50 protein-coding genes (2 of these 50 running past the window's edge) are annotated in these 57,671 nt (G+C 38.5%); 32 read left to right on the forward strand and 18 right to left on the reverse strand.

What is annotated here, in order from left to right; all coding sequences use genetic code 11:
- Positions 1-464, forward strand: the end of a protein-coding gene (locus tag ABD009_RS07705) for a zinc-dependent alcohol dehydrogenase family protein (RefSeq protein WP_343824217.1). Its footprint begins 526 nt before the window's first position; the window shows 464 of its 990 coding nt (coding positions 527-990); the start codon falls outside the window, past its left edge; its stop codon occupies positions 462-464.
- 77 nt (positions 465-541) lie between these two features.
- Positions 542-1,873 carry an MATE family efflux transporter gene (locus ABD009_RS07710; protein ID WP_343824219.1) on the forward strand — a complete coding sequence of 444 codons (1,332 nt, stop codon included), beginning with the start codon at positions 542-544 and terminating at the stop codon, positions 1,871-1,873.
- Here ABD009_RS07710 and ABD009_RS07715 read toward each other — a convergent pair.
- On the reverse strand, positions 1,870-2,763 hold the full coding sequence (locus ABD009_RS07715; RefSeq protein ID WP_343824221.1) for a LysR substrate-binding domain-containing protein: 894 nt from the start codon (positions 2,761-2,763) through the stop codon (positions 1,870-1,872). The two genes, ABD009_RS07710 and ABD009_RS07715, sit on opposite strands and share 4 nt — an antisense overlap.
- Positions 2,764-2,892: 129 nt before the next feature.
- Here ABD009_RS07715 and ABD009_RS07720 point away from each other — a divergent pair, with 129 nt between their 5' ends.
- Positions 2,893-4,080 carry an MFS transporter gene (locus tag ABD009_RS07720; RefSeq protein WP_343824223.1) on the forward strand — a complete coding sequence of 396 codons (1,188 nt, stop codon included), beginning with the start codon at positions 2,893-2,895 and terminating at the stop codon, positions 4,078-4,080.
- Between the two features lie 144 nt (positions 4,081-4,224).
- On the opposite strand, the gene ABD009_RS07725 is transcribed toward ABD009_RS07720, so the two are convergent.
- Entirely contained in the window at positions 4,225-5,829 is a 1,605-nt protein-coding gene (locus ABD009_RS07725) for an ABC-F family ATPase (protein WP_330997658.1), read from the reverse strand.
- A 283-nt stretch (positions 5,830-6,112) separates the two neighbouring features.
- On the opposite strand from ABD009_RS07725, the gene ABD009_RS07730 reads away from it, so the two are divergent.
- The gene (locus ABD009_RS07730; protein ID WP_155693786.1) at positions 6,113-6,769 is read left to right on the forward strand and encodes an NAD(P)H-dependent oxidoreductase; all 657 of its coding nucleotides are present in this window, start codon (positions 6,113-6,115) and stop codon (positions 6,767-6,769) included.
- 53 nt (positions 6,770-6,822) lie between these two features.
- Here ABD009_RS07730 and ABD009_RS07735 read toward each other — a convergent pair whose 3' ends face one another.
- Positions 6,823-8,640 carry a sensor domain-containing diguanylate cyclase gene (locus ABD009_RS07735; protein ID WP_343824227.1) on the reverse strand — a complete coding sequence of 606 codons (1,818 nt, stop codon included), beginning with the start codon at positions 8,638-8,640 and terminating at the stop codon, positions 6,823-6,825.
- 107 nt (positions 8,641-8,747) lie between these two features.
- Positions 8,748-9,512, reverse strand: a complete 765-nt coding sequence (locus tag ABD009_RS07740; protein WP_343824229.1) for a transporter substrate-binding domain-containing protein — start codon at positions 9,510-9,512, stop codon at positions 8,748-8,750.
- Between the two features lie 164 nt (positions 9,513-9,676).
- Between ABD009_RS07740 and ABD009_RS07745 the strand changes: the two genes are divergently transcribed.
- The 4 genes from ABD009_RS07745 to ABD009_RS07760 are packed head-to-tail and all read left to right on the forward strand — an operon-like array spanning position 9,677 to position 13,878.
- Complete coding sequence (locus ABD009_RS07745) at positions 9,677-10,627, forward strand: ABC transporter ATP-binding protein (RefSeq protein WP_343824231.1); 951 nt, start codon at positions 9,677-9,679, stop codon at positions 10,625-10,627.
- Entirely contained in the window at positions 10,627-11,871 is a 1,245-nt protein-coding gene (locus ABD009_RS07750) for an ABC transporter permease (protein WP_343824233.1), read from the forward strand. Before ABD009_RS07745 ends, ABD009_RS07750 begins: the two co-directional genes overlap by 1 nt.
- A gap of 22 nt (positions 11,872-11,893) precedes the next feature.
- Positions 11,894-12,802, forward strand: coding sequence for a prohibitin family protein (locus ABD009_RS07755; protein ID WP_343824235.1), 909 nt, complete (start codon positions 11,894-11,896; stop codon positions 12,800-12,802).
- Positions 12,802-13,878 (forward strand): hypothetical protein, encoded by a 1,077-nt coding sequence (locus ABD009_RS07760; RefSeq protein WP_343824237.1) that lies wholly within the window; start codon positions 12,802-12,804, stop codon positions 13,876-13,878. The genes ABD009_RS07755 and ABD009_RS07760 overlap by 1 nt, the downstream gene beginning before the upstream one ends.
- Here the strand turns inward: ABD009_RS07760 and ABD009_RS07765 are convergent.
- The 7 genes from ABD009_RS07765 to ABD009_RS07795 all read right to left on the reverse strand — a co-directional run bounded on the left by ABD009_RS07765 (position 13,832) and on the right by ABD009_RS07795 (position 18,830).
- Positions 13,832-14,569: a DUF3307 domain-containing protein gene (locus ABD009_RS07765; RefSeq protein WP_343824239.1), complete on the reverse strand. Its 738-nt coding sequence runs from the start codon at positions 14,567-14,569 to the stop codon at positions 13,832-13,834. The genes ABD009_RS07760 and ABD009_RS07765 overlap by 47 nt on opposite strands.
- A gap of 15 nt (positions 14,570-14,584) precedes the next feature.
- Positions 14,585-15,211, reverse strand: coding sequence for a hypothetical protein (locus ABD009_RS07770; RefSeq protein ID WP_155693770.1), 627 nt, complete (start codon positions 15,209-15,211; stop codon positions 14,585-14,587).
- A 108-nt stretch (positions 15,212-15,319) separates the two neighbouring features.
- The gene (locus ABD009_RS07775; protein WP_343824242.1) at positions 15,320-15,517 is read right to left on the reverse strand and encodes a helix-turn-helix transcriptional regulator; all 198 of its coding nucleotides are present in this window, start codon (positions 15,515-15,517) and stop codon (positions 15,320-15,322) included.
- Positions 15,514-15,939, reverse strand: a complete 426-nt coding sequence (locus ABD009_RS07780; RefSeq protein WP_343824243.1) for a hypothetical protein — start codon at positions 15,937-15,939, stop codon at positions 15,514-15,516. Before ABD009_RS07780 ends, ABD009_RS07775 begins: the two co-directional genes overlap by 4 nt.
- Positions 15,940-16,096: 157 nt before the next feature.
- Positions 16,097-17,116, reverse strand: a complete 1,020-nt coding sequence (locus tag ABD009_RS07785) for a zinc-binding alcohol dehydrogenase family protein (RefSeq protein WP_343824244.1) — start codon at positions 17,114-17,116, stop codon at positions 16,097-16,099.
- A 283-nt stretch (positions 17,117-17,399) separates the two neighbouring features.
- The gene (locus ABD009_RS07790; protein WP_155693763.1) at positions 17,400-17,957 is read right to left on the reverse strand and encodes a carboxymuconolactone decarboxylase family protein; all 558 of its coding nucleotides are present in this window, start codon (positions 17,955-17,957) and stop codon (positions 17,400-17,402) included.
- A 267-nt stretch (positions 17,958-18,224) separates the two neighbouring features.
- Positions 18,225-18,830 carry a TetR/AcrR family transcriptional regulator gene (locus ABD009_RS07795; RefSeq protein ID WP_155693761.1) on the reverse strand — a complete coding sequence of 202 codons (606 nt, stop codon included), beginning with the start codon at positions 18,828-18,830 and terminating at the stop codon, positions 18,225-18,227.
- A gap of 181 nt (positions 18,831-19,011) precedes the next feature.
- Between ABD009_RS07795 and ABD009_RS07800 the strand changes: the two genes are divergently transcribed.
- Positions 19,012-19,434, forward strand: coding sequence for a VOC family protein (locus ABD009_RS07800; RefSeq protein ID WP_343824248.1), 423 nt, complete (start codon positions 19,012-19,014; stop codon positions 19,432-19,434).
- Between the two features lie 112 nt (positions 19,435-19,546).
- Here ABD009_RS07800 and ABD009_RS07805 read toward each other — a convergent pair whose 3' ends face one another.
- The 5 genes from ABD009_RS07805 to ABD009_RS07825 form a co-directional block, all read right to left on the reverse strand.
- Positions 19,547-20,821, reverse strand: a complete 1,275-nt coding sequence (locus tag ABD009_RS07805) for a dicarboxylate/amino acid:cation symporter (protein WP_343824250.1) — start codon at positions 20,819-20,821, stop codon at positions 19,547-19,549.
- Positions 20,822-20,932: 111 nt separating this feature from the next.
- Entirely contained in the window at positions 20,933-22,018 is a 1,086-nt protein-coding gene (locus ABD009_RS07810) for an alkaline phosphatase D family protein (RefSeq protein WP_343824252.1), read from the reverse strand.
- 99 nt (positions 22,019-22,117) lie between these two features.
- Positions 22,118-24,430: a TonB-dependent receptor domain-containing protein gene (locus tag ABD009_RS07815; protein ID WP_343824254.1), complete on the reverse strand. Its 2,313-nt coding sequence runs from the start codon at positions 24,428-24,430 to the stop codon at positions 22,118-22,120.
- A gap of 321 nt (positions 24,431-24,751) precedes the next feature.
- A complete protein-coding gene (locus ABD009_RS07820) occupies positions 24,752-28,657 on the reverse strand; it encodes a gluzincin family metallopeptidase (protein WP_343824256.1) in 3,906 nt (1,301 codons plus the stop codon).
- Positions 28,647-29,534: an ABC transporter ATP-binding protein gene (locus ABD009_RS07825; protein ID WP_343824258.1), complete on the reverse strand. Its 888-nt coding sequence runs from the start codon at positions 29,532-29,534 to the stop codon at positions 28,647-28,649. Before ABD009_RS07825 ends, ABD009_RS07820 begins: the two co-directional genes overlap by 11 nt.
- A gap of 252 nt (positions 29,535-29,786) precedes the next feature.
- Here ABD009_RS07825 and ABD009_RS07830 point away from each other — a divergent pair, with 252 nt between their 5' ends.
- The 10 genes from ABD009_RS07830 (at position 29,787) to ABD009_RS07875 (ending at position 40,987) form a co-directional block, all read left to right on the forward strand.
- The gene (locus ABD009_RS07830) at positions 29,787-31,406 is read left to right on the forward strand and encodes a sensor histidine kinase (RefSeq protein WP_343824260.1); all 1,620 of its coding nucleotides are present in this window, start codon (positions 29,787-29,789) and stop codon (positions 31,404-31,406) included.
- 1 nt (position 31,407) lies between these two features.
- Positions 31,408-32,148, forward strand: coding sequence for a LytR/AlgR family response regulator transcription factor (locus ABD009_RS07835; protein WP_343824262.1), 741 nt, complete (start codon positions 31,408-31,410; stop codon positions 32,146-32,148).
- A gap of 179 nt (positions 32,149-32,327) precedes the next feature.
- Complete coding sequence (locus ABD009_RS07840) at positions 32,328-34,487, forward strand: prolyl oligopeptidase family serine peptidase (protein WP_343824417.1); 2,160 nt, start codon at positions 32,328-32,330, stop codon at positions 34,485-34,487.
- 192 nt (positions 34,488-34,679) lie between these two features.
- The gene (locus tag ABD009_RS07845; protein ID WP_155693742.1) at positions 34,680-35,324 is read left to right on the forward strand and encodes a hypothetical protein; all 645 of its coding nucleotides are present in this window, start codon (positions 34,680-34,682) and stop codon (positions 35,322-35,324) included.
- Between the two features lie 102 nt (positions 35,325-35,426).
- Positions 35,427-35,960, forward strand: a complete 534-nt coding sequence (locus tag ABD009_RS07850; protein WP_343824265.1) for a methanogen output domain 1-containing protein — start codon at positions 35,427-35,429, stop codon at positions 35,958-35,960.
- Positions 35,947-36,876, forward strand: a complete 930-nt coding sequence (locus ABD009_RS07855; RefSeq protein WP_343824267.1) for a GGDEF domain-containing protein — start codon at positions 35,947-35,949, stop codon at positions 36,874-36,876. Before ABD009_RS07850 ends, ABD009_RS07855 begins: the two co-directional genes overlap by 14 nt.
- A 223-nt stretch (positions 36,877-37,099) precedes the next feature.
- Positions 37,100-37,363, forward strand: a complete 264-nt coding sequence (locus ABD009_RS07860; RefSeq protein ID WP_155693736.1) for a CBU_0592 family membrane protein — start codon at positions 37,100-37,102, stop codon at positions 37,361-37,363.
- A gap of 87 nt (positions 37,364-37,450) precedes the next feature.
- Entirely contained in the window at positions 37,451-38,203 is a 753-nt protein-coding gene (locus tag ABD009_RS07865) for a hypothetical protein (protein WP_343824269.1), read from the forward strand.
- Positions 38,204-38,256: 53 nt separating this feature from the next.
- On the forward strand, positions 38,257-38,913 hold the full coding sequence (locus ABD009_RS07870) for a cupin domain-containing protein (RefSeq protein WP_343824271.1): 657 nt from the start codon (positions 38,257-38,259) through the stop codon (positions 38,911-38,913).
- Positions 38,914-39,127: 214 nt separating this feature from the next.
- Positions 39,128-40,987, forward strand: a complete 1,860-nt coding sequence (locus tag ABD009_RS07875; protein WP_343824273.1) for a choice-of-anchor I family protein — start codon at positions 39,128-39,130, stop codon at positions 40,985-40,987.
- A gap of 111 nt (positions 40,988-41,098) precedes the next feature.
- On the opposite strand, the gene ABD009_RS07880 is transcribed toward ABD009_RS07875, so the two are convergent.
- Positions 41,099-41,581 (reverse strand): nuclear transport factor 2 family protein, encoded by a 483-nt coding sequence (locus ABD009_RS07880; RefSeq protein ID WP_343824275.1) that lies wholly within the window; start codon positions 41,579-41,581, stop codon positions 41,099-41,101.
- 146 nt (positions 41,582-41,727) lie between these two features.
- On the opposite strand from ABD009_RS07880, the gene ABD009_RS07885 reads away from it, so the two are divergent.
- From ABD009_RS07885 to ABD009_RS07925, 9 genes are all read left to right on the forward strand, one after another.
- Positions 41,728-42,330 (forward strand): FMN-dependent NADH-azoreductase, encoded by a 603-nt coding sequence (locus ABD009_RS07885; protein ID WP_343824277.1) that lies wholly within the window; start codon positions 41,728-41,730, stop codon positions 42,328-42,330.
- Positions 42,331-42,394: 64 nt separating this feature from the next.
- Entirely contained in the window at positions 42,395-43,588 is a 1,194-nt protein-coding gene (locus tag ABD009_RS07890; protein ID WP_343824279.1) for an aminotransferase class V-fold PLP-dependent enzyme, read from the forward strand.
- 132 nt (positions 43,589-43,720) lie between these two features.
- The gene (locus tag ABD009_RS07895) at positions 43,721-44,035 is read left to right on the forward strand and encodes a hypothetical protein (RefSeq protein WP_343824281.1); all 315 of its coding nucleotides are present in this window, start codon (positions 43,721-43,723) and stop codon (positions 44,033-44,035) included.
- 90 nt (positions 44,036-44,125) lie between these two features.
- Positions 44,126-45,496: a TolC family protein gene (locus ABD009_RS07900; RefSeq protein ID WP_343824283.1), complete on the forward strand. Its 1,371-nt coding sequence runs from the start codon at positions 44,126-44,128 to the stop codon at positions 45,494-45,496.
- Positions 45,493-46,425, forward strand: coding sequence for a heavy metal-binding domain-containing protein (locus ABD009_RS07905; RefSeq protein ID WP_343824285.1), 933 nt, complete (start codon positions 45,493-45,495; stop codon positions 46,423-46,425). The genes ABD009_RS07900 and ABD009_RS07905 overlap by 4 nt, the downstream gene beginning before the upstream one ends.
- Positions 46,426-46,444: 19 nt before the next feature.
- On the forward strand, positions 46,445-46,792 hold the full coding sequence (locus ABD009_RS07910; RefSeq protein ID WP_343824287.1) for a permuted SH3 domain-containing protein: 348 nt from the start codon (positions 46,445-46,447) through the stop codon (positions 46,790-46,792).
- A complete protein-coding gene (locus tag ABD009_RS07915; protein WP_343824289.1) occupies positions 46,785-49,892 on the forward strand; it encodes an efflux RND transporter permease subunit in 3,108 nt (1,035 codons plus the stop codon). Before ABD009_RS07910 ends, ABD009_RS07915 begins: the two co-directional genes overlap by 8 nt.
- A 167-nt stretch (positions 49,893-50,059) precedes the next feature.
- Positions 50,060-50,626, forward strand: coding sequence for an elongation factor P-like protein EfpL (gene efpL, locus ABD009_RS07920; protein ID WP_343824291.1), 567 nt, complete (start codon positions 50,060-50,062; stop codon positions 50,624-50,626).
- 250 nt (positions 50,627-50,876) lie between these two features.
- Complete coding sequence (locus ABD009_RS07925; protein ID WP_155693712.1) at positions 50,877-51,287, forward strand: DUF3293 domain-containing protein; 411 nt, start codon at positions 50,877-50,879, stop codon at positions 51,285-51,287.
- Between the two features lie 78 nt (positions 51,288-51,365).
- On the opposite strand, the gene fabR is transcribed toward ABD009_RS07925, so the two are convergent.
- Positions 51,366-51,980, reverse strand: coding sequence for an HTH-type transcriptional repressor FabR (gene fabR, locus ABD009_RS07930; protein WP_343824294.1), 615 nt, complete (start codon positions 51,978-51,980; stop codon positions 51,366-51,368).
- Positions 51,981-52,169: 189 nt separating this feature from the next.
- On the opposite strand from fabR, the gene ABD009_RS07935 reads away from it, so the two are divergent.
- From ABD009_RS07935 to ABD009_RS07950, 4 genes are all read left to right on the forward strand, one after another.
- Positions 52,170-53,174 (forward strand): flavin reductase family protein, encoded by a 1,005-nt coding sequence (locus ABD009_RS07935; RefSeq protein WP_343824296.1) that lies wholly within the window; start codon positions 52,170-52,172, stop codon positions 53,172-53,174.
- Entirely contained in the window at positions 53,171-54,196 is a 1,026-nt protein-coding gene (locus ABD009_RS07940; RefSeq protein ID WP_343824299.1) for a fatty acid desaturase family protein, read from the forward strand. The genes ABD009_RS07935 and ABD009_RS07940 overlap by 4 nt, the downstream gene beginning before the upstream one ends.
- A 172-nt stretch (positions 54,197-54,368) precedes the next feature.
- On the forward strand, positions 54,369-55,571 hold the full coding sequence (locus tag ABD009_RS07945; protein ID WP_343824301.1) for a sugar ABC transporter substrate-binding protein: 1,203 nt from the start codon (positions 54,369-54,371) through the stop codon (positions 55,569-55,571).
- Positions 55,564-57,671, forward strand: partial view of an ATP-binding protein gene (locus tag ABD009_RS07950; protein WP_343824303.1) — the 5' portion only. Its footprint extends 85 nt past the window's final position; 2,108 of the gene's 2,193 nt are visible here — the first part of the coding sequence; it begins with the start codon at positions 55,564-55,566; its stop codon lies beyond the right edge, outside the window. The genes ABD009_RS07945 and ABD009_RS07950 overlap by 8 nt, the downstream gene beginning before the upstream one ends.

The following is a 57,671-nucleotide window of genomic DNA, read 5'->3' on the forward strand; positions in this document are numbered from 1 at the left end:
CCACTGGTGGCGACGATACTCAAGCTGCGTTGATAACTAAACTTGGTGGTACGCCAATTAATTACATTAACGAGTCAGTTGAAGATTATGTTGCAAAACATACAGCTGGTGCTGGTTTTGATGTGGTATACGACACTATTGGTGGACCAAACCTACAGAACTCTTTTGATGCCGCAGCCTTAAATGCGCAAGTATCTACTACAGTTTCATTAGTGGAGCTTGATTTAACTACGGTTCACTTTAAAGGCTTGTCTTTAAACGTTGTATTTATGTTGATTCCTATGTTGCATAATCACAAACGTGAAGTGCACGGTGAAGTTTTAGCGAAACTAGCTGAAATTGTAGATGCAGGTAAATTAACACCTGTGCTAGATGAGCAGCACTTTGAGCTGGCTGATGCTGGTAAAGCACACGATCGTTTAGCAAGTGGTAAAGCGATTGGTAAAGTTGTCGTTTCGATATAATTTTTATCGCTTCTATACTGTAAGAGCCTTTCGGGGCTCTTTTTCTTTAGAATTTAGAATTTAGTGGGGGGTTATTCATGTATTTCTATAAAACTCCACAACTCCTCACCTTGTACCGACAAACAATGCCCTTGCTGGTTGGACTATTGGCCATAATGGGCAGCCAACTTATTGATAGTGCCTTTGTTGGACAATTAGGGGCGCAGCCTTTAGCCGTTTTAGGTTACTCAATTCCTATTTATCAAGTGGTGATTGGTATTCAAGTTGGTTTAGGCATTGCAGCTACTGCGTCTATCTCTAACGCCTTAGGTTCAAGTAATCGAGCTTATGCAAAAAGTCTAGGCAGCATTATTCTATTAATTGGCACTATTGTCATAACATTGCTTTGTATTGGTTTATGGCTTTTTCAAGAGCCTATCGCTATTGGTTTAGGCGCGGAACCAGAACTATTTCCTCTCTTGAACGAATATTGGTTTCCATGGTTGTTGAGCTGTTGGTTAGGCGCGATCCTTTATTTTGGTTATAGCATTTGTCGATCTCATGGCGAAACCAGAGTGCCAGGAAAAGTAATGGTGATCACGAGCGTGTTAAATGTGGTCCTAGATCCTTTATTTATTTTTACCTTTGAAATGGGGTTGGCTGGCGCGGCGTGGGCGACATGCGTGGCATTTCTAGTGGGCTGTTTTATTATTTTCCAAGCAATTCTAAATGAACGTTTATTAACATTAATAAAAGATACAAAACAGTTTCTTCAAGGCACAAAGGCCATTATTCGGTTTACCATTCCTGCTATGGTTGGTCAGTTTATTCCTCCTGTCGCAGCTATTGTAGTGACAATTATTATCGCATCGTTTGGAGATATTGCCGTTGGTGCGTGGGGTCTTGCAAACCGAATTGAATATTTGGCAATTATTGTGATTTTGGCATTAACTATGGCGCTACCGCCAATGATAGGAGTGATGCGAGGTCAACGCGACTATAATAAAATCCGCCAACTAGTAGAAATCTCCATCAAGGCAGTGATTTTATTGCAGTTGCTTATTGCTCTTTTGTTAGCGGTTATTTCTATGCCATTAGCAGCACTCTTAACGTCAGATGGCGCAGTAGCAAACACGTTATCTCAATACTTGTGGCTTGTGCCGCTAAGTTATGGAGCCTTAGGTGTATGTATGATTTGTGTCTCTGCCAGCAATGCGATGGGTGCTCCGACTTCAGCCTTAATAACGTCAATTGTGCGTCTATTTGTTTGTTATCTTCCGGTTGTATGGTTTGGCGCTGAATTGTTTGGTTTAACTGGGTTATTTATAGGCTCAGCGATTGGTAACCTTTTGTCTGGCTTTGCCGGTTGGGTTATTTTTATGAAGCAATTCAAAAAACAATCGAGTTACTTTGCTGGCTCCAATGCCTAGGTTAGTTTTAACCGTGGTTTAATATAATCAATAAACGCATTAATACGTTTCGAAATAGAGGAGGATGGATAATATACGGCATTAATAAGCTCTCTATCTAGGCTGGTGGATTGAACGTAAGTTTGTAGTAATTTAACCAAGCGCCCCTGTTTTATATCGTCTTCAATCATAAACGAAGACAAACAAGCAATACCATTTCCTGATAAAGCCAATTGCCTAATCGTTTCTCCGCTACTTGCCGCAGTAGACGGAATGTAAGTCGGTAAGCCTTTTAATGGCCATTTGTTCAACTGCTTTATATTCGAAAACCCAATTGTCTGATGAACGTTAAGATCGCTAGGTTTTGATATCGCCTTGTTTTGAGATAAATACTGCGGACTTGCGACTATACATAAAGGACTTTTTCCTAGTATTCTGGCCTTTAATGATGAGTCTTCTAATTTCCCTATTCGAATCGCAATGTCTGTTCGTTTTTCAATGAGATCAACAAACTCCTCGCTTGAGGTTAGTTCAAGTTCAATATCTGGAAAGGCGTTTTTGAAGCCGTTAATCAAAGGGACAATTTGATGAAGTAAAAACGGACTTGCAGCATCAACTCTTAGTTTTCCCTTAGGTAATTCGCCAACTTGAGTAATAGAGCTTTCAGCCACTTGGATTTGCTCTAAGCCTTTTTTAACAGATTCAACAAACGCTTTACCGTCATCCGTTAATCGAACTTGTCGAGTCGTTCTTATAAAGATAGCAGCGCCCAATTGAGCCTCTACTTTACTAACGGAACGAGATACTCGTGCCACTTGCATATCAAGGGCATCAGCTGCAGCGGAGAACCCACCAAATTCAGCAACGGCAAGTAAGACTTCTAAATCATCGGATCTGGTTTTTAATTTCATTGTTGTCATTTTTTACAAAAGTAATTTGCTAATTGTGCCGTTTATTACAAATAAATAGCAAGCAATAATGTGCGCCTTAATAAATTATGTATTTTGCATAATAACTAACTTATGTATCTGGAGAGAATAATGCCACTAGCTTTGCTCGCGTTGGCGCTAAGCGCCTTTGCAATTGGAACCACCGAATTTGTTATTGTTGGCTTGTTACCAATAATGGCGGAAGATCTTAATATTACTATCCCGTCGGCAGGGTTGTTGGTCAGCCTATATGCGCTAGGAGTTGCAATTGGAGCTCCAGTATTAACCGCGTTAACAGGGCGATGGAATAGAAAAACCGTATTGTTGTCAGTTATGGCGCTGTTTGTACTAGGGAATTTAGTTGCTTGGCAAGCGCCGACCTTTGAAGCGTTAATAATCGCTAGGGTCTTAACTGGACTTGCACACGGTGTATTTTTCTCAATTGGCTCCACCATCGCAACAGGGCTCGTGCCAAAAGATAAAGGCGCAAGTGCAATTGCCATTATGTTTACTGGTTTAACTGTGGCCCTAGTCACAGGTGTCCCTTTAGGCACTTACATAGGTCAATATTGGGGGTGGGAAGCTACATTTTTGACCGTATCTGTACTGGGCCTTATCGCGTTAGTTGGAAGTGCTCTGTTAGTTCCTAAAGACTTGCCGCAATCGAAACCGGTTAGTGTTATGAAACAATTTAAAGTGTTGGCTCACCCAAGGTTATTATTGGTTTATGCCATTACTGCTATTGGTTATGGCGGAACGTTTGTTGCCTTTACTTACCTAGCACCAATTCTTAAATCAGTCTCGGGCTTTGGTGACAACGCAATAGGCGTTATTCTTTTGGTTTACGGTGTATCGGTTGCGATTGGTAATATTTGGGGCGGAAAACTGGCAGATAGGCTAGGGCCAATAAAGGCATTAACTATAATTTTTGCTGGTTTAGCAGCAGTATTAATCACCTTTAGTGTTACCGCTGTGCACCCGGTTGCTGCTGTTATCACTATTTTAATCTGGGGCGGCTTTGCGTTTGGCAACGTACCAGGACTACAAATTTATGTTGTAAATCTAGCAGAAAAGTACACGCCTGATTCAGTCGATGTGGCTTCAGGTTTGAACATTGCAGCATTTAACGTAGGCATTGCATTAGGCGCATTTGGCGGTGGTATCATAGTTGAAGAATACACAATGATGGACACACCTTGGGTTGGCGGACTAATTGTTATTGTCGCAATTGCGCTAACTCGTTTGAGTGGTTCTTTGGATAATAAGCAAAAACAGTTAAACATTAATAAATCTGCGTAGGCCTATGTGTTAAATGGTTTTTGAGCTGCGTTTATGAATAAAACCATTATTTAAATACAAAAAAAGGAGCTTTCAATTAAGCTCCTTTTTTCAACATTCAACATTCAACATTCAACATTCAACATTCAACATTCAAAGTGTCGTTTACGCGGCGTTGCTTTTCATTCTTTGGCTAGCTTTATACTCGCGGTATGAGCCGTGGAAGATGTCCATGCCTTGGTTTTTGATTTCAATAACGTGACTCGCCAATGAAGATACAAATTGTGTATCGTGGCTAACAAAAATAAGCGTACCGTCAAAGTCTTTAAGGGCGCTATTTAATGCTTCAATGGATTCCATATCTAAGTGGTTGGTTGGCTCATCCATAATTAATACGTTTAAGTCAGCCATCATTAGTTTTCCAAATAAAAGACGATTTTTTTCACCACCAGAACAAACCTTAACTTTCTTTTCAAAGTCATCAGCGGTGAATAGTAAACGACCCAACATAGCACGAACCTGTAGGTCATCATGCTTTTTAGTACGCCATTGGCTTAACCAATCAAATAAGCTTAAGTCACAGTCAAAGTCAGTAGTGCTGTCCTGAGGGCAATAACCAATAGTGGCATTTTCAGACCACTTTACGGTACCTTCATTCGATTTTAACTCTTCCATTAAACATCTTAGGAAGGTGGTTTTACCAGCACCGTTTTCACCAATAACCGCCAGTTTAGCGCCGGCTTCTAATATTAGGTTACCGTTTTGGAATAAAGGACCTTCGTCAAACCCATGGCCTAACTCTTCTAAAATAAGCACTTGGCGATGAAGCTTTTTGTCTTGTTTTAACATAATAGAAGGGGTGCGTCGGCTCGACGATTTAACTTCAGACAATTCAATTTTATCTAGTTTTTTAGCACGAGAGCTCGCTTGCTTAGCCTTTGATGCATTCGCCCCGAATCGAGCAACAAACGCTGTTAACTCTGCAATTTCAGCGCTCTTTTTATCATTTTCAGAAAGTAGCTGTTCGCGAATTAAGCTTGAAGCCGCAATAAAGTCTTCGTAATTGCCCGGGTAAATGCGCAATTCACCATAATCAATGTCGGCCATATGAGTACAAACAGAGTTTAAAAAGTGACGGTCATGCGAAATGATGATCATGGTACATTTACGTACGTTTAATACTTCAGCAAGCCAGTTGATTGAGTGAATGTCCAAGTTGTTGGTAGGTTCATCAAGCAATAAAATATCAGGATTTGAAAACAGCGCCTGTGCCAATAACACACGAACTTTCCAGCCAGGAGCAACCTGACTCATTAAACCAAAGTGAAACTCTTCAGCAATACCAGCTTCTAATAGGATCTCACCAGCGCGCGACTCTGCCGTGTAGCCATCCATTTCGGCAAATTCAGTTTCCAAGTCGGCTACTTTCATACCGTCTTCTTCTGACATTTCAGGCAATGAATAAATACGATCGCGTTCTTTTTTAACTTCCCAAAGCTTAGTATCGCCCATAATAACGGCGTCTACTACGCTGTACTCTTCAAATGCAAACTGGTCCTGACTAAGCACACCGAGTTTATTTCCAGGCGTAATAGAAACGTTGCCTGACGTTGGTGAAAGGGCACCACTAAGGATTTTCATGAAAGTAGACTTGCCGCAACCATTTGCGCCGATTAAGCCATATCGGTTGCCATGACCAAATTGTGCTGAAATGTTTTCGAATAGTGGCGTAGCGCCAAACTGCATGGTGATATTTGCGGTAGTAATCACTAGAAATGTCCTGATGTTATGGGCGTTCAGAACACAAAACTGGTCTGTTTGCCAGTTATGCTAACTAGAGGGCGCGCACTATACAGAGTAATCACTCTAAAGTCGATGTTTAAGGCTAAATAATGCTCAATTTGTAAGCGTATTGTTTTAAGTGTGATTTATTTTGTAAAAAGCGTAATGATTAGCAATTATAAATAAAAAATTGATAGTGTTTCTGTTATTAGCCTCATTGTTTTTGACTTTTCCATCCCTATTATTACGGTAAATTCTAAAGGAGAATGTGATGACACACCCAATTATTAGTGATTTAGAAAAAAGATATACGGCTAAACGATATAACAGTGATATGAAAGTATCGGCGGAAGATTTGGCTGTACTTTATGAGGCAATGCGCTTGTCACCATCGTCAATTAATTCACAGCCTTGGAAGTTTATCGTGATAGAAAGCGACGCTGCGAAACAGCGCTTACATGACTCTTACGAAAATATGTTCCAATTTAACCAACCGCACGCAAAAGCGGCGTCTCATACTATTCTTTTTGCCTATAATCCAAAATATACTCGCGATGATTACGCCGCAGTAGTTGATAAAGGTATTGAAGATGCAAGAACACCTAAAGAAGAGCGTGAGCAAGCATTTGGTGCGTTTGCATTTGTAGATTTAAATACAGACGAGAATGGTAATAATGCAGAATGGACAAAGGCCCAGCTTTATTTAGCGTTGGGTAATACAATGCATACGCTAGCACGCCTAGGAATAGATTCTACGCCAATGGAAGGGGTAGATAAGGATAAGTTGGGAGAGATATTTGCTGATGAGCTTGACGGTTACATTTGTGAAGTTGCGTTGGCATTTGGTTATCACCATAAAGACGAAGATTATAACGCTGCATTGCCTAAGTCTCGATTAAACATGGATAAAGTACTAACTGTGCTTTAAATAGCATTGATAACGAAATAGTACTGGTTATGTTAAAACAAACTTTTTAATCGTTATGTTAGTAAAGTGTGTGGTTCACTCAATGTTTGGCTTTTTTGTTGAGTCCAACCACATACTTTGTTTTTGCCTGTGTGCTTTGCTGTATAAAGGGCAATGTCGGCATAGTTGATTAGTTTTTCCGTTGTTAATGCAACTAAATTTAGGTTACCTATTTCAGGTGACTCTTGATTGCCTTCTGATCCTGCAACACCTACGCTGACAGTCAAGTTCGAGTGCATTTGCTTTATTTCCAGTTTCACATTTTGTAATGCTTTTCTAAGGCGTTCGGCCTGCAATAACGCTTGATGTTGTGTGGTTTCCGGCAAAAACAAAATAAACTCTTCACCACCCCATCTAGCAACAACATCGCCTTTGCGAGCGGTTTCTTTTAAACATTTAGCGATAGATACTAAAACCTCATCACCATAGGCGTGACCAAAGCTATCGTTGATGTTTTTGAAATCGTCTACATCAATGAGAACAATTGATGCATCTCGACTTTCTCGCACAATATTGGTCCAAATTGGCAATGTCACCTGATTAAACCCAAGGCGATTATTAACTTGCGTTAACGAGTCAGTGCGGGCAAAACGTTCTGCAATTATTTTATCAAGTTGAGCCATTCTAAATTGGCGAGCAAGAATGACGGCCAGTAATATTGCTTCAAGTGCCACGCCTACTTCAATTACTTTAAAGGTTACATCATTGTAGGGTACTAAAAATCCACCAACCGCAAGGGTGGAAATCGTGATACAAATAGCTGCTAGTACCGATGAAAAAAGAAAGATAACAGCAAATGGTTTATCTGTCTTTAAAGCTGAAAGACCCATAGCAACAAAAAGCACCACAAATCCGCTATTTAAGATAAAAGCTAAAATGACGGAAAAAGCCAATTGGTTAAAGATAAAACCAAGTAACATGCCCGCCGGGATTACTATTGTTGTTCGAGTTACAATTTTATCTAAAAGCGGAGCGTATTGTTTTGTATCTAAAAGCTGTCTAGCAAAGTGCAAACCAGCAACGCTGTAGGTAAGCATTAATGTGATATCCACCCAGTCTTGCCAATAAGGCCCAAAGTCAGGCGTGTAAACTGCGTGAATATGTCCAGTATAAGATAAACTATTTAGTACAAATCCAATGAGGTAAAGTGAGTACAAGCCGTAAATTTTTTGTTTAACAAAGAAGAACAAAACTAGGTTATATAAACCAAGGGCAGCCATAATTCCCCATAAAATTCCATATTGGTAACCCGTTGAGATATCCCGAGAAATTGCGGCCTGGCTTTCGCTGAATCGCACCGGCAATGCCATTGGACCAATAGATTCAACTCGAATTAAAATCTCTGTTATGCCTGGATTATAGTCATGTTCAAAACCATAAAAGCGATATTGCATAGGTCTTTCATCAAAGGGAACAGCGTCGCCACCGGGTATATGTCGTTGTAGTTGACCATCTTGTAGTAAATATGTGTCCACATAATCTAACCACGGTGTTTCTATCGAAAGACGATAATTAATGGAGTTGATTTGTGTATTGTTAACTTTAAACTTCAGCCAAACAGGGTCTACGCCTATTCCCAGCGCGATTGAGTCACTGCTGCCTGTTTTCACTTGTGTTGAAGAAAAGTGTTGTTGCGCTTGCTGGAAAGTTAAGCGGGTGTTTTGTTCCTGAAAATATTGAATAAGCTTACCAGGAGTACCACTTTGGTAAGCTGGAATTTTGATAATAGACGATGCCGCTTCCCCTGAAGCGAAGGCATTGGCGTAACTAGTTGTTAGCACTATAGATAGGAATAAAATGAGCAATTTAATACTCTGGGGAAAATACTTCATGTTTACCTTTATGACAACTTTCGCAACGTCCTGTTAAATCAGGTTACAAAATCAAGAATAATAAAAAGGCGGTAATTTAAACGATTTGCTCTGTTTACTCAACGCATTTATGAGGCCGAGCCTACTTCTTTAGCAATTGATAAATAGGCTTCTTCAAGCTTTTTCATCACATTTCTAGCGTCTTTAACATTACTATTGAGTATAAAAAACAAGTCAAGTTCATCAATAACAATATGATTAAATTTGTTTTTTTCTGAGGTGGTTGTTATATGGTCACTGGCTACCTTGTAGGTTAACGCATATTCACCTCTTCCTTTTTCTAATGCGGTGATAGCTCTTTGGTGATTTGATACATTAATTACTTTCTTTGACAATGATGAAAAGGTTTCTTTTAAACCGCCATAGGTGTAGCCAGTTAGTAAGATTAGATCTTTGTTTTTTAGTTCCGCTATTGATTTGATTGGAGAACTTGTATTTTTCCATTCAACTTGAAGTTGCAATGTAGCAACGGGCATAGCGCTAATAACAAATTGGTTTTTGTCTGTAACTAACTCTTTCACCGCGATAGAGAAGTTATTTCTGTCTTGGTTTAAATTGAAAATGGCTCGTAGATTAGGGAACTCATGAGCTTGATATTTTATGCCACTCACTATTGAGACTTTATTCATTAACGTTACTAGATCGCCAGTCGCCTGACCGTCTTCATTTAAATAAACCAGTGGGGGAAAATCCATAAAAGCCCAATGCAACACAAATGGTGCGCTTGGTTTGCGCATAGGTTCTAACAACTTGGTATTTTCAGCTGCTATTAAAGGATTGGCTAAAAAACTAGATAATAGCATTAACGGAAGAAACAAGAATAAACGAAGCATATGTAGTCCTTTAGTCTCATGCGTATGTTTTAGAAACGTTTTAACACATTTTAAAAATAGGTTTTTAGTGCATTTTATTACTAATTTGGCTATTTTAGAGCACTAAAATATTGTCGATATGACTTTAGTATAATCGCCAATTTAAAATTTAAACAGGGACGTTGATGTTAAAAGTAAACCTTCTAGAAAAACACTATCAAAACGTTACAGCCGTTAATGGCTTGTCATTTGATGTGAGCCCAGGTGAAATATTTGCGCTGTTAGGCCCCAATGGAGCAGGAAAGTCATCACTAGTAAAAATGTTAGTGGGGTTTACGCAACCTGACAGTGGTTCCATTTTGTTATCCGACAGCTCAGAAAGTTACACATCAATCCCTTCTCATTTATTAGGCTATTTACCCGAAGATAGAGGTTTATATCCAGAAAAAACCGTAAAACAAAATTTAGAGTTTTTTGCAACATTACAGGGCGTTAGTAAAAGCGACTTTGAAGAGCGTTGCGCTTATTGGTTAGATAAATTCAGTTTAACCAGCCGTGTAGATGAACAACTTAAAGCGTTATCAAAAGGTAACCAGCAAAAAGTTCAGCTTATTAGTGCGGTTTTGCATCAGCCAAAATGGGTTATTCTTGATGAGCCATTTTCAGGTTTAGACCCAATTAACCAAGAGCTAGTTGTACAGTTTTTAGCAGAGCTGAAACAACAAGGCATGACCGTAATTCTTAGTGCACACCAAATGGCAATGGTAGAGAAATTAGCTGACAGGGTTTTATTATTAAACCAAGGTTCAGCTGTTATCTACGGTGATTTGGAAGATATATTACTAGCAAAACAAGCTGCTGTGATTCATGTTCGCTACACGCCCGACCAACCTTTAGGACCGCTGGATAATTTAAACAGTCAATATACAGTAGAACTAATCAAAGCTAATCAGTTACTTATCACACTGCAAAAAGATCAGACCTTAAATGAGTTGTTGCCACTACTTAGTGAAATTGGCAACGTGGTTGAACTAAAGAACCAGTCGCAAACATTACATACAATTTATTTAAATGCTGTTGCGAGTCATAACTCTGAATCGAGTAATAGTGCAGATCTTGATGAAGGAAAATCGTAATGAAAAAAAATAACTCACTTAACCTTAACCTTGACCTTAGGCAAAGCTGGACAGTGGCAAAATGGGAGTTTTTGCACTTTTTTAAGCTTAAGCAAGAAGTTATCGGAAAGCTCATTATGTTGGCCGCCTGTTTAGTCATTTATTTTGTAGCCAATAAAAGTCAACAATTAGACGACGTATATAAAGTAGCAACGAGCCAACACTTTGAAGTGAACAAAGCTTTGCCTAATGCTGGCGCTTTTCAATTTATAAAGGTGGACAACCTGCAAGAGGTTTTAGATGCCTTATCAGAAGAGGGTAAGTTTGATGCAACGCTTGAATTGAATAAACCAAGCGATGAGTCAAAAGACTTCCAGAGTGTTGACGCTTCAATTACCACGACTGAAAAGTCGAATTGGCAAAATCAGCTGGTAGCACTTATTAATGCAGAATTACAGGCTGTAAAGTTTGACCAACTTAACTTAACCACCGAACAGCAAGTTGCTCTGAGTACGCCAATCAATATCGATCATAAAGTTCTTGATGACTTATTAAAAAATGAAGCAGACAAAACACAAACCATCACGGCGTATGGTGTTTTATTTTTATTGGTTGTTGCTGTGTTTGGCGTATTTGGTCAGCTTTTTGTAAGTATTACCGGAGAAAAGCAAAACAGAGTTACCGAGCAATTAATGGCAACAATGACGCCACAAACATGGATAGATGGGAAACTTTTGGGGCAAATTCTATTTGCTGTAAAAACAATGGTTGGCACGCTACTTTCAATTGTCATATCGTTTTTGTTTTTCTCTGTTGTGATTAAACAACAGTCTTTTGACCTGAATATTATTAATTGGTCACTTTTACCTTGGTTATTTGCGTTTGCAATCGCTGGACTTTCAATATGTGCGGCGTTTATGGCGGCGATAGCATCGGCAATAGACGATCCTAATCACAGTGGTAAAAGTGGCTTGATGATCTTGCCACTAGTTCCAGTCGCACTAACGTTCTTTTTAATAGACGCTCCAAATAGCGTTATTACTGTATTTTTAAGTTACCTGCCTATTACATCATTTGCGGTTATGCCGGTAAGAATGTCACTGGTAGAACTAGCGGTTTGGGAACCTATATTGTCGCTCATATTTAGCCTTGTATGTTTTTATTATTTTAGAATACTGGCGGCAAGAGTCTTCAAAATGGGCATGAATATGTATGGCAAAGAGCCGACATTAAAAGATATGTTAAAAGCAACCTACAAAGGTTAATTAGTTAAAAAAGGAAGTAACAATGGACATGACTAATCCAACAAAAAAAAGCACAAGCGGAAAGAACTTATTTAAATCACTTTCATTCAAGAAAGTTGTACCAGGGGTATTAGCCTTAATAGCAATATTAAACTCTTATTTTATTGTTATTGAAGGACACGTAGGGGTTGTAAAACGCTTTGGTGAAGCTAAACATCAAGAAAACCCAGGGCTACACTTTAAAATTCCATTTATTGAAACCGTTGAATTAATTGAAGTTAGAACGCGTAAAAACGCTGAAAAGATGGCTTCAAGTACTAAAGAGCAAATGCCAGTGACGATTGAAGTGTCAGTCAACTGGACGGTAAACAAAGAAGCGGCGCTTGATTTGTTTAAGCGCTATGGCGGTTTAACTCAGTTTGAGCAACGTATTTTAGATCCTCGCTTTCGTTCAGCGACAAAAGATACCATTCCACAATTTGAAGCAGAGCAATTAATCCAAGACCGAGCTACGGCCATTCAAGGTATTGAGCGTCGTTTAACGGCTGAAATGGAAGGTTTTCCAGTTATTGTTGATAACATTCAAATTGAAAACATTGTATTGCCAACTAAGTACATTAATTCGATTGAAATTAAACAAACAGAAAAGAACTTAGTCGCAGCGGAAGAGCATAAACTTGAACGCCAACGCTTAGAAGCCTTACGAGCAGTTAACACGGCAGATGCCCGCGCAAAAGGCATATTAAAAGTAGCAGAAGCGGAAGCTCAATCGATTTTACTTAAAGGTAAAGCCGAAGCACAAGCCATTGAAGCGAAAGCAAAAGCACTTAAAAACAACCCATTAATTGTTAAGTTGACCGAAGCCCAAGCATGGGACGGAAAATTACCTTCAACGATGATGGGCGAGGGCGCGATGCCAATTATGGATTTAAGAAACAAAGACGGACAATAATGCCTTTTCTATTAAAAAGGCGATTAAAACAAGGGGCTGCATTAGCGGCCCTTGTTTTTATTTTTATAAACTCCAACATGTTGCTGGCTTTTAACCAAGATGTAAAATTTGATAAAGGCCTATCAACCCTATCTCCAACCTTATTGTCACAGATTTCATTTGCGCCTGAGGCTATTCGCACACACCCAGAAAGCAGCGCAAAAGTGCTTCTTAGGTACGAATTATTCGGTTATGGCAAGGACATACCCAAAGCGGTTCAGGCTGCTATTATTGATAATGAAAAAGTGATTTGGCAAGGTTCTGGTCTTTATACAGATATTGTTTTCTCTAACAATGGAAGCGCCATATTGGTTGCTGAAATATCATCAACTCAACGCACTTTTTATACTTACAAACGAGGCGATAATAAGGTATCTGAAAAACAGGTTTTGTTCCCACAACCTATCGACATGACATTCCACTACCATGGCCATACTCAGTTTTTAATTAGTAATGATGCTCAGTATTTATTGTCTTTTAGAGCAAAAGTAGATGATGGATTGCGTGATATAAAATTATGCACCTTAGGTGACTCTCCGTCGATGCATTTAGATGAAACGTTATGTTGGTCTTACGACGATGCGTTATCAAAATCTTTACATGGTTATGCGGTTAGCAATCTATGGCTAGGCGATAACAATGAGCTCTATACCGTTTCCTATAAAAACCAATATCAAAAAGCGATTTTGGACGGAAAAACGACATATCAGACTAACTCCTTGGGCGTATTATCTAAAATCAAAAATGGCAGCGTAACTTGGCAGTCAAAACTTTCACCAGAAGTTAATTGGGAGTCAGTTGGATTTGAAGGTTTTAGTGATTTAATCATTTTAAAAACGAGCGACTCTATAAGCATTTACAGTAAGCTTAATGGCGAGCAATTATGGTCTGCGGGTGTCAACGACTTTACGCGACCATTGGCTCCGTTATACAAGGTATTTATTGAGGGTGGGGTATTGATTATGCCAAGTAAAAATGGCGTCGATCGTTCTATAAAACTCGCATTAGGTACAGTGCGTTCCAGCCTACAAAAATAGCAATAGAATAGCTAAGTAGCGTACCTAACATCATGTATTCAGTTAGCTTCATGTCATTGTTTTTTGTTAAATCACCAAAACGAAATATGGTTTTAGCCGCCACTAAAAAAGCGATCCCAGCAAACTGACCCATAAAAATAAATGAAATGGTTAAACACCGTTCTAGATAACCTATCCATGCGCCTGCCGCTTGTAAGCCTTTATCGCCAGCTTCTTCAGCCAAATGCTGAGTATGTTTGCGTAATGCCAGACTAATGAGCACAGAAGCCGGCTTACAAACCAATAGATAAGCTGTGACGAAAATGGCATTGCTAAGTGTAATTAGGTTACTAAATGAAGTGCTTATTTGCGCAAAAGTGATGTCAGAAACAATAAAAGCAATGCCTAAAATAACTATGATGTGAACAAGCTGATCGATTAGGAATGACATTAATGTTGGTGCTTGGTGTGACTTCCAAAGGTCGGCTAAAAAGTGTGTAACGGCAATAGAGAGACTCACTAATAATATGGTGAATACAGGCAAGTCGCTGAGCAAGGCTGCAAATATACTTAAAACAAAGTGTGTCGCAATGTGCTTATACAAGCCCTTTGAACGCGCATGATTGGTATTACGGCAATCAACCCATTGTTTTGGTTGTAAATAAAAGTCGCCAATGAAGTGTGCGACGACCAATAATATGATTAATTCCATTTTAAATCCGTTTAACTAGGCCAATAATTGGTTTATGTAATTTACATAGTCTCTCACTAAATGTGCGCCCATGCTACTCAACCGGTTACTGATATTTTGACGACTTGTTCCTGTTAGCTCGGCAAGGACCTTGTGTTCTGGAAATTCATTTTTAATATATGTTAATAATAATTCTGATTGAGACTTGGTTAAGCTGTTTAGTGTGTGTGTTAAAAAGTTATTTAATAGTAATAAGCTATTAGGAAGGGGCGCTGTAGGGTTGCTGCCATTCTGAAATACGCTGGTATCTGATGAGAGGTTTACTATTAAATCACCGCGAGTAGCCCTGTCTAAACGTTTTCCAGACTCTACGTAAACTGGACCAGAAGAGGTACTTGGTGAGTCATTAAGAAGGTCATAGTTTCCATATGCTAACGAAAGAGTGCAGGGCAGACTAAGTTTAAAAATTAATGCGCTTTGCAATGCATATTCAGGTTTGGAGTATTGTAGTTGAAACTCATCACCTCTGTATATGTCGCCACTAGCTTCACTTTTTTGTTTTTCAGCTAAAATCAGCTGCTTTAACGTTTCAATAGTTTGAGAGTACTGTTTGCTAGACATTTTACTAGAATGAATAACATCACCGGTTAACACTGCAATCATATTTTAATCACCTCTGGAGCAATCATATATGCTTGAAAATAAAAAGGCAATTAAATATAGTTGCCTTGATGTAAGCAACTTAATTTGGTTGCATTTGGGTGTCATTTTCTAATTTTCTTCGTCATCAAATATCTCTTCAATTGGCAATTTAAACAGTCGAGAAAACTTAAATGCCAAAGGTAAACTCGGATCAAACTTGCCTTTTTCAATGGCATTAATGGTTTGCCTCGATACTTCTAATGCGGTTGCCAAATCCGCTTGAGTCATTTTCAATGCTGTACGTAGCTCTTTTAACTTATTGTTCATCTGACCAACCTACGACCGACAATAATACCCACCATATACGCAACACTGAGTATAACGAGCATAATGCTAGGACTCAGCTCAGGCACTTGGAAGGACTTTTCTAAAATTGAATAACTCGAAAATGACACAATGACAACGCCAACAGAAAAGGCCAATGCATCTAGTTGTATTTTTCGCTCAAGTTCATCAGCTTGTTTGATGAAGTTTCTAAACACAAAGATAAGCTTTATGCCAATGGCAAGATGGATTGCAAATGCAGCGAGAATAATGGCGATGGAGTCGTACCAACTTAGGTCAGCAGCGTATGAAATTCCAGCCAAACTTAGCGCCCAAGCTAATGCCCAGGCGTTAGTAATATTGGCATTCTTAATATCTTTTGGAACGAGTCCTTTGTCTATACATGCTTGTTCAAATTTATTCATGATATATATCCTTTAGGTTTATTAAAATGTAAAGTTTACTTAACTTTTAGTAAAGTTATACGACACACATTGTTGTGTCAAGTAAACTTGTCTTTTAAATTAAAGATACAATCGTTTTTTGTTTTACTAATGCACGTTGTTTAGGTTTTAGAAGGCTTTAAAAGCCTTCTAGTACTATCTTCCCGATAGATTTCCCTGACTCCAAATCAGCATGGGCTTGTCTAAGGTTTTCCGCATTAATAATGCCTAAGTTTTTTCCTAGCGTGGTTTTTATCATGCCTTGATCAATAAGACTGGCTACTTTGTTTAGTAACTTATGCTGAACGTTCATGTCTTGTGTTTTAAACATTGAGCGAGTGAACATAAACTCCCAGTGCAATGAAATAGATTTAAGCTTTAGTTTACTAACATCTAAGCTTTCAGGATCGTCTATCAAGGCAAGCTTACCCATAGGTGCTAGAATCTCAACGTAACTGTCTAGGTACGAATCAGTATGCGTTAAACTAGCAACGTGCGTTACGGCCTCAATACCTAACGCTTTTATTTGTTCAGGCATAGGTTTGCTGTGGTCAATTACATGGTCTGCGCCAAGAGATTTGACCCAAGACGCTGAGCTTTCTCTAGATGCTGTGCCAATTACCGTTGCGCCCGTTAACTTTTTAGCAAGCTGAACTAAAATTGAACCAACACCACCAGACGCCCCAACTATCAATAAAACCTCATCAGAGCCTTTAGTACTTTGAGATTGCTTTATCTCAAGTCTTTCAAATAGTAATTCCCAAGCGGTAATAGTTGTTAATGGTAATGCCGCAGCTTCAGCATTTGATATGGTAGAAGGCTTTTTACCCACAATACGTTCATCAACAAGTTGATATTCGGCATTACTACCAGAACGAGTTAAGTCGCCTGCGTAATAAACAGCATCACCAACTTTAAAGTTTTCTGTTTGCTCACCTACAGACACAACTTCACCAACTGCATCCCAACCAATAACTTTGGTTTCACCATTTTCAGGCGCCATACCTTGGCGTATTTTAAAATCGACAGGATTAACCGCAATGGCCTTTATTTTTACCAAAAGATCATGACCTGTTGCTTCAGGGATTGGTAACTCAATATCAATTAAAGAGTTAATGTTAGTTACCGGTAACGATTCTTTATAACCAATTGCTTTCATGCCAAATTCCAATTTAAGTTAGTGCTGTATTAAGTGAGTTAAGCATAGCGGTAAGTGAAGATAATAAAAATGCATATAACGTTGAATCATTATTTAGAAAATATTGATAATCAAGGGTAAGAAAGGTGATTGATAACAAATGGAAGATAGTTTGATAGCGTTGTTTGTTAGTTTGTTAGTTTGTTTATTTATGGAAGTAGAAGTAGAAGTGAAAATGGAAATGAACAAAAGGCGAGGATAACCCCGCCTTTTAAGTACTTATAAATTGATACTAACTAAGTGATTACTTAGCTTTCTTTTCCCATGCAAATTGTTGGAAAGGAGCATCAACCGGTGTGTTCGCAATATGGTTTGTGTAGTTACTAATTACTTTTTGTGAAACACCTAAAATAATTTCTAGCACTTGGCGCTCGCCATAACCAGCATCATAAAACGCTTTTAGTGATTCTTCAGAAACACGGCCACGCTCTCTAACGATTTCTAGTGTCATGTCTAATAAAGCTTGAAGTTTAGCAGACGGCAGCGGTTGTTCATTTCGTAAAGCGTCAATTAATTCTTGGCTTACTTTCATAGAGTGAGCAATACCAGTATGAGCCGGCACACAGTATGTACAGCCGTGCTCTACGTTAATACCTTGCCAAACAACCGTTAGTTCTTCAGCGTCAAATGAGGTATTTACAAATAATTCATGCATTTGTTGATAAGCATCAAGCGCGCTTGGCGCACTTGCTAAAACGCCATGTAAATTAGGTAACATGCCATAAGCGTCAATTGACTTTTGTAACAGAGGCTTGCTTTCTGAAGGGGCTGACTCTAAAGATTGTATAGTTAACTTTGTCATGTATGTGTCCTTGAATTTATTTGTACCGGTTGGTATGTAATTAATTGTACCGATCGGTATTTTTATGTCAAGACTTAATATTAAAATCGATTTATAAACGAAATAAAAACAACTAAAGCGAATTTCTACGATTCTACGTGGAGCTAGTTATGAACTGGCATTAATAGTTTTAGTCTATGAGGAAATGAGTGACGTAAGTTTAATTTGCGAAGGGAAAGAAAATATCATTTCCCAACTTTTTAAGCGGACCAATAAACAGGAAAAATACTAATGACGAGTGGCTAAACCAGCAATAACATTGTCCACTACTGGCAGCATTTGCTCTTGAGCAATACCAGACCTAGCCATTGATGCAGAACCTTTTAAAACGGTATAAAGAGTAAGTGCAATCTCATTAGAACGTGTGTCTAAGCCAAGTTGTTTAGCTTCCGAGTCAGAATTTAACAAGTCGGCAATAACCACCTTAGGTAAATCGTCTAACTCTTGTAAAAGTTCGCTAGCGGCTTCTGGTACTTCGCCCCCAGCTAATTCCGATTGACACAAAACTAGGTAGCAGCCTTTTGGGCTTTCTTCGTTAAATTGCATAGAAACAATCGACAACATGTAGTTTTTGATACGCGTAAGCAATGGCACATTAGCTTGATATAAATGTTGAAGGTGTGGTTTCATTTGTGATTCTACATAATGGCTCGTAGACTTTATAAATAAAGCCTCTTTATTGCCAAATGTACTGTACATGCTTGGTTTGTTTATTCCCATACTGTCAGTCAATGCAGAAAGAGAAGCGCCAACATAACCTTTGCTCCAAAAAACATGCATTGCTGCTTCAAGTGCTTGAGACTCATTAAATGCTTTTTTTCTACCGCTGGCCATTATCTTCTCACAAATAGATTAATTAAGCGCTTATTGTACCTATCAGTACGTAATCTTCAAGTGCTTTAAATCGGTAATAAGTTATGCCGAATGGTTGATATAGATCGCTATTCCAACAACCTAAAATATGTATAATACGAAAATTACAAAATAGAATGAAATTTAGAACCAAGGAAAAATTATGTCGAACTGTTTACATTTAGCCATACCAGCAGGTGACTTATCTGTTGCTAAGAAGTTTTATTGTGACGTTTTAGGCTGTAAAACGGGCAACTTTGAGGAAGGTCGCTGGGTAGATATCGACTTTTGGGGAAATGAATTAACCTTGCATGAAAGCAAAGAAAGATTGCCAACGGTTCGTCACGATGTAGATATGGGCGCCGTTGCTGTTCCTCATTTTGGTATTCATTTGAAAGAAGATGAATTTCAAGCACTAAAGGGACGGATAGAAGGTGCAGGCTTAGAGTATTTAGACAAACCATATCGTCGTTTTGTAGGCAATGAGTTTGAACAAGAAACGTTTTTTATTGAAGATCCAAACGGCAATGTGCTTGAAATGAAAACGATGGTTAACCCAGAAGTTTTATTTAAAGTAGAAAAATAAGCGAGTAGTTCTAAAGCACTCAATACTAGCTATAAATTAATAAGCATATAAGCGGGTTAACTTCCCGCTTTTTTATGCCTTCTAATCTTGCATTGCGATTTAAATCAGTTGGTTAGCTAACCTTATGTTGCTCGGCTGCAAATAAACCTGACACGTCTTCATTCATCTCAGCTTCAACATTACTTTGACTCACTAGCCCTTCAGATTGACCAACAACAAGAGCCGTTACAGCATCGCCCGTAATGTTGGTTGCAGTGCGCATCATGTCAATAATTCGGTCTATGGCAGCTACAAAAGCAATGCCTTCTAGTGGTAAGCCAACGGCATTAAGTGTCACGGTAAGCATAACAAGCGCTGCGCCAGGCACACCAGCACTACCAATGCTACTAATAACCGCAGTAAATGAAATCATCGCATAGTCGGTATAATCTAATGAAATGCCATAAATGTGCGCAATAAAAATAGCTGCAATGGCTGGGTATATCCCGCCACATCCATCCATGTTTGCACTTGAACCAATATTAGCAACAAACGAAGCGTAACCTTTTTCTACTTTCAAGTTCTCTGAAATTACTTTGGTTGTTACTGGCAATGTTGCATAACTGCTACAAGTTGAATACGCGGTAACCTGTGCTTCAAAAATATGCTTATAAAAAGTAACCGGGTTCATTTTTCCAAATGCTGCTACTAATGAAGAGTAAGTCACCGCCATATGAATAAGGCAGCCAACATACACCGCTAAAATGAATTGACCAAGAGGTAATAAAGTATCCAAACCAAATTGACTAACGGTAGCGGCCATAATTGCGAATACACCAATAGGGGTCACCGCTAAAATCATTTTCATTAACGAAGCCATTACCTGATTGCCAGATACAATAAATTGTTTAAATGGATTTGCTTCCTTGCCGGTTTTTAAGACGGCTAAACCAAGTAAAACTGAAAATACGACAACAGGGATAACCTTGCCATTAGCCATCGAGTCAATAATGTTTGATGGAATAAAACCAGTGAGTACTTCGGCAATACTAGGTATCACTTTTTCTTTTGTTTCAGTTGGTACTAAGTTTATTCCAGCGCTCCAGTCAATCATGCTACCTATTGTTAAGCCAATTAGACTAGCGATAAAAGCAGTTGCTAAAAACACACCTAAGGTTTTTAGTCCCAGTCTTTTTAACTTTGTAGGATCACTAAAGTTAAAGATAGATGAAACAATAGAAAAGAAGAGCAGGGGAATAACCACCATTTTGATGGCGTTAATATAGGCTGTGCCGATTGGCTTGATAGCAAGTGCTGCATTTTCAAAAAGCAGACCAAATGCGATAGAAGCTACAAAAGCAAAAAAGATTTGTTTAGACAGAGTCAAAGAAAAAAATCGAGCAAGCATTTTACGCCCCTACTAATACTTGAAGTAATAATTGAAGGGGCGATGTTACTCGTATTAAACGTTATAGATAACTAGTTTTATATATCAAAAACAGCTATGAAATAACGAATTTTACTGATGAGTAATACTTGAAAGTTTTATTGTATGCTCAGTAAACACTTCGCCTTTCACGTTTTTTAGACCAAATGCGATTTCAGGATCAGACTTTGACCAATCAAAGTTCATGAATCCATAATTTACATTGTGAGTAAACTCTCCAACACGATGTTTATTAGGGCTTACGTCTTTCCACTTTTCACTTAGACCTGAACTGGTTATTTCCCACAACGGGTATCCAACATGTTCTACTTGTTTTGATACTTCGCCCCAATGGGTATCACCTGAAATCATTAATACGCCATCGACTTTTTGTTTAGTAATAAAACTGAGTAGTCTTGAGCGATCTGATGGAAAGTTGGCCCACGATTCCCAGCCGGTAAACTCCGGGATCAGTTGCAAACTTGATGCAATGATGCGTATTTTAGCGGGTTTTAGTAACTCAGCTTCAAGCCACTTCCATTGTTCTTCACCAAGCATTGAGGCGTTTTTGTCGGGAGACGGTTTGTAAGGTCCCATATTTTTACCACGACGACTGGTTAGATAATTCAATTTTCCTACATCGTGCAACGTGTCTCGGTTCCACCTCAAGTCAGGCATAATGACTCTAACAATATTGTCACCTGTGCCATATGTGTAAGAGGTATAAATGCCAGCATTGGTATAGCGAGGAGAGTTTTTATCTTCGCCCCAAAAGTCCAGCATTAGCTTTCTTGACGCTTCTTTTTGAGGGTAGTCTTTACCCGCATCGTTTTCGCCAAAATCATGATCATCCCAAATGGCGATGAGCTCAGAGGTAGCTTTTAACTTCTTAAAGCCAGGGTGGCGACCAAGGGTTTCGTATTTCTCTTTGAGTACAGACATATCTTCAGTATCGCCGTAGATATTGTCACCAAGGAAAACAAATACTTCAGGATCATCTTTTACAATGGCGTCAAAAATGGGCATAGGTTTACTTTGTTTTGCACAAGAACCAAAATAAATACTATTAATAGCCTTTGGCTTTTCTGCAAGTGACGTCTCTACTGCAAATGCTGGAGCACTTAATGTGAATATGTTTAGTGCAAACAAAGAGATGTACATTATTGTTTTGTTTAACATTATTTTACTCATCTATTGTTGAATACTTGTAATCTAAAATAAAAAACGGGCTTAGATATACTAAACCCGTTAAATCAAAGCTATATAAAAAAGCCTATTCTAGAAGTCCACTTGGAACGTCATTGTTGCAGTGCGTGGCGCGCCTATGTAGAAAGTGGTGCCAGAGCCAGTACCTGATGATAAATATTGTTTATCAAATACATTGCCAACAACTAGCGCAACGTTAAACGACTGGAATGGTCCGTCAGCTAAATCAACGTGATAAGCCATGTTGATATCAGTCACTACGTAGCTATCTGCTACTCCGCGTTCGCCCGTATATTTTGTCGATGCGCCAAAGGTTAAGTTACCAGTAAAATAGTTAGCTGAAAGCACAAACATGTCTTCAACAGCATCTCTTACGTTGTCACCTTTTGTAATGCCTTCTGATTCTACTGTGTCAGTATATTCCGACTGATTGTTAGTAAATGAAGAGTACAACTCCCAACTATCAGAAATTTTATACTTGGCACTGACCTCAATGCCTTGAGACTCTATGCCACCTACGTTGATATAACTGCCGTTAGTACCTATGCCGTAATCGATGCCTGAGTTTCCACTATTAGGCGCTAAAAACGTGATTCGGTTATCAAACTCGATGCTATAAACAGTGGCTGAGATATCTAACTTTTCACCAAAATAACGAACACCAAAATCAATATTGTCAGCCGTTTCTGGGTCAATACTTGTTAATGTAGAAGCATCTCGCTCTAATACGTTGTCACTAATTGCTGAGAAGTTTTCACTATAGCTTGCAAAAAGCTCAGTGCTGTCATTAAGTTGATATAAACCACCAAGGCTAAACAAAACATCAGAGTCACTGTTTACTTTTGCATTTGCTGCTGTATCAAAGTGAGCGGTTTTTTCTATATCTACTAGATATTGTTGAACGCCAACATTAATGGTTAAGTCGTTAAAGTTTATAGAATCTTGAAGATACCATTTGAACGTATCTGTATCGAAGGTGTTTTTATATTGCACCCAATAAGGAGTTTGATCAAAGTGGTGATAAACAGAAGCATTGATGACTTCATGCCAATCTCTACTTTCATCGCGTTTGGCTGTTTCAAGCCAAATACCCGCTGATATGTCATGGTTGTCAAAAGTGGCCATATAATTAGAAGTAAAGCCAAAACGTTCTTTTTCATAATGGGTATGACGATAAGACATAACTGGTAAAGCATCGGCAGGGTAACATGCTGGATTTAAACCAGGGCCTGATGCCCAAGGCCACGAGAGGCTTGCTGTACAGTCTGCATTTGGTGTTAAAGGTGTGCCATTTGCGTCGGTAAATCCATAGCTATACGCACTTGAACCACCTTCAGTTGTTGGGTTGCCATTGGCATCAACAGGCGCTTGAAGATAAGGTGGGATCCAGTCACCGCGACCTTTGTTTTTATGAAAGTAAGGAGTGACATCAAAGCTAGACGTGTTTGAAATTGTGTAATCAAATTTTAAATAAGCTAACGTATTCTCACGAAGAGTAGACCAACCTTCGGCAAACATTTGGTCGTAATGAGGAACACCAGTCCAATTCCATGTTAACTGATCCCAGTCAGGGCTTTGCTTAAACTGTTCTATGCTGACGCTGTTGTAGTTATCTTCTTCAACATCATCGTAGGAAATACGACCGGTAAGGTTGATATCGCCAATTTCAGAAATAAACTTCATTTCAATATGTTGGTTAGCCATGCCGCCATTATTACCGTCTCCAACCCAACGGTTTGTTGAGGTGTCTGAGTAACTGATGTAAGCAAAGGTATTATCAAAAATTTCACCTGTTTCGTGTCTTGCAAAATAGCGACGAGCATTGTGATCACCATTGGTATAAGCAATAGTTGTTTTCTCTTCTAGCTCCGGCATTTTACTTATAAAATTAAAAGTACCGCCAAGTGCATCTAAAGAGGCTGAAGCTAAGTTTGCAGTGCCTTGTGAAACTTCTACCGTTAACGTATTTTCACTGTCTAGGTATCGGTTCGCTTTTGCGCCACCGCCATAATTTGAACCACCGTTTGGAATACCATCAACGGTCATTCCCAGTTGTTGCTGGCTGCCGTCAATGGCAAAACCACGCATATTAATAGTTGTTGACCAGTCATCACCACCAAAGGCGTCACCTTCATTAATGCTAATTCCTGGTAATGTATCCATAAGCCCAATGACGCTAGTTAAAGGAGCTTGTTGTTCCATCATGCTTGCGTCAACCGTATTATTGGCGTAACTGATTTTTTGACCTACAACAGCAACTTCTTCCATCTCTTTCGAGTCTTTTTTGTCTTTATCAGTATCGTTGGCAGCCGCTTGTGTTGAAAGGGCTAATAAAATTGCGCTAGCGAGTAACTTCTTCTGAGTTATTGCATTAAGTGAGACCATTTTAATTTCCATTATTTTATAAAGTTAAGTTTAGGTTTGGTTAAAATTTAATTTCAAATTAATTAATGGAAGGAGAGTCTATGTCCTTAATGTGACAGTTTTTTTTAAATAATTACGTGTCATAAAAACTTAATTTTGAAGAGTTGGAATAATAAAATTGTAAGACTTAGGAAGCATTGTCACGCTACTTTCATAAAGAGGCATAGCGTGACAAATTAACGATGATTTTTAGGTGACGTTTCGTTTAAATCTGGCGGTAGTTATAAGTCAGCTTTAAGTTAGTTATAAGTTAGCTTTAAGCGAGTCGCCATGACTTGAACGTTAATGTTCAGTCAAGGGACCAATAACTTCCCAATTAATAAAAGCGAGATCAGCACTCAGTAACAGATTGTTTATTAACTCATGTTTGTTAATGGGGCTGTGTTGTTTTAAAAGAGCAACAAAGTCCACGGCCAAAGCCGGTTTATTAGGATAACTGTGATCTTTCCAAAGCTGCTTAAGCGCATTGATAATAACTTCATCGCCTAACTCAGCTCTAAGAACCGCAAACGCGAGCGTAGCTCTAGAGTATGAATGGTGACTTTCAGTGGCATCTATTAAACTTTTTGGTGTATTGATATTGCTTCGCTCTGCTTGCATAAAGCGTTCGTATTCATACTCAACTAACCCTTGCATTTCAGCCTTGCCGCGATGCTTTTCAATTAAGACTAACTCCATATATTTAGCCATAGACTCAATTAAAAAAGCACTGTCAGAATGATGACTGTTATCTAAAGAGCTATTGCCAATGGAATGTCCAAACCATTGGTGGGCTGTTTCGTGAACCGCGCGTCGGTAACGCTGGTCAAAAGGAGCATCTTGTTTTGGTTGAGCACGAAAGCCCACTCGATCTGCGATAAACATAATATGCGGCAGTGCATAACCAGTAGCGCCTAATTCCGGAATTGAAATTAAGGACAAAGTGCTGCCGTTGTAAGATGCGATATTCGCCTCAAACCACGAAAGCGTGTCGTTGATCGCCTTTACGTTCACGTTGGTGCTTTGTTTCCTATGTTCGCCAGGTGTCACGTTTTCATCGTTTGGCGCGACTAAATTAATAGCGATGCCACTGTCTGATTGGAACGTTTGCAAATGGTTTTCAGGAAAAGAAAGCCAAGCCGATATTGATCTAATTGGCGTTTGAGTTTTGTAAACAAAGGTTGGGCGAACTGTATTAACGTTATCAGAGTTCAAAGTCGTATGGCCCTTTTCGGAATGTTCAGTCAATTCGCCTTGTGCAAGTGCATATTGACCTTGCTCAGTGCTTATAATGGTTTCCATTGAAGCCCATTCATACGCTAGCTCTTGTTGATACTTAGCGTCATTAAGTAATGATGGCAAAATAGGCTTAAGTGCAGGTAACTTGTGCGCTTTTCTAAGCTCAGGGTCTGAGAGCTCAAAATACGTTTGGTAACCCACTACTGGCAGTACCGGTATTGACCTTAAATAAGTAAGTTCAGGTGTTATAAACTGATTAAAACCAATGGGCCAGAGTTTAGGCTGTTGGTATTCCAACTCAAAAGAGATCATAAAACTATGTTTAGGTGCTAATGGTTCTAACAGTGACAGAGTGGTTTGTCCCAGCTTTTTGCTAATTTCAAATTCAACTTTCTGCGGCTGCAGTTGTTGTTGTTGTTGTTGTTGTTGTTGTTGTTGTTGTTGTTGTTGTTGTTGTTGTTGTTGTTGTTGTTGTTGTTGTTGTTGTTGTTGTTGTTGTTGTTGTTGTTGTTGTTGTTGTTGTTGTTGTTGTTGTTGTTGTTGTTGTTGTTGTTGTTGTTGTTGTTGTTGTTGTTGTTGTTGTTGTTGTTGTTGTTGTTGTTGTTGTTGTTGTTGTTGTTGTTGTTGTTGTTGTTGTTGTTGTTGTTGTTGTTGTTGTTGTTGTTGTTGTTGTTGTTGTTGTTGTTGTTGTTGTTGTTGTTGTTGTTGTTGTTGTTGTTGTTGTTGTTGTTGTTGTTGTTGTTGTTGTTGTTGTTGTTGTTGTTGTTGTTGTTGTTGTTGTTGTTGTTGTTGTTGTTGTTGTTGTTGTTGTTGTTGTTGTTGTTGTTGTTGTTGTTGTTGTTGTTGTTGTTGTTGTTGTTGTTGTTGTTGTTGTTGTTGTTGTTGTTGTTGTGAGTTTGCCGCTGTTTCTTGGCCAGACAAAACATGAATTGAGTTAGCGCTTGGGTAGTGAGAAACAAGGACTTGCTCGATAGGGCTGTCTGTTTTGTTAGTCAGTGTATAGGTTACATTAAATGACGCTTTATTTTTTGATGGATAAAGGTCTATCAAGGATTTAACGTGAGTAATAACTGGCTGAGGTTGAGTCTTAAAATACCCGAATGTTTGCTCATATTTGGCTTTCCACGCTTCTCGTTTGTGAGAATTAGTTAAAGGCTTTTCCGATACCAAATCATTATGTAAATTTACTCCTTGAGCTAGGCTCAATACAGCAAAACAAATTAACAGCAATAGCGGTGTAAATTTTGGCTTACCTTGTTTGGTCTTGCCTTGTTTGGCATCGAACCTAGTTGAATTTGCTGAGTGCGGTGAATTTGCAACGTTTGTTAAGTTTACAATGTTTTTGAACTTAAACTGAGACAAGCTTGTTCCTCTGTGGGAAACATATGAAGCTGCCACTAGTGCCGCGCCAGTGAATAAAAACCAAAGCAACATATACGGTGCATAAAGACTAATACTATTGGCAAATCCCCAATAGTTACTTGGTGCTTGTAAAGGTGAATCGGCAATATTCCATAATGTATGAGTGAGGCCAAAAGCCGTTGTAATAGGCGTGAATTTTATGATGATTGTAAAAAACAATAAGCCTGCTGCGACCGCTTTAGATTTAACAAAATGATGTATGCAGACAAATAAACCACCAATTAAAATGACGGGTAAAGTTTTTAAGGATATTAAAACCATGTAGTGACTTAATAGTATGTTGCTACCGTGAATTATCTCCGCCAGTAAGCTACTCAGTCCCGCAATAAAACCAATTAAAATAGCCAGAATCGCAATAACGCTAGAGTGCGCCGCAATAATTTTGTTATTTGATACAGGCGCAGAAGCAACGATTTCCGCAAACCTCAAAGTATGTTCGCGCCAACAAAGTTGCCAGCTCCAAAATGCAATGATAATCGTGCTAAATGCCGGAAATATATCAAAGGCAATCCGATTTAACGCATCTATCGAATTTGGCATCAATATCGATTGAGGCTCAGCATATTCCAACCCAGATAGAGTTTCGTTAAAGCAAAGTGCTAACCAAAGAAATAAAATCACGATGGATGTGGGCGATAAAAGTAGTGTTTTTAACGATGTAGATATCATTGATAAAAATGGTGATGCTACCTTTGATACCTTAAAGCTAACTAGCTCAGTACCAGAATCCTGAATCGTTAATTTTACTTTTACGTCATTAGAGCGGGGTTTAAATGCTGACTCGCGCAGGGTTTGATAAAGAATGAAAGCGCTAATTATCAAGACCGACATTCTATTTATATAGTAGTAGAAAGCAGTATTGTACGTGGACTCTAAATTAGTATTTAAACCATCAAATACCGCAGTTATGCCATAGGGATCTGCCCATAACATGATGCTATAAAAAGTTTCACTCAGTACACTGCTACCCGCTAGGATAGGAGAACCTAGCAAGCTGCTTAATACAATGTAGGTTAACCAAAAGATGATAAAGGTAAGCGTAACAATAAGTCCGGCGTTTAGCTTATTTGCCTTTTGAATAACTAAATTACATAACCAAAGGCTAATGCTCAGCAGTAATATTGAAGATACAATCACAGTACATATTAATTGCGTTATTAGGATATTACTGACGGTCAATAGTGACATTTTACTCAATAACGGCAGAGAGATAATAACAAAGACCGCAGCATAAGTGACTAACAGTAACAACAAAGCTGCAAACCAACGGAACAGCCAACGTTGAGCATTTTTAACGGGCGTAACAAACACGAGCTCAGACATACCTGAATTGTGATCACGCAAAAATAAGCTTTGGCAAACAACGAGGATGGCAATGGGCAGCGTTAACATGACAAAACCATTGAGTTTAATGGTCAACTGACTTGTTAAATTAAGGTTATCAACGGAGACACCAATAGAAAACAGGTAAGCAAAACCCACTAGAAAAAATAGGCCTATTAATACTATAGGTTGTCTAAATAAGTATTTATATTCATTAATTAGCATGTGAACCTACCTTTAAAGCAAGTTCAAAAAAGTAACGATCTTGTAATGTAACCCTTGTTAAAGAAGCGTCTGCGGTTGGTTGCTTTTCACTGTAAATACGGTAATGAGGCTTGCCATAGGTAAAACTTTTACTAAGAATATGAGCTGAACCATTTTCGCCATTGGGTGTTTGTGTGTCGAGTGAAGTAGACGATTCCCACACACATCCATCTAACGGCGCTAGTAACTCTGGAATTTCTCCATTTACTAAAATTTCACCATTAAACTGCAAGGCAACGTGATTACAAAGGTTTTCAACGTCCTCAACAATATGTGTTGAAAGTAAAATAAGCTTATCTTTGCTTATGTTAACCAAAACGTTGTTAAGCCTTTCTCGCTCCATTGGATCCAATCCAGCCGTTGGTTCGTCCATAATAATTAACTTAGGATCACCTAACAGCGCTTGTGCGATTCCAAAACGTTGTTTCATTCCGCCAGAAAAGTTGGCCACAGGTTTTTTTGCGGATTTAGCTAGGTTTGTTAACTCGAGCAATTCGGGTATCTGCTGCTGACGCTGAGTCGGTGTTAACCCTTTTAGAATAGCCATGTGCTCTAAAAGTGCTATACATGACATGTTTGGATACACGCCAAATTCCTGCGGCAAATAACCCAGTGTTTTACGCAGTTCGTCAGGATTGTTTAAAACATCAATATCATTAAAAGTGATTGTTCCATTGTCGGCGCTTTGAAGGCCTGCAATGGTTCTCATTAACGTAGATTTACCAGCGCCGTTAGGCCCGAGTAAGCCCACCATGCCAGTGGGAAAATCAATAGTAATGTTTTTTAACGCTTGAGTGCCATCGCGATAAGTTTTATTTACATTAGATAAAGTTAGCATACAAATCCTTGTTAGATTCCACAATAAATTAACTTTATCGTGTAAAACAATGTTGTAAATCCATACATGACAAAGTGCTTTTTATAAATGACAAACGGTTTAACGATAATGACTTAGATGACAAGTACATAGATTTAAAGGCCTAACTTTTGTAACAATTTACTTTCGTCATAAAACTCGGTAAGTTCGTCACTTATATTTTGAAGTTTTCGTACTAATCTACAAAACTGAGCTTTTTTAGTAGGGACTCTTATGCAAACTCTGTTTTGTCTTTTGCCAGTTTTGGCCGCCGTGTTGATTGAATCTCATATTCGTTTTATGACTTTTCATTCTCAAAGTGCGAGCGACATCATTGGTATTTTCCTACAATTATCAATTGAAACTCTCCCTCTCTATTTATCCCACGTTCTAATATGTCAAAAAAACGATTTAAAGTCGGGTTACCTAATAAAACTTAAACGCCATTCCATGCTGTTTTGGTTAGTTGGCTTCATCATTTATCCAGCCTTTTTATTAAGCTTTGGAAGTCAGCCGTTTTCAAACTTTACGATATTTCAAACCCCATTATTTAGTGTGCAAGGTTGGCTAATAGCCATGGTGTTTAGTGTGATTTGGATACTAACGCTCCAAAGGCAAAAGGCTACAAGTAGCAAGTTCTCAAAGTGGCTATCATGGTGCTTTTCATTAAATGCCTTGGTCAGCTTAGGGATTATAGTGTGGGCGGTAATAATGGCCGGTGTTTTAAATAGCAACGAAAACCCTATGGAAAATCAACCATTAACGCCGCTTATTGATATAGGCGTTAATTTAAACTCGCCAATGCAATTTATATTTTACCTTTGGCAATTTTTGTTTTTGGGAGGACTTGTTGGGTCGATATACTTGATGAATCGATATTGGTTTATTCGCCGTTTTTTAGCAGAACATGGTGTATTGGCTTTTTTGATGGTGAGCATATGTTGTTTGGTTATCGTTACTCCATTATTTTCGTATTTGGGCTTGTTGATTCCATTGAACCAGTATGAATTCACACTAATACCGTCTGCAGATCATAATCCTTTTGAGATAACGAATTATCACTTTATGGTTATTGTTCTTGCTATTTCAACACCTGTTATATTGGCATTTGAGCGTCAACAACAACAACTTAACCTGAGCAAAATTGAATCGTCAAAACGACTAACTGAATTGAAGTTGTTACAGCAGCAAATTAACCCGCACTTTTTGTTTAATACTTTAAATAACTTGTATGCACTGACCTTAGCTAAGTCTGAAAAATCGCCAGATATGGTGATGCAGTTATCTAATTTGCTCAGATATACAGTATACGAAGGGCAAAACGATACGGTGAAAGTTAAACAAGAAGTTGAATACTTAAAGGACTTTATTGCACTGCAAAAGATCAGGCTATCGGATGAAACGCTATTGTCGGTGCAATGGCCGTTTGAAAATCAAGACTCAAAGAGCGACTCTCAATCTGTTATTCCACCACTGTTGCTTATAAATATTGTTGAAAATGCCTTTAAATACGCAGGAAAAGGGGCGAGCAACAAATCCATCATTAATATAAAGTTAAGTTGTGATAATAAAAAGCTTGTTCTTTTTTGCGAAAACACCTTTGATTTAACAAACACAAACACAAACATGGCGAAAAAAACAAACTTAGCTTGTGAGAATATTGATAAGAGCAACTGCGCTGAAAATACTGGGGTGGGTCTTGAAAACTTAAAACGTCGTTTAAGCTTGTTATACCCAAATGGACACTCGCTAGTATCTGAGCAAAAGTACAACCTTTGGCAAACAACACTGACCATAGAGTTAGATAAGTTAAATGCAAATTTGGAATCTAACCTCGATAGGGACGTTGTTTAATATGACTATTAAAGCCATTTTGGTTGACGATGAGCCACTCGCACATGATGTTGTTTTACATCACTTAAAGCAGCATGGGGATGTAGAAGTATTAGCTCAGTTTTATCATCCAGCGGATGCGCTTGCTTGGTTAGCCAATAACAGTGCTGATTTGTTATTTTTGGACATAAACATGCCTGCTTTAAATGGCATTGAATTACTAAAAGTATTAGCCAATCGCCCGCAGGTAGTCATTATAAGTGCCTATCAAGAATACGCTGTTGATGGTTTTGAATTAGACGTCACTGATTACTTAGTTAAGCCTGTATCGGCTGAAAGACTTGCCAATGGACTTAAAAAGGTGAGAGATAGGATTACATTATCAAACCTAACTTATAGTGATAACAGTAACCAAGAAAACACGCAGGAAATTCACGCTGGTACAAACGAAGTAATATCGAACATTGTTTTGAAGGTAGACCGTGAGTTGAGGCGTTTTGAGCTGTCTGACATTACCTACTTTGAAGCTTACGGCAATTACGTAAAAGTCTGGCAAGGAAACCAAGCTACACTCGTTAACTCAACACTTAAAGGCATTTTAGAAATGCTACCTCCGACACAGTTTAGTAAAATTCATAAGTCATATATTGTCGCAAATGACTGTGTTGTGGGGTTAGATCCTGAACACGTTACGCTTTTAAATGAAGTTAAACTAAAAATTGGTAAAAGTTACAAGGCGGAAGCGAAACGTATCTTTGCTTAAATACGACTATTTAAAACACAAACAATCCTGAAAAACCGCATGATGAACTAAAACTAAGGCTTATATTGTTGGCGTGTTTAAGGCTTTGCGTTAAAGTAAACAAAACTATAAAAATATCAATCTGTGGCAGGTTTTTCTGCTTCGTTTGAAAAGGGAACATAATGAAAAATAAAAAACTAATGTTAAGCGGGGCGATTTTGTCTAGCGTTCTTTTAAGTGGTTGTAATGTGACTGATGAATCTTCAGACGCTAAATCGGCAGTTAAAAAAGTGGCCGTATCTGAAAACTACACACCTGTAGTGTATCCACCTACTGTAAAAGGTGATGTTGTAGATAACTATTTTGGAACAGACGTCGCTGATCCATATCGTTGGTTAGAAGACGACATGAGTGCAGAAACCGCGTTATGGGTTAAAGCACAAAACAAAACGACTTATAGTTATTTAGATTCAATTCCTTACCGCGCTAAAATTGAAAAGCAATTAGGCGAGTTATTAGATTATGAAAAAGTGGGCATGCCATTTGTAGAAGGCGACTACACTTATTTTTATAAAAATGACGGGCTTCAAAACCAAAGCGTTTTATACCGTAAAAAAGGTGATGGCGAAGCTGAAGTATTCTTAGACCCTAACTCGTTTAGCGAAGACGGCACTGTTTCTATGTCGAGCATCGTATTCTCTGAAGATGGCTCTTACGCTGTTTATCTTATTTCAGAAGGCGGTAGTGACTGGCGCAAAGCGAAAATCATTAATACAAAAACTAAAAAGTTAGTTGGTAATGATCTTGTCGATCTTAAATTTAGTGGTATTTCTTGGGTAGGGAATTCAGGTTTTTATTACTCTAGTTACGACAAGCCAAAAGGCAGTGAGCTTTCAGCAAAAACAGACCAGCACAAACTTTATTTTCATACTTTAGGCACGTCACAAGCCGCTGATAAGTTAGTTTATGGCGGTACAGAAGCTGAAAAACATAGATATGTTGGCGCGAGTGTAACGAGCGACGGTCGTTACTTATTAGTATCAGCATCAGTTTCTACTTATGGCAACAAGTTGTTAATTAAAGATTTAAGTCGTCCTAATTCAAAACTAAAATCGGTAGTTGATGATACAAAATCTGACATTGGTTTATTAGCAAACAAAGGTAAATCAATTTTACTTTTAACAGACAGAGACGCACCTAATAAACGAGTTGTTAAAGTAGATGCAAACAACCCATCGCCAGCAAACTGGGTTGATGTAATCCCTGAAACGGAAAACGTATTGTCAGTTTCTAAAGGCGGCGGTTACATCTTTGCTCGATACATGAAAGATGCGACGTCTTTAATCCAGCAGTTTGACCTTAAAGGCAACAAAGTAAGAGACATCGCGCTTCCTGAAGTAGGCAGTGCAGGTGGTTTCTATGGTAAAGACAACCAATCAAAAGTTTATTATTCGTTTAGTAACTACAAAACGCCACGCACTATTTTCTCTCTAGATGTTAAGTCTGGTAAATCAGAAGTTTATAACAAGTCTGCTGTGAAATTTAATAGCGATAATTACGAGTCTAAACAGGTATTTTATACGTCAAAAGACGGCACTAAAGTTCCTATGATTATTACCCATAAAAAGGGTCTTAAACTAGACGGTTCTAATCCAACTATTTTATATGGTTACGGTGGTTTTAATGTAAGTTTGCAACCTGGCTTTAGTTCAACACGCGCAGCTTGGCTTCAACTTGGCGGTGTTTACGCTGTTGCCAACCTTCGTGGTGGCGGTGAATACGGTAAGAAGTGGCATGATGCTGGTACTCAAATGCAAAAACAAAATGTATTTGATGACTTCATTGGCGCTGCTGAATACTTAATCGAAAGTAAAATTACGTCGTCAGAAAAGTTAGCAGCTATGGGTGGCTCAAATGGCGGCCTTCTTGTTGGTGCAGTAATGACGCAACGCCCAGAGTTGTTTAAAGTTGCATTACCGGCAGTTGGTGTTTTAGACATGCTTAGATACCACACATTTACAGCCGGTGCTGGTTGGGCATACGACTATGGCCGTTCAGATGACAACGCAGAAATGTTTAATTATTTGTTAGGTTACTCGCCAGTTCATAACGTGAAAAAAGGCGTAGAATACCCAGCAACAATGGTAACAACAGGTGATCACGATGACCGCGTTGTTCCAGCTCACTCGTTTAAATTTGCTGCTGAGCTTCAAGCTAAACAAGCAGGTAAAAACCCTGTTTTAATTCGTATTGAAACGGATGCTGGTCATGGCGCAGGTACACCAGTTAGCAAAACAATTAAACAGTACGCCGACATCTTTGGCTTTACCCTTTATAATATGGGCGTCAAAGAAATCTAGACTGTCGTAAGTTAGGTCTGAATAAACTTGGCTGGTTCAATACGGCCAAGTGCAAATATGACGGACTAATATGGCAAAATAATAGGGTGCGTTCACTTTGTTATTTTGCCTTTATTTTTTTTGTAGCTGTGGTTCCGGTTTAAACCCTAAAGTAAGTTTAAGTTCTGTGTAACGTAAGGTAAAAGCAATTTAATGTTGTACCATATTTTAGGAGCCTTAAGTTCAGCCTTGTTCTTGTTAACTTGGTACGGATTATATAAACAGTTAGCGGCCATCGACGCTAAAAAACAAACCAATCAAGTCTCTACCCAAAACCTTTCTATCAATCAGTTTGCCTCTAGCTTTTTCGCCTTTTATGCCAATTTTATATTTGGAATCGCAATTGACCCTTTTAATCATTATTTAGTCTGGACGCGTTTTGGCGCATTACTTCTATTGGTGGTGATTTTATTTAGAGTATTTCAGGAACGAAGAGGGGTATTAAGCTCAGTAGTCTTTATGTCTACTTTGCTAGCGTTTATTGGTGGAATAATTTCAATAGCTTTTAGACCATTCCCGGATATCGCAAAACTCGCGACGGATGCTCTAATGCTCATTGTAACTGTGGTGCTTGTGCAGGGAACCTTGCATCAATATTGGTTACTTCATAAGTCTAAGTCCATAGGTAACCTGTCTTTTACGCTTATCCAAAGTATCCTCATCAAAGACATTAGTACACTTATGTTTGCCTTAACTATGCCGTTTGCTATTGCGTGGCCACTTTTAGTATTAAATGGCAGCAGTGTGATTGCGAGAGGTACTTTGCTACTTAAAATGAGACTCATCCAAAACGCCTAAGGTTTTTCCCTATATTTGGGATTATTTTTTGACAATGCCATTGGTTAGTTCTATTCGTTACATTATTCATAAAAAGAACTGTATTCAGAAAAGGAACCTGCTTTGGATAAACCTCCCTCATTACATTTAGAAAAACTCGAGCTACCGATGGATCAAAAGGCGTTTTATTTACAAACGCTTATCGAGTTAAATGGGGTGTTAGAAGATCTTATCGGCGAATCTGAAAGTGGTGCTTTTTTAAACCATGTAGCACAAAAAATTGCTAACCTTTTTTTATCCCTATACCAGGATGGTACAGAAAAAAGACAGTTCACTCCTCATCAATTAGCAGAAGTGTTGGTTGACTTAAAAAGGCGCGTAGGTGGGCAGTTTTCAATAGTTGATGTCTCAAAAAGTCGTATATTACTGTGCAATACACGTTGTCCATTTGGTGACTTGGTTATAGGTAGGCCGTCAATGTGTCAAATGACGTCAACCGTATTTGGGAAAATCGTCGCTGACAGTAATGGCTATGCGGGCGTAAATATAGATAAGTCTATAGCCGCTGGCGATAACCATTGCGTAATAGAAATACTATTAGAGCCTGAAAGCAGTGGGACTTCATCATATAGGGAATACTTCAGTGATTCACACTAGCTCATTCGATTTAGAAGAACACTTGAATTCCGAGAGCATTTTAGCGGATATTACTGAAGGCGCGGCCATTGTGTCGTTAGACGGATGGGTAGAGCGTTACAACGCAAATGCGAAAACAGCCTTAAAGCAACTCGGCGAAAAATATCATCTTAGTGAAATAGTGACTGAAATTTCACGATTTAAAAGCTTTGCTGGAATAAAGAAGCAAGCCCTTTCGATGAGTGGACTACAGGTTTGTAGACTGAAAAATATTGATGACGAAAATGAATATTTGACCTATTTTTCTTCACTCAGATCAAGAGTGAATAATAAAGTTGTTGCTATATTGCTGCAGTTTGACTTTAAATTATCTAGATACAATCAAGTTTTACAAAAACACGCTATTGAACTAAACGAGCATGCAAGATTAATAAGGAAGTATCAATCCGATGGCATTCATGATCCTCTAACAGGTCTGAAAAACAGACGTTATATGGATGAGTATTTAGTAAGTCAATGTGAGTTAAACAATCGACACCAAGTACCAGCTACCTTAGCTATAGTAGATATTGATTTTTTTAAGAAGGTCAATGATACCTACGGACATCATGTAGGAGATCAAGTAATACGCGCTGTCTCAGATGAGTTATTAGGAAGAGCTAGGGAGTCAGACGTTGTTTGTCGTTGGGGCGGGGAGGAGTTTTGCTTATTCTTGAATCATGTAGATGGCAAACCAGCAGAAAAAGTACTAAATCAAATTAGGGAAAATATTAAAGGTATAAAGGTTGATGTAGGCGGGCAGGACCTCTCTATTACAGCAAGTATCGGGGCCGCTGCGCTCATTAAAGATGAAAAGGTTAGTGAATTATTTGAACGCGCAGATCATGCTTTATATAAAGCAAAAGACAATGGCAGAAATAAGGTTGTCTATTACTAATAACTTTAAAGCGGCACATATCACAGCCATTGTTTTTATTTCTTCCTATGGTCTACGTTGATTGATATAATTCAAACGAACAGCGAGCTTTCTTGGCTCGTTTTTTATTGGGAGAATTAAAAGTTAAGTCTCCTTCATAAGATGTGCTGTTTCACGGAGCGAGAATGATCCTTCCCAAGGATAGGGCCAGTCTATTGGATCATTAGTTATCTCGGAGTTTCACATGATAGATGTCATTTTTGACGTTATCGGTATGTCTGGTACTTTTTTAGTAGTAGGCGCTTTTTTTCTTTTACAGTTAGACAAAGTTAACCCGTCAGGTTTGGGCTACAATATGATGAACCTAACAGGTGCAATTTTACTGCTTATTAGCCTTTGCTATAACTTTAATTTAGCCAGTTTTGTGATTGAGTTATTTTGGATTGCAGCGTCTATAATTGGTTTGTATAAGTACTACAAGAAAAAGCCAGAAAAGGCAGGTGTTTAGTAAGTTTTTTCTAAGCGCTGTAAAATTTGAATTTAAAATGAAGGTGAGTATGTGGCTCACCTTTTTTATACGCGTAGGAAAATAAAATTGAAAACATTGTTTATTGCGCTAATAACTTTAACATCGCATTTTACAGCGGGTACAGCGTTAAAAGAAAAGCAACAAGCCTTAATGAATCCAGCGGTACAGGTTCAATCATTACAAAGCCAAACTGAAGCTAACCATGCTAAGCATCATTCTTATATGGGTAGTCATGGAATGGCGGTTGTTTTTGGTGAAAATAAAACATTGATAGCGCATCATATGCCACTTTTTTATTTTCCACATGATTATCAGGTGGTTTATAAAATTAAAGTTAACTCAAATTCGGACTTTGAAAAGCTACTCGCTTTGAGTTCTAAACCGCTTGTTACTATTCTTCCAGATAATTTTTATTTGTTAAAACTCATTAATAAAACTCGCTTTTCAGTAAAGGCCAAAGTTTATGATGGTCATTTTGAACGAGGCGGAACGCCGTTGTTTGATACTAACGTTTTGTTTGAAAAAGCCTTATACGTTGAACCAATTGTTACCAAAGACCAGCTAACAAATTCAATTATGACTTTTGATTTAGTATCGATAGAAAATAACCATAATCTTTTAGCGATTAAAAAAATAATTGAAAAGCCTTCTTTTGACGCATTAACTTGGGTCGCTAAAACTCGAGCGGAAAAAGCAAAGTCGATCACATGTTCTCATGTTGAAACTGGGCCCGTATTAGAGACTGTTCAAATTTTAAATGAAATTTCGACTTGTTTAGGTACTACACCGGTTTATTTAGAAACTGCCGACTTTAAGTGATCAAAATAGTCCAACGCTCAGTATCAACACCATTAATTTTATGAGGTTCTATTATGCTTAATATGGATTTTTCAGAACGACTTGTTATTGAAACTGAAAAAGTAGATTGGATAAAAAGTCCTGCGGCTGGCGTTTGGCGAAAACCACTAGAACGAGAGGCTAAAGAGTCTGGGCATACCACAAGCATTGTGAAGTATGATGCAGGTGCCTCTTTTTCAACACACACTCATCCATTTGGCGAAGAGATATTTGTGCTTGAAGGCGTTTTCTCAGATGAAAATGGCGATTACCCCGCGGGAACGTATATTCGAAACCCACCTAATAGTCATCACGCACCATTTAGCAAAGAAGGTTGTGTAATTCTTGTAAAGCTTAATCAATTTGATAAGCGTGACTTAACCGATGTAAAACTAAATACCAATGTGACACCTTGGTTACAAGGACACGGCGGATTGCAGGTAATGCCTCTGCATGACTTTGAACATGAACACGTTGCTCTGGTTAAATGGCCGGCCAATGAAGTATTTAATCCGCACCGTCATTTTGGCGGAGAAGAGATTTTAGTGCTATCTGGTTGCTTCTGCGACGAAAACGGTGAGTACCCAACAGGCACTTGGATCAGAAACCCGCACATGAGTGAACACACTCCTTTTGTTCGTAACGAAACCGTCATACTAGTAAAAACTGGACATCTCCCACTGGCGCTTTAAGTCCACTCTTAACGCAGGCTCAAGCCCAGAGCTAAACCTAGAACGAAACTCAGGCCTAAACTCGAAACCAAACCCAGACCTAAGCCCAGAAAAAAAGGATTTAAGCTGGGCTGGTTGTCAGGTCATCATTTTTTAATAGTGCGGTCATATAGCGGTAACAGTTTTCTTTCAAGTTATACCCAAATCTAAAATTCACTTGAAAGGAAATAATAAAATGAAACAGGCTAAATCTTTAATTATGGTAGCGCTGATCGCAGCGCTAACTGGCTGTGATCTTGATGGTAGCAATGGTGAAAACGGCGTAAGTGGAACAAACGGTACTAATGGCATTGATGGCGTAAACGGCGTTAATGGTGAAGCTGGGAAAGACGCTCCAACATCGTTGACTTCAACTTTAGTCGCTAGAGCTGTTTTAAATGCAAATTCGCCAGAGGGCGCGGCGGAAATTGTTGCCTTTCAAAAGTCGACTAAATGGATTTATGCCATTAACAGCTCCGTATCACCGGCAGTGGTGGAAATTTTAGACACTAATGGCCTCGATCCAAACGCACTTTCCAAAGATGCCGAAGGTGTGGTTACTAATACCAACCTTAATTCAGCGATAACTGTTAATCTCAGTGACACAGCGAGCCTAAATGGCGATGCAAACAGTATTGCCGTAGATGACGTTAATGAATTGTTAGCGGTTGCTGTCGCTTCAGGAACGGCTGGTGTTAATGGACATATTGCGTTTTATGATATTTCTGGCGCAGCGCCTGCGTTCATTAAAAATGTAGAGGTTGGTGACTTGCCAGATAATGTTGCCTTCACTCACGATGGCGCAAAAGTTATTGTTGCCAATGAAGGTGAACCTTCCAGTGACTACACCATTGATCCAGAAGGCACTATTTCTATCATAAATATCCTTGATGGCGTTCCTGCAGATGTTGCAACAATGATTTCACTCATAGGTTTTAATGATCAACAAGAAGCGTTAGAGGCGCAGGGCGCTAAGTTTTCGAATCCAACGGGTCAGACTATAAAAGGTGAAGTGAGAGCTTACACTGTGGCGCAAGATCTAGAGCCAGAATATGTTGCAGTATCTGAAGATAATTCAACAGCTTTTGTTTCGTTGCAAGAGAATAATGCTTTAGCCATCGTTGATTTGTCGGACAATAGCGTTCAAGTTATTGGCTTAGGATTTAAAGATTGGAGCCAATATAAACTGGATGTTTCTGATAAAGACGAAGGCGTAAACTTAAAGTCCTACGATAATTTATACGGCATGTACCAGCCTGACACCATTGCTTCATTTAACTGGCAAGGTGCAAACTTTATAGTGTCGGCGAATGAAGGCGATGGCAGAGAGTATATTGCATTTGAGCGAGACGCAGCTGAAGATGAAGGTAAAAATGAGTGTGAAACAGACTTCCCTGATGGCATTTACGATTGGGATGATGGTGAGGAAGTGTGTATTGCTTATACGGACGAGTCACGTGTTAAAGACTTAGAGGACTTTGCGCCTGTTACTGCAGAATTAGATGCTTATGTTTCGGAGCAGGGTGGTAAAGACGGTTTAGGACGATTGCTTGTTACCAACGCTTTAGGCAAAAATGCCGACGGGGAATATGAAAAGCTATACGCCTATGGCGCTCGTTCATTTACTATTTGGGACCAAAATGGTTTAGTGGTATTTGACTCGGGTGACGAAATTGCTCGAATTACTGCCTCTATTCACGGAGAGTCATTTAATAATGATGAAGATGAGAATACAGGTGATACTCGCTCAGATGCTAAAGGAGCTGAACCAGAAGCTCTAACCTTAGGTAAAATTGGTGAGCAAACTTATGCGTTTATTGGCTTAGAAAGAATGGGTGGAATATTAGCGTACGATATTAGCAATCCATATAACGTTAAATTTGTTGATTACTTTTATAACAGAGGTCTGACGGAAGGCGCTGATATTACTGGTGACTTAGCACCAGAAGGCATGAAGTTTGTTGCAGCTGGTGACAGCCCAACAGGTGAAGCCTTGCTAATTGTTGGTAATGAAATATCTGGCTCAGTAGCCGTGTGGCAAATAGAGCAAAAGTAAGTTTTTAATTGAGGTAAACGCGACGACATTGTTACGTTTGCCTCAAAACCAAACTAAGTTAATATCCGACTTGCCTAAAAATTAGCGCGCGATGCAAGCCTCAACATCATGTTACTTAGGCTGATACTTCTCAATAAAGTCTTCGCAATTACCTTGATAAGCCGAATCCATCAGGTGAGCAATTTTCCAGTCACTGTCTTGCTGAATAACATGAATAGAATTAACGCCGCAGTGGCTGATATTGCCGTTAAAATAGAAAACAAAATAAGTCCAGATATTGGCCATGTTGCCAAAGGTCTCTATGCGGTAATCAATAATTTGCTCGTCCATATAGTCTTTTTTTCGCTTAGCGATGCTACTGGCAAACATTGATATATTGGTATCTTTAAGTTGCCCAGTTTGCTTCGCTCTAACTAACGTTGCTCCTTTTACAAATGCGTTGGCGATTTTTTCTGCATTGTGTTCTCGCATACCATCAAATAACTGCTGAACAGGTTGATATTGAGGTTCAGCATTTGTTTGGGCTTTAACCGCCACGTTTTTTGAAGCTAATTCAGCTGAAGTAAATAGAGCTAGCGCGAATAAAAATGACATAATATCCCTTGTAGACCTTTCATTTTTATAGAAAGGTTTTGACGAATTTAAGCAGTATTCTTTTTTAAATCCAGAAGTAAAATAAACAGTAGCAATTAATTAGCAATTAATTAGCGATGACTAGGTTTTAGCTTTAGGGGCGTCAAATGAATAAGATACTTGTAATAAATTCTTCAATTAATGGTGAGAACGGTAACTCTACTATGCTTGTGAGTGAGTTTGTAGAAAAACTTAATAAAGCACAAACTAACCTTAAATTTACTAACCGAGATTTAACCCAACCAGAAATTCCTCACCTAACTTCCAATGAGCTCAGTTCTTGGGTGGTGGTTTCTGATGAAAGAGATGAAGCACAGCAAAAGCTTGCTGGTTTATCAGATGGCTTAATTGAAGAACTTAAAAGCCATGATACTTTGATTATTGGAATGCCAATGTATAACTTTGGTATTCCATCAACCTTCAAGTCTTGGATAGACAGAGTAGCTAGAGCGGGCATAACATTTAAATATACTGACCAAGGGCCTAAAGGTTTATTGACTAATAAAAAGGTATATATAGTTGCAGCCAGAGGTGGTGTATATCAAGGCACACCTGCGGATACGCAAACACAATATTTAAAAGATGTGTTGGCGTTTATTGGTTTAACAGACGTCACATTCATTTACGCAGAAGGCTTAAACATGCCTAATAAAGAACAAGGGTTAGCTTCTGCTAGAAAGGAAATCGACTCTATAGTTCACGAGTTTTAAATTTAATTGCAATTAAAGTAAGCATTGAATATGGTTGCATCCATCAAAGTAGGGAAGTAACCATATGTATCAACATTTATATCAAGCCTTTTTAAATGCAAGGCCAAACGTTCAACACTTTGCTTGTCACAGCCATCATTATTGGCCTGATGTAACCCGCAATGCGATGTTGGAGTATTGGGACGATACAGCGAAAATGGCGGATGATAAATGGGACTACATTTTTTCGACAAAAATGCCTCAGACTCAAGCATTGATAGCCAATGCATTAAACGTATCAAAACCCGAGCGTATTGTATTTGCACCAAACACACATGAGTTATTAGTACGCATACACTCAACGTTTGCAGCTCAAAAGAAAGTAAAAATACTGACAACGGATAGCGAGTTTTATTCATTTCAGCGACAGTCTGAGCGTTGGCTGCAAAGTGACATGGTTGAGTTAGTAAAAGTGCCAACGTTACCATTTGAGTCATTTGAACAACGTTTTGCAGAGGCTGCACAAGCACAGCAGTTTGATTGGATTTTTGTAAGTCAGGTGTTTTTCAACTCTGGGCTTGCCATTCAGGATCTCAGCGCTTTTATCCAAACGTTACCTAAAGAGCCACTTATCACTATTGATGGTTATCATGGCTTTTTTGCTATTCCAACAGATTTAAGTGAGCTGGAACATCAAGTTTTTTATCTTTCTGGTAGTTACAAATATGCACAAGGTGGCGAAGGCGCGTGTTTTGCTGTTATCCCAGACGGTAATTATGAACCAATTTATACAGGCTGGTTTGCTGAGTTTGGTGACTTGCATCACAGGCAAGTAGGGCAGGTTGGTTATGCTCAAAATGGTCAGCAATTTGCTGGGGCTACAATGGATATGTCGGCAATGTATCGATTGCACGCCAGTTTAGACTTATTTGAGAAGGAAGGTTTATCGGTAGACGTTATTCATGACTATGTAAAACGTTGTCAGTTAGCCTTTTTAAATCACCTAGAAAATTTGAATCACCCACTTTTAAACACAAGTAACTTGATGGAGCAGCATTTACTCGAGCCTTCTAATGCAACTTTGTCTTTATCAGATACCGGTTTACATGGTCACTTTTTAACATTTAAATTAGCAGAAAACGACGTTGCGACATTAGCTAAACAATTGAGTGAACATGGTGTAAAAACAGACTTCAGAGGCGATAGATTAAGATTTGGTTTCGCTATTTATCATAATCCGCTAGACTATGACCTGTCATGTCTGTCGGCAAACAAATAACAGCAAAAGAGTGTAAGTAACTAAAATATCATGGTTTTGACGCAAAAAGTTGTACTCGCATTAACATTACTGGTTGTCCTATTAGGTCAACCTTTTAGTGTTGCGTCAATGCCAATGAGTAATTGCACTCACATGAGTAACAACTCTCATAGTGCCCATACTCTCATGATCGCAGAGCATAATACTTTAGATGGGACCGAGTCATCTAACAACCAACAACATCCCAACATGTCTCACGCTATGATGGATAGCGACAGTAATGAAATGATGGACTGTTGTGACGCAAAGTGCGAATGCCCACAAAATAGTTGTCACAACGCCAGTTACCTGCTGAATTCTTTACGAGTTATAAAACGTCTATACAGCTCTTATCGCGTAGACAGTTTATTGGATAATACCGCTATCGCCCACATCAAAGGTCTATACCGCCCACCGATGACTGCCTAACCTAGGGTAGATCTGTCTTTTACCGCCAGTTTAAGCGCGGCATTTTAATATTTTGGCCTTTAGGCCGTTAAAATTTCAGTGGAGAACACTGTGAATATTCAATTTAGCTTTGCTAAAAATAAGCACAAAATAATTGTATTTTGCCTATTCCTATTGGTATCCCATAGGGGCTATACAAATGATAACGTTAAAACGAAAGCTGATGAACAACGTTGGACACCTGCGCTCACGTTGCAACAAGTAATGACGATGGCCGTAGACAATGATTATTTATTAAAACAGCATCAATATCATCAACAAGCTGAACTGCACTTGGCTAAAGCTGCCTTGAGTTATGACAATCCCAAAGTGTCGTTAAGTATTTTAAATTTGCCAACCGATACTTGGTCGTTGAATCAAGAGGCCATGACGCAGTTAAAAGTGGGAGTATCGCAATCAATTCCGCGAGGCGACTCGTTAGAGCTGAAGGAAGTTGTGCATGGGTTAAGTGCGCAACAGCACGAAATGCTGGAAATCAATCAGGTAGCGCTGTTAAATCTAAGGGTACTTAATCTTTGGTTTGACTACCACTTACTAGATAAAAAAATTGCGGTTGTTAATACAAATAAAACGACCTTAGATCAACTGTTAAATACAATAACCAGTCGATACCAAACGACCGTTAAGGGGTCGCGTCAACAAGATTATCTTGCGATGAAACTGAAACGGTTGGCGTTGATAGATCAAAATTTGAAATTGAATGCAGATCTTTCTGCCTTGACTAGCCAACTAAATGGGTTAATTGGTCGCAGTGGTGAATCAACAATAAAGTTATCGCCCTTTAGAACTCAAGGTTATCCTGAGCTTGAAAGCTTAGTTGATGAACATGGATTACATAAGCTGGTTTGGAATGAACAAACATTATCCAAAAAGGTCGATCGTCACCCACTTGTTTTAAATCAAGAGTTCCAAGTACAACGCGCAGCATCCAATGTTGAATTAGTGAAGCAACAATACAAACCACAATGGAACGTTAACGCCAGTTATGCATTCAGGGATAGCAATGAAAGCCACCTAACGCGATCTGACTTTTTTTCTGTTGGATTGACATTTGACGTTCCTCTTTTTTCAACCAATAAACAAGACCGTATGGTTCACGCTGAAAAGTCTGTTGTAGAAGCAAATAGAACCAAGTATTTGCTGAGCATACAAAATCTAACAAATGAACTTACCGCTCAGTGGCAAAAGTTACAGCGGTTAAACGAAAGACACACTCTTTATCAGCAGTCACTGATGCTTGTTTCTTCTCAACAACGCGAAGCGTTAATGCTTGATTACAGCAATGATACGGGAGAGTTACTATCAGTATTAGATGCTCGAATAGCGGAAAATAATATTAAGCTTTCTGCCTTTGAAGTTGAAATTGAAAGGCTAAAAACATTAGCAAAAATACAATATTTATTAGCTGGAGAAAAGTCATGAGCCGTTTAAACCAAGGTAAGCTAGTATCTGCCAGCTCACTTGTCTTTATAAGTTTAGTGAGCGCCCTGATAGGTGCTTTTATGTTTGCATACTTCTTTAGCGTAGAGCACAACACAATGCCAACTGAAGAGGCCGCTAATAAAGAGGAAAAAGTAGGCACTAATGAACCTCTATATTGGGTTGCGCCAATGGATGACAACTATCGACGCAATAAACCAGGTAAGTCGCCAATGGGCATGGATTTAGTACCGGTTTATGCAAAACCTGACTCGTCTAAAGGCTTGGTCAGAATATCGTCTTCAGTAATAAACAATTTAGGTATAAAAAAAGCTCAAGTAATAAAAGGACCGCTAGTTAAAGAAATTAAAGCATTAGGACTAGTCAAATTTAATGAAGATACAATGACTCATATTCATCCTCGAGTAGAAGGGTGGATTGAATCACTTTATGTAACCACGAATGGGCAAGCCGTAAAAAAAGGGCAACCGCTATATCAACTTTATTCGCCTCAATTAGTGAATGCGCAGCAAGAATTTTTATTGGCACAACAACAAAACAACACAAGATTAGTAGAGGCTGCTCGAACAAGGTTATTGGCTTTAAACTTTAATGAAGGTGCAATAGAAAAGTTAACGCAAGAACAAAAAGCACAGCAATATGTCACGTTTTATGCGCCTATGGACGGAGTAGTTGATGGGCTTCAGGTTCAGAGTGGTTTTTATGTTAGGCCCGGGACAACGTTAATGCGTCTAGCGCAATTGGATGAAGTCTGGGTTGAAGCAGAAATATACGCAGTGGATACAGAACGGGTCAAAGTGGGACAATATGTTGCAGTTTCTGTGGATTATGAGCCTGGACGAATTTGGCGCGGACAAATAGATTTTATATACCCGACATTAAACAAAAAAACAAAAAAGTTTGACGGTTAGAGTAAAGCTGAGCAATAAGATGGGCTTTTTAAAACCGAACATGTACGCAACGGTAAACGTAGACCTTGAAGACAAGGAACAAAGGATTTTGGTACCAAAATCTGCCGTAATCAGAACCGGATCGCAAAATCGCGTTGTATTGGCCGTGGCTGATGAACAGTTTAAATCGGTCGAAGTTTTGCTCGGCCAACAAAATCAACAATACATAGAGGTTTTATTTGGACTAGAACCGCACGATATTGTGGTTGTATCAGGTCAATTTCTGATTGATTCAGAGTCAAGCAAGTCGTCAGACTTTGAACGAATGGTACCTGTATCTAAGGGTAAACCAGAAAGCGTTATGGAAATGGAGTTGGGTGATGATTAAACAGATTATTCATTGGTCAATCAACAACCGACCGCTTGTTTTATTAATGGCCTTATTTATTGTAGCGTCAGGGCTATATTCAATTAAACATACAGCAGTAGACGCCATTCCAGACCTGTCTGACGTACAAGTCATTGTAAAAACAAGCTATCCGGGACAATCCCCGCAAGTGGTTCAAAACCAAGTTACTTTCCCAATTACAAGTGCCATGCTGGCAGTACCAGGTGCGAAAACGGTAAGAGGTTTTTCGTTTTTTGGTGACTCCTTCGTTTACATTATTTTTGATGATAAAACCGATTTGTATTGGGCTCGTTCTCGTGTGTTGGAGTATTTATCTCAAGTTGCTGCTGAATTGCCTGCTACCGCAACTTCTCAATTGGGGCCGGACGCCACTGGTGTCGGTTGGGTTTATCAATACGCTTTAGTGGATAAAACAGGTACGCGTGATCTTGCAGAGTTGACGTCAATACAAAACTGGTTTTTAAAGTACGAATTGCAGAGTGTTGCGGGTGTATCTGAAGTAGCAACTGTTGGTGGCATGGTAAAACAATACCAAGTTGAGATAACACCGGAAAAGTTAGATGCTTACAATATTCCTTTGAGCCACATCATTAGGGCGTTAAAACAAGGAAACCAAGAAGTAGGTGCGTCGGTCATAGAAATGGCGGAAGCAGAATATATGATCACCGCTTCTGGGTATATAAAACAGCGCTCTGACATAGAAAAAATGCCACTTGGAGTTCAAGTTCAAGGCGTACCTATTTTAATAAGAGATGTGGCTGAGGTTATCGAAGTGCCACTGATGAGACGCGGAGTTGCGGAGTTAAATGGCAATGGCGAGGTGGTTGGTGGCATTATTGTAATGCGATCAGGTGAAAACGCACAGCAAACTATAAGTGCGGTAAAAGAGCGTATTTCAACGCTATCCAAAGGTTTACCCCCTGGCGTAGAGATTGTTACCGTTTATGACCGCTCTAAATTAATAGGCTCTGCAGTAGACAATCTTTCATCTAAATTGCTCGAAGAATTTTTTGTTGTTGCACTAGTATGTGTCGTATTTTTATTCCATGTTAAATCTTCATTAGTGGCAATTATTAGTTTGCCTATCGGAATATTAGTTGCGTTTTCAATTATGCATTGGCAGGGGATTAACGCCAATATTATGTCTCTAGGAGGGATTGCTATTGCAATAGGGGCCATGATTGATGGCGCAATTGTTATGGTTGAGAACCTACATAAACACATGGAAAAAACACCAATTACGTCAGAAAATCGATGGCAAGTAGTTGCAGAGTCCGCTTCAGAGGTGGGGCCCGCATTATTCTTTAGCTTACTCATCATTACGGTTTCTTTTATTCCCGTTTTCACGTTAGAGGCTCAAGAGGGGCGCTTATTTTCACCATTAGCTTATACAAAAACTTATGCTATGGCTGCCTCAGCGGCCTTGGCGATTACTTTAGTACCAGTATTAATGGGCTACTTTGTACGAGGTAAGATTAAACCTGAACATAAAAATCCAATAAATAGTGTTTTGAGTAAGTTGTACAAGCCTATATTGGGTCGTGTATTAAGCTACCCCAAAGCCACAATTTTAGTGGCTTGTCTTGCAATGGCTTTTGGACTTTGGCCGATGGCTAAAATTGGTTCAGAGTTTATGCCAGAGCTCAACGAGGGAGATTTGATGTACATGCCTACCATGCATTCTGGTCTATCGATTGGCAAAGCAAGAGAAGTTTTGCAGCAAACTGATCGGCTTATAAAGTCGGTGCCAGAAGTTGAAACCGTTTTTGGAAAAGTAGGTAGGGCCGAAACTGCAACTGATCCTGCCCCATTAACAATGATCGAAACCATTATTCAGTTTAAGCCTAAGCATCAGTGGCGAGAGGGTATATCAATGGACGACATTAAAAAAGAGCTGGCTGATAAGCTAAACCTACCAGGCATAACCAATGCTTGGGTAATGCCAATAAAAACAAGAATCGACATGCTGGCTACCGGAATTAAAACCCCAGTAGGGATAAAAATTGCAGGAAATAGTTTTGCTGAAATAGAGTCTGTTGGTAAACAGCTTGAACAAACGTTACTAGAAGTCGATGGCACAACGTCGGTATATGCAGAACGGGTTTCTGGTGGAAGATATATCGATATATCAATAGATAGGGTTAAGGCTGCAAGATATAATTTAAACATCGCTCAGGTCCATGAAACTCTCGCTTTTGCAGTGGGTGGGAAGGTTGTTACTTATAGTGTTGAAGGGCAAGAAAGATATCCGGTTAATGTTCGTTTACAACAATCGTATAGAGACTCACCAGAAGCGTTAATGTCATTACCAATTTTGTCAGAACAGAACGTTTTGTTGGGGGATATTGCAACCATAACGCTAACTGACGGCCCAGCTGGAATAAAAAGTGAGAATGCCCGCATTAACGGTTGGGTTTATGTTGATATTGACGGCGTGGATTTAGGGCAGTACGTTGAAAATGCTAAAGTACATGTTTCCGAAAAAGTGGAGTTGCCAGCTGGCGTTTCAATGACTTGGGCAGGACAATATGAATATATGTTAAGAGCACAGCAAAAGTTAATGTATGTTGCGCCAATGACCCTTGCCATTATCTTACTGTTACTTTATTTGAATTTTAAGTCTTGGTTTGAGGTCAGCGTAATAATGTTAACTATTCCATTTTCCCTCACTGGTGGCGTTTGGTTTATGTACTTTAATAATTATGAGTTCTCCGTCGCATCGGCGGTGGGTTTTATAGCCTTGGCCGGGGTTGCAGTTGAGATTGGCGTTATTATGTTGATGTATTTAAATAAAAATATGAACCAGAGTAATAAACTAACGAATAGCCAAATTAAGTGGAATATTATTCAAAGTGCTTCGGCGAGACTCAGACCCGTCATAATGACTGCAACTGCAATTATACTGGGGTTATTGCCAATTTATTTAAGTGAAGGAACTGGTTCTGAAATTATGACCCGAATAGCAGCGCCAATGATTGGTGGGATGACATCTACCGTAATTCTGACATTATTGGTTTTACCTTGTATTTATATGATTAAATTTTCTTCGTCTGTAGAAGGAGAGAAGTATGACAAATAGACAGACTCTATAAGGTTTTGTTTCTCTAACGGAAAAAATTACAATGCTTTTGGCTGGGGGCTATATGTTGTTTCTAATGCAAAAACGAAACATTTTTGCAAAAAATAGCATAGACAGTTAAAGTCCCTGCCAAATAAAAAGTATAAACGCGTTATCAGGAGCGAGACATGCCTAAGGCAAGTGATGTAAAAAAGAATGCTGCAATTGAACACAATGGCCGAGTAGTATTAATAAAAGATATTGAACGTTCAGTACCACAAGGTCGAGCAGGCGGCAGTCTATATAGAATGCGTATGTACGATGTAGTAACTGGTGCCAAAATTGATGAAACGTTTAAAGATTCAGACATGTTAAACACAGCTGACTTTTCGCGTCGTAATGTTATGTTTTCGTACACAGATGGTGATGAATATGTCTTTATGGATAATGAAGACTATACGCCTTATCACTTAAACAAAGAGACCATTGAAGAGCAATTACAGTTTATCAATGAAGAGACTCAAGGCCTACAAGTACTGATCATTGCTGACGTTGCAGCGACGGTTGAAGTACCGATGACTGTAGAGCTAGAAATAACCGAAACAGCGCCAGCTCTTAAAGGTGGTTCAGCTACAGCGCGTACTAAACCAGCTACGTTAACTACAGGTGTTGTAGTGCAAGTTCCAGAGCATATCTCAACGGGTGATCGCATTAAGATTAATACTGAAGAGCTAAAGTTTGTAAGCCGGGCATAATGCTTACAGGCTTGTTTAACAACAAACCTTACTTGCACGGTTAGCACAAAGCGTTAACTAAAAGCATTAAAGTCAAAAACAGCCTGTTTGATATAGAGAATATTTAGCGTTGCTAATTACTCTTTATTGGACGGGCTTTTTTCTCTTCAATTTACAATTTTTGTAATTTGCATTGTCCAAAATTTCAATTCTAGTCTAGTGTAAATATTGATAGAACAAAGATGTTGTGTTGATAAAGTATGGAGTTGGAATGTCACTTGAATCTTCTGAACTAATTAATTTATATAGCGAAACCGTATTTTGTTTTACTGGAGAAGCGAGCGAAATACCAAACCCTTGTGCCATCATTACAGCCTATAATCCAAAAAGTAAGTTGTTCAGTGATAAACATAACAAAACCGCTAATGATGCGTTAGAACAAGACATATCAGAGGTTTATTATTTACCCGTAGACGGAGCATCAATAGATAAAACCCATCAAGAGCCTAGTTTTATGGTGCAAATTTCAAAACCAGCTGCAGTAGGATTAGCTGAAAAATATAATCAAAATGCAATTTATTGGCTAGAAGGAGATGATTTACATATTGTTCCGGTTTTAATGGAAGGCGATGAAATCTCTATCGGTTCATTTCAGCGTCGAGTTCAGTCTAATGATTACTGACAAATTGGGTCAATCATTATCTAGTTACTAATTAAAAAGAAAGCTAATTAAAAGTAATATAATAGAAAAGTAAGTTAATTATTCAGTTTTGGCACTTGATGCGCCTTTCAAAATAAATTTAACCATCAAAACGGTTTCTTCAGTGGTTTTCTTTAAATCTGATTCAGGGGAGTTTAACGCAATACCACCCATGGCGAATACTAATTGAGTGACGGCTTTAGCAACAACTAGAGTTTCATCCGTTTGATAACGCTTCGATATTGCATTAGCTTTTTCTAAATCCGTTTGTAACTCATGAGCAAAAAAGTCTAATTGCTTTTTTATAGCATCTTGAAAATCACCAGACCCAACGGTGCCCTCACGTAACAAAATAGGTAAGGTTGAACCAGGTTTTGACATTTCATTAAAAAAACATTCAACAGACACTCGAACTACAGAACGTTCATTAATGATAAGCGTTCTGGCATCACGAATGATTGTTCTTAAGTGTTTACCGGCTAATTCTATAATTGCGATGTTTAACGCTTCAACATCTTTAAAGTGACGATAGAAGCTATTTGGAGCAATACCCGCTTCTCTTGTTACTTCACGCAAACTTAAAGAAGAAATACTACGATGCGGACCCACTAAATTGAGGGCTGCACTAATTATTTCTTGGCTATTTATTGAGGCTTTTCTTCCAACTGTTTTCACATTCAAACTATCTTAATTGGATAATATTAGTATTTTTCCACACTAGCGCCAAAGATACTAGTCGCGGCCTCAAACTTATTAAAAGACATTCATAAATACATATTTATATACACATTGGTATACACTTGTATATTAATGTGTATAATCTGAGCTTCAATTTAAGAATACTGTGTATTTAAGGTGTATTTTGTGAAACAAACAGTAACTAAAATGTTTAAAAGCGTGTGCTTGCCACAAGCCCTCGATTTTTGGTTTAAACAGTTGAATATCAATTATCAAACCAATACTCCAACGGTTAAAGTCGTAGGTAAAACCATTCTTAATGATGTTGTAAAACTAGTTTTGAAACCAAGCAAAGCGTTTGGAGAGTTTGTAGCTGGGCAGCATATAAGGCTAAAAGTTGAAATAGACGGTATTGGCGAGGAACGTTGCTATTCAATTGCAAACCTACCTAATAGCAAAGGTTTAGTAGAGTTATTTATTAAAACACAGGGTAAAGTTAGTAATGCTATCAAGCAAACTCTTAAAGTAGGTACCGTTTTAGATGTTTCTAGACCCTTTGGTCAAAACCATAAAGAAAAATTTGATGCTTATATTGCCGGTGGTATTGGTATTACCGCAATGTGGCCTCTGTTCAAGGCTAGAAATAGTGATACTGCTACGTTACTTTACCTAACAAGAAATGGCGAAGAAGAATCATCAGCACCATTATTAAATGAAATATTAACATCTAAGTTTTATAAAAATGGTCAAGTTAAGATCCACGATGGACGAACATTCTTATCTACGCTTAACAATGTAAAACAGTTTTTTACAGATAAAAACAATGCAATTTCATGTGGTTCGGATCGCTTTAACAAAGCCATGTCTGCACATATTAGTGACTTAGAAACTAATGTTGATTTGACCTTAGAAAGCTTTAAAACAACGAAAACCGCATTAGTAAGCACTGAAATTAAAACGGATATCAACGTAAAGCTAATTAACTCTGATCAAGTCATTGTTGTGGATAATAAAACAACATTGTTAGACAGTTTGTTAAATGCCGGAATTAAAGCTAAACACGGCTGTAAACAAGGTATTTGCCATGAATGTACGTGTCGCGTTTCGGCGGCATCATTGTTAAACGACGTAAATAAAACGATTCAACTTTGTACTACGTTCCCAAGCCAGGATTTGGAGCTAGAGCTATGAATTTTGAATTATTAGAAAAAGAAATTAATCAGGTTAAAGAAGAAACAATGGCGAAAGTAGGAGCAGAAGACGCTCGTTATATTCGTCGTATTGAAAAAGTAGTCAGGTACAGTGGCGCAGCTGGACGAGTTTGCTTAATGCTTTCGTGGTTTCCTCCATTTTGGATTATCGGTACGGTATTATTGTCGATAAGTAAAATAATGGAGAATATGGAATTAGGTCATAACGTGATCCACGGCCAATACAACTTTATGAATGATGAGCGTTTTAATGGCTCTACATATGAGTGGGATATTGCTGGTACATCTGATAACTGGAGAAAGACGCACAACTATAGCCACCACACCTATACTAATGTTAAGGGCATGGACCATGACATTGGTTATTCGATTTTACGAATATTCAAGGAACAAAAGTGGAATCCGGTGTATTTATTTCAACCTATTTACGCTGTTATTTTTGCTGTTCTTTTCCAATGGGGCGTTGCATTACAAAACCTTAGATTAGGACGATTGTTCATTAAAAAGGTACCTCTAAAAGAGTTTATTAATGAAGATAAACAAGCTTATACAAAAATGGGTAAGCAATTGTTTAAAGATTATATCTTCTTCCCAATTATAGCTGGACCTATGTTTATTCCTGTAATTCTTGGTAATTTCACAGCTAATATTGTACGAAGCTTGTGGACTTATTTAATTATTTTTTGTGGCCACTTCACTAAAGATGTACATATTTTTGATAGGTCAGTTATAAAGAATGAATCAAAAGGGCATTGGTATTATCGCCAAATCATGGGCTCGTCGAATATTAAGGGCGGTAAAGTATTTCATATATTAAGTGGAAACTTGAGTCATCAAATAGAGCACCATTTATTCCCAACGATGCCATCTTATCGATATGGCGAAGTTGCCCCTAAAATAAAAGAAATTTGTAAACGACACGGAATTCAATATAACAACGGTAATATCTTTAAACAGTTTGGCCAGGTTGTTGGTCGGATTGTCAGATATAGTCTTCCGTAAGATAGTTAAATATACCTAAGAGAAAGCCACAGTTTGTGGCTTTTTATTTTTAACACCAAGTTTTAACACTAAATTTCAATACTATATTTTTGGACACCTTATCGCCTATAAATGGATAAATTCCTATTCATTTCCTATAGTTTAGTCTCAATGGTTTTGTGAGGCTCAACGCTTGAAAAAAATCCGAATACACTTCCAACGCTATGTACTATTTACTATTTTCTCGTTTGTAGCTTCGCTTAATAGTGCTTACGCAAAAGAAATATCACTTGCTTATAGCTTGGAAAACTATGACTTCACATTAATTTTTGATGAGTTTACTGCCCAAACGGGTATTAAAATCAAAGTTGCGTCATTTAAAAACAATGACCTTAAATCTGAACTCATCCAACGAGCAAATATTAAAGCGTTACCCGACGCCGTTATTGTGCCATCGGACTTTACTGGTTTAGGCTCTATCAATGTCAGCACTATTTCTAAGGATTTAATGAACGCAGACATTCGCAAGGCTGCTATTAACTCAACACTTGTTGACAATAAAAGTAGAGGTATTCCCATTGTTTACGGCAACCATTTATTGTTGTATTACAATAAAAATATCATTGCTAATGCGGGCGTCACTTGGGCGGAAATACTACAGCAAGGTGGAAGTATTAATGAAGACCAAAACCTAATAGCGTGGAGTTATTTGGAGATGTATTGGTTCATACCATTTCTGGGTACCTTCGGCGAGTTTCCTTTTGTTGATAATCAGGTTTTGTTGAATACGAAAGGTATGGTTCAAGCGTTAAAATGGTACAAAAACCTGAGCATTAGTAACATTGTTGACCTTGAGTGTGATTATAACTGTTCTCAGAGTCAGTTTATGGCAGGTACCTTAGCTTATACAGTCAATGGTTCTTGGGCTTATGGTCAATACAAGAAAAGCCTTGGCGACTCTCTTGGGTTAGCTCTATTACCTAGGCTAGGTGATAAAGAAATGAAACCGTATTTTTCATCACATGTTCTAGCATTTCCTGGTAACGGATTATATGGCCCTAAACAAAAAGAGCTAAGATTGTTAGCCACGTTTTTTCAATCCGAAAAAGTGCAAGAAATGATATGGGAAACGCTCAATAGTATTCCTACCAATAGTAAAACCTTGGCCAAAATCATGTTGAAGGGCAATGCCGATTTTGATGTGTTAATGACCCAGCTAGAACAATCTGAGCCCATGCCGAATGAAAAAAATATGGCGATAGTTTGGGAGGCAATGCTAAAAGGAACTAACCGTTACTTAGCGGACGTATTAGATGCAGAAGCCGCGGCTCGTTATATGCAGTATGTAGCGGAAAAGTCTATTGGGAATGGTTCTATTAGGAATGATAATGACTGATAAAATCAAAAGCCAAAATAAAAAAAGCGTGCTTAAAGAAATTCAATTTAAGCTTTCATTCGCTATTTTAATTTTGATTTCGGTATGTGTACTTATTTTTGGTTTAGAGTCTTATAAACAAAGTATTTCTTTAGCCAAAGAAGACGTAAAACGCCATAGTAGTTCTGTTGCTTTAGACTTGCAAAATGAACTCGCTAAACAAATATATGGCTTAAGCTCTTTAGCCGATAACAAGGTTTTAGCTGAGCTGCCGACTAACCTTTTATATACGCAATATGCCTTTAGAGAATTAAAACGAATCGTAAATGTGAACCCTCTAGTTGATGCCGCATTTATTAGTGACGGCTCAGAGTTTGTAGTTGAAGGCTTTCCGTTAGAGGCGTTGAAGTTTGATAGAAGTACACTGTTACCTTATACAAAATCACTAATGCAAAGGAACAACGCTGACTTTCAATTAGAGCTATTTTACACGCCAGAAATTCTAAATGTGGAGAGTGCTATCACTAAGGGCAGTTTGTTTCTTTCGATTGCGCTTAGAAAGTCAAATGAGTCATTGATAGACCCGTACCAAACAACCGCTATCTTATATTTACTTCTTAATCCTACTTACCTATTAATTAACGATAAAAATACAAACTACAGCAACACTAAGGTTGTCGTAAATGGTGTTAACTGGTTTACAAAAAGCAACACTCACTTTGACAGTGACCTAACTTATACCTATCCAACATTCACTACTGAAAAAGACGGAGTGAACCTTGATATTCAGGTGGTCCATGACAAAAATTACTATACAACGTCCGTATTCAACTCCATAGCATCGTCACTTTTCATTATTATCTTAACCTTTGTTTTATTGATCTTTTATATGATTAAGTTTTCAAAAAGACTAAAAAAGCCATTAAAAAACTTAGAAAAGGTGGCGAACTCTATTCAGAGCGGTCGATATATTGTTTGCGATATTGAGTCGGAGTTTTTAGAGTTTGATAGTGTCTTTAAAGCAATGGACCATATGTCGACAACCGTAAATCAGCAGTTTTTGGATTTACAAAAGCAAAAATTAAAAGCAGAAGTTTCAGAACAAGCTAAAGGAAACTTCTTAGCAAACATGAGTCATGAAATACGAACCCCAATGAATGGAATATTAGGTACGCTACAAATTTTACAACGACAGTCTTTACCTTACGAATCTGAAGAATTAGTTGAAAAAGGCATACTGTCTTCAAAAATGCTACTGACTATAGTTAACGATATATTGGATTTTTCAAAGATTGAAGCGGGTCGATTAGCAATAGAAGTTATACCAATTAATGTTAGTAAGCTTGTGGAATCAACAATCGCCGAGTTACAACCAGAAGCTGAATCTAAAGGTATATCTATAGAGTTAACGTTGGACAGTAGCTATCGAGAAGGGTGGCTTGGTGATCCTGTTAGGATTAAACAAATAGCGTTAAACCTGCTCTCAAATGCAATTAAATTTACCGATAAAGGCGGTGTTTTTATAGATTTAAAAGTTGAGGATGAGCAACTGTTTTTAAAATGCCGAGATACAGGTATTGGTATGTCTAAAACAATCATAGGCGGTTTATTTTCTCGATTTGAACAAGCTGACAAAAGTACAACGAGAAAGTACGGAGGTACAGGTTTGGGAATGGCTATTACAAGCCAGCTGGTTTCGCTGATGGGCGGACAAATTACTGTGGACAGTGAATTGACTAAAGGCACGACATTTAAACTACTGTTACCTTTGAAGCAAACTGACATTGAAAAGCTAACGGTTGAACGGAAAACTAAAATTGGAACTCCTAGGTTAAAAGGGAAGACTATTTTGTTAGCAGAAGATAATAAAATTAATCAAACAGTGTTCTTAGCGATGATGAAGCCTACACTTGCCAATATCGTTGTTGCTTTTGATGGTAAGGAAGCTGTGGAGAAGTTTAATGAGGTTCAACCTGACATTGTATTTATGGACATTCAAATGCCAATTATGGATGGCATTGAAGCGTGTATAGAGATAAAGAAAATAGACAACCGCGTGCCGATTGTCGCGTTAACTGCCAATGTGATGACTGAGGACGTTGCAAAATATATGGCTACAGG

It is taken from the genome of Psychrosphaera haliotis, from assembly GCF_039523615.1.
Classification (GTDB): domain Bacteria; phylum Pseudomonadota; class Gammaproteobacteria; order Enterobacterales; family Alteromonadaceae; genus Psychrosphaera; species Psychrosphaera haliotis.

What these genes read in the sequence shown, in the direction of transcription:
- ABD009_RS07710 (WP_343824219.1), top strand. Translation starts at nt 542, where the DNA reads ATGTATTTCTATAAAACTCCACAACTCCTCACCTTGTACCGACAAACA.
- ABD009_RS07715 (WP_343824221.1), bottom strand. Translation starts at nt 2,763, where the DNA reads ATGAAATTAAAAACCAGATCCGATGATTTAGAAGTCTTACTTGCCGTT.
- ABD009_RS07720 (WP_343824223.1), top strand. Translation starts at nt 2,893, where the DNA reads ATGCCACTAGCTTTGCTCGCGTTGGCGCTAAGCGCCTTTGCAATTGGA.
- ABD009_RS07730 (WP_155693786.1), top strand. Translation starts at nt 6,113, where the DNA reads ATGACACACCCAATTATTAGTGATTTAGAAAAAAGATATACGGCTAAA.
- ABD009_RS07735 (WP_343824227.1), bottom strand. Translation starts at nt 8,640, where the DNA reads ATGAAGTATTTTCCCCAGAGTATTAAATTGCTCATTTTATTCCTATCT.
- ABD009_RS07740 (WP_343824229.1), bottom strand. Translation starts at nt 9,512, where the DNA reads ATGCTTCGTTTATTCTTGTTTCTTCCGTTAATGCTATTATCTAGTTTT.
- ABD009_RS07745 (WP_343824231.1), top strand. Translation starts at nt 9,677, where the DNA reads ATGTTAAAAGTAAACCTTCTAGAAAAACACTATCAAAACGTTACAGCC.
- ABD009_RS07750 (WP_343824233.1), top strand. Translation starts at nt 10,627, where the DNA reads ATGAAAAAAAATAACTCACTTAACCTTAACCTTGACCTTAGGCAAAGC.
- ABD009_RS07755 (WP_343824235.1), top strand. Translation starts at nt 11,894, where the DNA reads ATGGACATGACTAATCCAACAAAAAAAAGCACAAGCGGAAAGAACTTA.
- ABD009_RS07760 (WP_343824237.1), top strand. Translation starts at nt 12,802, where the DNA reads ATGCCTTTTCTATTAAAAAGGCGATTAAAACAAGGGGCTGCATTAGCG.
- ABD009_RS07765 (WP_343824239.1), bottom strand. Translation starts at nt 14,569, where the DNA reads ATGGAATTAATCATATTATTGGTCGTCGCACACTTCATTGGCGACTTT.
- ABD009_RS07770 (WP_155693770.1), bottom strand. Translation starts at nt 15,211, where the DNA reads ATGATTGCAGTGTTAACCGGTGATGTTATTCATTCTAGTAAAATGTCT.
- ABD009_RS07775 (WP_343824242.1), bottom strand. Translation starts at nt 15,517, where the DNA reads ATGAACAATAAGTTAAAAGAGCTACGTACAGCATTGAAAATGACTCAA.
- ABD009_RS07780 (WP_343824243.1), bottom strand. Translation starts at nt 15,939, where the DNA reads ATGAATAAATTTGAACAAGCATGTATAGACAAAGGACTCGTTCCAAAA.
- ABD009_RS07785 (WP_343824244.1), bottom strand. Translation starts at nt 17,116, where the DNA reads ATGAAAGCAATTGGTTATAAAGAATCGTTACCGGTAACTAACATTAAC.
- ABD009_RS07790 (WP_155693763.1), bottom strand. Translation starts at nt 17,957, where the DNA reads ATGACAAAGTTAACTATACAATCTTTAGAGTCAGCCCCTTCAGAAAGC.
- ABD009_RS07795 (WP_155693761.1), bottom strand. Translation starts at nt 18,830, where the DNA reads ATGGCCAGCGGTAGAAAAAAAGCATTTAATGAGTCTCAAGCACTTGAA.
- ABD009_RS07800 (WP_343824248.1), top strand. Translation starts at nt 19,012, where the DNA reads ATGTCGAACTGTTTACATTTAGCCATACCAGCAGGTGACTTATCTGTT.
- ABD009_RS07805 (WP_343824250.1), bottom strand. Translation starts at nt 20,821, where the DNA reads ATGCTTGCTCGATTTTTTTCTTTGACTCTGTCTAAACAAATCTTTTTT.
- ABD009_RS07810 (WP_343824252.1), bottom strand. Translation starts at nt 22,018, where the DNA reads ATGTTAAACAAAACAATAATGTACATCTCTTTGTTTGCACTAAACATA.
- ABD009_RS07815 (WP_343824254.1), bottom strand. Translation starts at nt 24,430, where the DNA reads ATGGTCTCACTTAATGCAATAACTCAGAAGAAGTTACTCGCTAGCGCA.
- ABD009_RS07820 (WP_343824256.1), bottom strand. Translation starts at nt 28,657, where the DNA reads ATGCTAATTAATGAATATAAATACTTATTTAGACAACCTATAGTATTA.
- ABD009_RS07825 (WP_343824258.1), bottom strand. Translation starts at nt 29,534, where the DNA reads ATGCTAACTTTATCTAATGTAAATAAAACTTATCGCGATGGCACTCAA.
- ABD009_RS07830 (WP_343824260.1), top strand. Translation starts at nt 29,787, where the DNA reads ATGCAAACTCTGTTTTGTCTTTTGCCAGTTTTGGCCGCCGTGTTGATT.
- ABD009_RS07835 (WP_343824262.1), top strand. Translation starts at nt 31,408, where the DNA reads ATGACTATTAAAGCCATTTTGGTTGACGATGAGCCACTCGCACATGAT.
- ABD009_RS07840 (WP_343824417.1), top strand. Translation starts at nt 32,328, where the DNA reads ATGTTAAGCGGGGCGATTTTGTCTAGCGTTCTTTTAAGTGGTTGTAAT.
- ABD009_RS07845 (WP_155693742.1), top strand. Translation starts at nt 34,680, where the DNA reads ATGTTGTACCATATTTTAGGAGCCTTAAGTTCAGCCTTGTTCTTGTTA.
- ABD009_RS07860 (WP_155693736.1), top strand. Translation starts at nt 37,100, where the DNA reads ATGATAGATGTCATTTTTGACGTTATCGGTATGTCTGGTACTTTTTTA.
- ABD009_RS07870 (WP_343824271.1), top strand. Translation starts at nt 38,257, where the DNA reads ATGCTTAATATGGATTTTTCAGAACGACTTGTTATTGAAACTGAAAAA.
- ABD009_RS07875 (WP_343824273.1), top strand. Translation starts at nt 39,128, where the DNA reads ATGAAACAGGCTAAATCTTTAATTATGGTAGCGCTGATCGCAGCGCTA.
- ABD009_RS07880 (WP_343824275.1), bottom strand. Translation starts at nt 41,581, where the DNA reads ATGTCATTTTTATTCGCGCTAGCTCTATTTACTTCAGCTGAATTAGCT.
- ABD009_RS07885 (WP_343824277.1), top strand. Translation starts at nt 41,728, where the DNA reads ATGAATAAGATACTTGTAATAAATTCTTCAATTAATGGTGAGAACGGT.
- ABD009_RS07890 (WP_343824279.1), top strand. Translation starts at nt 42,395, where the DNA reads ATGTATCAACATTTATATCAAGCCTTTTTAAATGCAAGGCCAAACGTT.
- ABD009_RS07895 (WP_343824281.1), top strand. Translation starts at nt 43,721, where the DNA reads ATGAGTAACAACTCTCATAGTGCCCATACTCTCATGATCGCAGAGCAT.
- ABD009_RS07905 (WP_343824285.1), top strand. Translation starts at nt 45,493, where the DNA reads ATGAGCCGTTTAAACCAAGGTAAGCTAGTATCTGCCAGCTCACTTGTC.
- ABD009_RS07910 (WP_343824287.1), top strand. Translation starts at nt 46,445, where the DNA reads ATGGGCTTTTTAAAACCGAACATGTACGCAACGGTAAACGTAGACCTT.
- ABD009_RS07915 (WP_343824289.1), top strand. Translation starts at nt 46,785, where the DNA reads ATGATTAAACAGATTATTCATTGGTCAATCAACAACCGACCGCTTGTT.
- efpL (WP_343824291.1), top strand. Translation starts at nt 50,060, where the DNA reads ATGCCTAAGGCAAGTGATGTAAAAAAGAATGCTGCAATTGAACACAAT.
- ABD009_RS07925 (WP_155693712.1), top strand. Translation starts at nt 50,877, where the DNA reads ATGTCACTTGAATCTTCTGAACTAATTAATTTATATAGCGAAACCGTA.
- ABD009_RS07940 (WP_343824299.1), top strand. Translation starts at nt 53,171, where the DNA reads ATGAATTTTGAATTATTAGAAAAAGAAATTAATCAGGTTAAAGAAGAA.